This is a genomic window from Chitinophaga sp. Cy-1792 (assembly GCF_011752935.1).
Lineage (GTDB): Bacteria > Bacteroidota > Bacteroidia > Chitinophagales > Chitinophagaceae > Chitinophaga.
In genome coordinates this window covers 807,401-865,071 of record NZ_VWWO01000002.1, presented here as the reverse complement: position 1 = coordinate 865,071, position 57,671 = coordinate 807,401, and the positions used below count along the sequence as shown (strand labels likewise).

The following is a 57,671-nucleotide window of genomic DNA, read 5'->3' as shown; positions in this document are numbered from 1 at the left end:
GCATATACGAAACTGCTGCAAAGCAATAGTAGCAAAGTTGTTACTGATCTCATCTTCATGGAGCACTGTTTTAAGTTATCGTTCAAATAACCAGTCAATGTTTTTAGATTTATTTTCGCCACTCAACATCGCATCGTAGACAGGAACAGGCTGTGCGGCATCCGCGAAACCAAGCACCAGGCAAGCACCTTTGGGCAGGCGCAGCGTATGCGTTCCTGCCTGGAACAGGTAAGTATGAATATTCACGGGTGGCAGCTTATCGATGACGAGGCCATTGGTAATACGTGCCTCCGCCTGACCATAATCATCTGCGGCAGCATTGGTTTCCAGTTCCGGAGGTTTGGCAAAAGTGGTATCCGTTACAAAAGCACCGCGGGAAGTTTTGAAAAATCCTACCAGTATCTTCACAGGCGCCACACAGGAAAACTGCACGGCAGTAGCACCCTGTTGCTGTTGTTGCCAGTTAAACTGCAAGGCCAGCAAATCCGATAATTCAGGTGCCAGTTGCTTTACCAGCAAAGCAGTATCACCATACAGCATGGCGCCTGGTTTAAGTATTACCCAGCGGGTGTTGGCATTTACTTTTTGCTCCGGCAGCGGCTTCCGCGCAATAGCTTTACCACTGCTGCTTTTGAGCGAATCAATTTTATACCTGAAAGTGTTTAATTCTTTTTCGAAAACCGGCAGCATTTCCGTCCAATGTTTGAAAGTGCCGTCTACACCGCGCATCGGGATTTTCCGTTGCGCAGTTTGCATACTGTTGGCATATAAATAAGTGCCTGCGGTAAGATCTGCCAGTAATTTATAGCTGGCCACACTCTGCGCCAGATCAGGCAATGCGGCTTCCAGATCCGCGATATTACCCGTATACTTATAACGCAATAGTTGCATGGCAGCCTTTACTTTGTAACTGAAATGGTATGCTATCGCGCGGTAACATTTCATATCATTCAGGAGCCGTGCAAACTCAGCATTGTTCTTCGTAACATGTGGCGCCACGGCCTCCAGGGCTGCTACGGCTGCTTCTCCGTGTGCTACCACTTCACGGGCCACTGCCGGTGGTGTTTCACCGGTATGCGGCAGGCCTTTCATTTCTTTATCAACATAATCTATAATCATCTCCCCTTCCGGACTCTCACTATCATACAACAACGTAAACAGACCATACCGGAAAGGATTAATGAGCTGTGTCATGAGCATCCCCAGCGTAAGCGTCTGGCGGTTGCCATCGGTAATGCCGAACCGGCGCAGGAGCTTGGGCGCAATCTCTCCCGATTGATCATAAGCCTTTACTATATTGGCGCCATCTTCTGCACTACAGCCATATTGCGTTGCCAGTAGCTGATTCCAGTATACTGCTTCTTCCGCTTTTGACCGCTCATCATTCCAGGCATACCGCGCCCAGGCACGGTACCATATCCAGTCCCTTTCTATCTGGAGCAGACGCCCACCTTGTACACTATCGGCACTATAGGGCCAGTCCCAGTACGATGCCTGCGGATACAGGTGCAAACCGTTGCCCCCCATTACTTCATGCATACCGCGCACCGACTCATAAATAAATGCCGGCGATCCATACCTGAAAGGTTCCAGGTTGGCCAGTATATGCACATTCTCAATCTGTACACTACCCAGCTTACTCAGGGTTTGGTGCAGCTCCGCCCAGGAGCCGCGCGGACGTGGTGTTGTCAGCGCTTCCCCATTGAATTTGGCTTCTGTATAAAGATTTTTATATAACGGCAACGCATATTGCATTACCTCCGGTGCATTGGTATCATGTGCTCTCAGTACAATAGGTGGTTCTTCCGTTTTTCCCAGTGCGGAAAGTCCGTCTTTCACTCCAGGGATAATCGTTTTGGTAAACCATTCAATATCATCCTTACCCACACCTTCCATGGCCTCCCCCAGACAAACCATCAATCCCACATTCGGGTATTTCTCTACAAAAGCCGCTATTGACTTCCGGGTGTAATCCGCTATCAGCGGGATGATAGGCCTCTCTCTTTCCTGGGTTTTAATATGATGATGTTCCGCAAAGGGTTTCGACACAATAATGTTGTAAAACATCTGTATCACCCAAATCCCTCTTTTATCTGCTTCCTTCGTAAGGAAACTGTACATTTCTTCATTCTTCCTGAAGGTACTGTCATCTACTTCTACCGCATAGGGATAATCTTTCAGTTTCACCAGCGATGCAAACGGATGTCCGTTCCAGAGAAACAGCGCGTTCATGCGGTTGGCAGCCAGGGAATCGAGGTATTGTACCCATAGCTTTTTATCATAGAGCCAGGGAAATGTTTCAGGCGTATAGGGGTATTCGTATACTGTTCTTCCAGGGAGATAGTAAGGTTTCTGCACACCGATACAAGCGCCACGCAACACCATCTGCGGTTGATCGGTTTTTCCGATCGATAAAGGCAGATGCCCTTGCTGCGTAAGACTGTCGGCCATTTCGAGGCAGCCGTACAAGATCCCGGAATCATCCGCACCTGCAATTAACAGCAAATTATTATTGCCCGATATTACATAGCCCTCTTTTCCCGGAGCAGCAAATCTTTGTTTACTATTTTTCAACACCAGCTGTACAGCAGGTGTACTCCAATTACCTACTACAATTCTGTCTCCCTTAAAACCCTTACCGGCAATAACTACCTCGTAGCCTGCTTTTTTCAACGAAGCAGAAAGCCGCGCCATTCCCCACTGTACCCTCGGCGAAATATTTCCGGAAAGAAATTCAATGCCAATCTTCCTATCTACTAAAACAAAATGTGGCCCTTTGCTGCTTTGCCCCTTATGCTGCTTTGCGTGAAAATAATCCGCCGAAGGCGAACCCTGCGCCAGCAAGACAAACAGCAACCCAACCAACAAAAATAATCTCCTTACCATGCTAATCAATCATAAGTTATCAAAAACGCTTAACGGCACACCGGGCAGCTTACTTGCAGCGTAGGCGGCTTCCACGCAGGCCATTGTATGGATGCAGTCTTCCACCGAATTATCCGGCAGCGCAATACTGCCTTCAGCGGCCAGCATTAACTGCGCCATGCTGCCAATAAAAGCATGCGGAAACCAGCTGCCTTCTATGGCCAACGTCTTCCACTCCGTATGTCCTTCTCCGTTAGTAACGGCGTACCCGAAGCGGTCAGCTATGCCATGCGGATAATTGATCAACGCACCAAAATCGATTTTGATAGCGCCTTTATCCCCTTCCAGCTTGATATAGGAGTGCTGATGTGTATTCCCAAAATTGTGACAGTGATTGGTGATAATATTTGCCCGGACCATATCTCCATAATCCATTATAATATTACTCCTCACAGACGCCAGTTGCTGCATGGCAGGATGTTTCACCGTTTTGGCAAACATCCCCTGCGGGTTGCCCAGCAGGTTCCTGACAAGATCGATATAATGAATGCTATGGTATAGTATCTCTACTCTTTCGGCAGTAAAGAGGAAGTCCCACAAATGCCAGGGCGTATATACGTTGACGTTAATTTCCACATCATTCAGCGTACCGATATATCCACTGTAAATAATTTCTTTGGCAGCAAGGATATACGGTGCATAGCGAAGCTGAAAGTTAACAGCAGCCAGCATTTGCTTCTCCCTGACCAGCGCCAGTATTTGTGCTGCCTGCTCCAGGTTTTCGCCCATCGGCTTTTGCAGTAATACGTTGGCACCTGGCGGTAACTGTTGTAATACGGAAAGTATCGCTGATCCGGGTACGGCCACATCATACATCACACCGGCAGGCGCTGCCTGCACCATCGCTTCCAGCGAAGAAAAAACCTGTGGTATATTAAAGCTGGATGCAGTAGCAGCAGCCTTTTCGGGAGAGAGATCAAATATTCCTGCTACCACAAAGCCTGCCAGCTGATAGGCGGGCAAATGGGCACTGTTGATAATACCACCGGCACCAATAATATAGATAGGTTGCGGATGTAAGGGTAATCGCGGTTTCATAACGGGAAATACTGTAGCAACGGGCGACTAAGCGTCTACATAGTTGCCATAAGTTAACAATAAGATGGCAGCTACCAGCACACCCAGGGCCAGCCATAAGGTTCGCATGGTTTTACTGGAAACGTTTGCATACTCTTTCAAAAACAGTCCGGTGACAGCACTGAGTAATACCAGCATGATCATATGAATGGCCCAGCTGGAAAACTTGAAATGCCCCATACGTACATGTCCCAGGCCATAAAAGAAAAACTGCCCGTACCAGAGTATGCCTGTCAGTGCAGCCATGGCGTAGTTCAACGTAAGCCTGCTGTTACCTGCAACGGCATATTCATCAAATGTTTTTTCTTTTGTATGCAGATATAAACAATATACCAGCGTAGTTAAAAATGCGCCGGTATTGGAAAAAAGATAAATCACATTCCCCTGAAAACTGCCGGCGCCATGACGGGCGGCTATATCTGCTATCGGCTGTCCCTGGTCCAGCGAAAAGCCGTACAGCGCTGATAATACACCCGACAGCAAACACAATGGCAATCCTTTAGCCAGCGAAAATCCTGACGGCCCACCCGCACTAAGGTCTTTTTCCTTACTGCGTCCGGCGAGTCCGCACAAGGCAATACCTACTGCGCCCATGGCCACGCCACTCATCAGGTAAGGTGCGCCGCCGGCAGCAAATATTTCCGGCAAGGTGCCGTGTACCAGTGGCGGTAACAAAGTACCCAGTACACAGGAAATACCTACGGATATGGCATAGGTCAATGAAAAACCCACATAGCGGATGGCAATACCAAAAGCAGTACCTCCAACACCATAGGCCATCCCCAGGAGGAAAGACCGCTGCATAGCGCCGGCAGGCGCTTCCTGCAATACCTGCATCAGCTGCGGAATGGTGATCCAGGCCACCAGCACGGGCAGCAACAGCCAGCATACTGCCGCCTGCAACAGCCAGTAGGTATGCCACGACCAGCCACTGACCTTCTTCTGTGGCGTATAGCACAATGCTGCACCAGAGGCGCCCATTGCATGAAAAAATATACCATTGACAACTTCCATGGTACCGGATTAAAGGGTGGATAAATTGTAAAAACGACAAGCGTTGTCGTATAATATCTTTTCCTGGTCTGCTTCATTGCAAAGCCTTCCCAGTATATGTGTGATGGTCTGCCAGGTGCCTGCATAATCGTCTGCCAGCATAGACACCGGCCAATCTCCACCGCAAAAGCAACGCCCGGCGCCGAAATGCTCCAGTACATATGCTACGTAAGGCGAAATATGATCGGCAGTACGACCTGCAAAATTCCCGGAGGCAGTGCCCAGCCCGGATATCTTCGCATAAAAGTTAGGATGCCTTGCGGCTGCTTTCATCAAGGTTCCCCAACGGCCAAAGGTTTCACCAGTGCTGATCGGTGGCTGATTCAGATGATCGAACACCATCCGCAGGTCTGGCACCCGCTCTGCCACCTCCAGGGCTGTTTCCAGGTGCTCCGGTAATACCCCTACGAAATCATAGGGTATACCGTGTCTGGCCAGAAACTTCAAACTATTTATCACCGCAGGTTGCAGCAACCAGCGGGTATCATCTTCATCATGTACCTGGTGACGGACACCTTTAAAATAAGGTTCCTGCAGGTAGGTTGTTTCCAGCAATTCCTGTGTCTGGCGTGTATCCGTTAGCGGTAGCCATGCCACTACGCCGTTGATCCATGGCGTATTACGGGCGGTTTCCATCATCAGCTCCGTATCTTCCCGGCAGCCACTGGCCTGTACCAGCATGCCATGTGTTACGCCGGCAGCAGCTCTTGCATGCTCCAGCTCTGCTATGCACCAGGTGCGGTTCAGGATCGAGGTATCGTTTTCCAGCCAGGGATAGGCTGCCCGGCTAAGGTCCCAGATGTGCAAATGGGTGTCGACAATTTTCATAACGCTGGTTTTCTGTTGGCGTCCCGCGTGCAGGGACCCGGTTATTCCTTGAGCCCAAACATCCTGTCTATTTCCGCATTATCTTCTCCCAGTAATGGAGCTCCTTTTGCGGAAGATAATAATTTACCGTCGACTCTAATAGGACATCTTGTAGTTTTTATGGATAAACCGTTACCTGTCTGCACGGTAATCTCCATATTCAATACCCGGTAAGCCTCTTCCTGTACCAGCTGATCGTAATTCATAACCGGCGCACACCAGATATCTGCCTTTTCCAGGATAGCCAGCCAATGCTCCGTCGTATTTCCTGGCAGATGATCTGCCAATACCTGCTTGATTTCATCTCTGCGGCTAAACCATCCTGCCGGGTCTGTAAACTGTTTCAGCGGCGCACATCCCAGCAAATCTGCCAGCACCAGGATATTGCTCATCGCCAGCGCCATATAGCCGCTACTGGTTTTATAAATGCCATAAGGGGCGGCAATATAGGCGTTCCCGTTATTAACGGCACTGCGCTGTGGCAACTGCCGCCCGTCGTTATAAAAGCAGGTCAGGACTTCAAACTGAAAATCGAGTACACTCTCAAACATACTTACAGCTATCTGCGCACCAACGCCAGTGATGCTCTTTTTGAGCAGTGCTGCCAGTATTCCCTGCGTGAGATGGGTACCGGCCATAATATCTCCTACCGACACACCCATGGGCGTAGGGTTTTCCGATTGGTTGTTACTCAACCAGGTAAGCCCGGAAGCTGCCTGGAGCAGCAAATCCTGTCCAGGCAAGTCCTTCCATGGCCCCGTTTTTCCATATCCATTCAAATACGCGTATATAATTCCGGGATTGATTGCCTTCACGCTTTCATAGTCCAGCCCTATGCGCTCCATGACGCCAGGACGGAAGTTGTGCATCATCACATCTGCCTTCGCAATCAGCTGTTTGATCTTTTCAATATCTTCAGCATCTTTCAGGTCTGCCACATAACTTTTTTTATTGCGGTTAATGGCATGGAAGATGGTCGACTCCCCCGCTATTCTTACATCCGAGACATACAGCTGGCGGCAGATATCACCGGTACCAGGCTTTTCTATTTTGATGACCTGCGCACCCAGATCCGCGAGTCGCAAGGCGGCAGAAGGCCCTGATAAAAACTGACTAAAATCTATAACTAGTATATCGTCTAACAGCATTATTTCTTGTTTACTATCACTTCATTCATTTCCCTGATCAGCATTTCATTATGCTCCCCTACTTTAGGTGCGGGCTTACCGGAAACCAGCCGCTGCCCGTTAATACGAATCGGACAACGCGTGGTAATAATCTCTTTACCTGCTGCATGCAGTACCTGCTCCATTTGTAAAGCACGATAGGCATCATGGGTAGTCATTTTTTCCCAGTCCAGTACTTCCATGGCCCAGAGGCCGCGTTCCTGCAGCTTTTGCAGCCAGTGTTTTACTGTGTTTTTATGCAGATGATCAGCGAGGATGGATTTAATATTATCGCGCTGCGCGAAGGCCTGACTGGTAGTAAAGCCCTGCAATGCAGCGCACTCAACGGTTTCCGCCAGTACCGCGATGTCCATCATAGCGAGTGCAATGAAGCCATCCGCTGCTTTGTACACGCCATAAGGCGCGCCCAGTAAGGTATGCCCGCTGTTGGTCTTACTCCGCAGCGGCTGCTGCTGACTGTTATAGTAAGTGGTGAGTAGCTCAAACTGAAAGTCCAGCAAGGTTTCCATCAGACTCACTTCAATCAGTGCGCCTGTTTTCTTTTTGCTCCGGCGTATGAGCGCTGCAATGATGCCCTGCACCAGCTGTGCACCACAAAGGATGTCAGCGATGGAAATACCGAAAGGCACGGGGCCATTGGTAGCATTGCCGGTGGTAAAAGTTAATCCGGTGAGGGACTGCATCAGCAGGTCCTGTCCGGGTTTTTCCTTCCATGGCCCCTCTTTTCCGTAACCGGTAATTTCGGCATACACCAATCCGGGATTGATTTCCGAGGCCGCGTCATAATCCAGTCCTATCTTTTGCATCACACCTGGCCGAAAATTATGTATCAGCACATCCGCTTTGGCGATCAGCTGTTTTACCAGGGCGAGATCGTCAGGATTTTTCAGGTCTGCGGCAAAGCTCTCTTTATTTCTGTTGATGGTATGAAACAGCAGCGAGCTGTCATCTACCCATAAATTTTTAATGGATAATTTTCTTCCTGCCTCTCCGTGTACAGGGCGCTCTATTTTGATCACCCTGGCGCCGAGGTCCGCCAGGCGTAAGCCTGCGGAGGGCCCGGAGAGGTACTGGCTGAATTCCAGCACGGTAATTCCTTCTAATGGCAAATCCATCATACAATAGCATGCTTTTGGTGTGAGACGAGGCTGTCGCGGTAAATCCGGTTCATTTCTTCCAGTGCCTGCAACGGATTCCCATTGTGCTGCAAACAGTTTTGCAGCGGTAACCCGGCATGGTCCTGGAAATGGAGATAGCCATTATAACGTGGACGTATATATCCATTTTCCATTAACGGTAACACCTGTTTGAAATAGTCATGGGTGAGATGATTGACATCATCGTCTGTCCAGGCGGCACGGTGTCCGGGCTGGCCACCATGCTGTACATACAGGGTGCGCTGTATCTTTTCTGATGATACCCAGGCGGCAAAGTCGGCCGCCGCTTTTTTATGTTTACTGAAGGCCGACACGGCGATGCCGGTACCGCCAACGGTAGTACGAAGTGGCCTGGCATTGAAGCTAACCACGCCGGCATAGTGCAATAACCGGTCAGCAAAACCGCTGCGGGCGTAGTTGGAATAACCATATGCAAAAGGGCAATACCAGTAGTCGTTGGTACGGGTCATCAGCTCCGCCACCGCAATAGGGTTGCATTGGAACATCTTTTTATCTACCAGACTATATAACTGCTTCATGTTTTCGATGGCCCTCACGCCTGTTTCGCGGTCTATAATTTCTTCGCTGCCAGCAAACGGTGTGTTGCCATTGGCGATACAGAAAGTATAAAAGTTCATCAGCAGGTCGATGGGAATGGCCGGTACGGCTACCTTTCCTTTCACTGCCAGCAGCAGCAGGTCATTCCAGGTGGCAGGAAGCGGCTGATAGTTCTTTTCCAGCAGGTCTTTACGGTAGCTGGCTGCAGGAGTGGCCGCATCAATGGCAAGTGCCCACTGCTGTCCGTCATATTCGTAACTGGCATGAGAGGCGCCTACAGAATTTTCTGCCTGATTGGCCAGGTAGGCCGCAGGAAGATATTGATTAAGCGGGAGCACACAACGCGTGGCGGCGGCACAGCCTACCCAGGGGTGATCGATAATCAGCAGATCATAGTGATGAGTAAGTTCTTCAATGGGGGCATCGGCAAACTCCTGCAATGATCGCTTTTTCCATTGGATATCGACACCAGGGTGCAGTTCCTGATAGCGCTGCGCCGCCGCCAGCAAGGGTGTAAGGCCGCGACTATGATCCCAGGTAATACCTTTCAATATGATACGGGCCATAAACTAAATTTCATTTTTGTTTACGAGTAAAAGATGCTCACAGATCATCACCAGCTGCCGGTGCTGGTTAAATACTTCTACCAACTCTGTTACCAGCCCCATGCCGGGCTTTTTGTGGTCTTTTTTCTCTTTTATAGTAACCTCTACATGGATGGTATCTCCAATAAATACCGGTGCTAAAAACCTTAGCCGCTCATAACCATAGGTTATTGATACTTCATTTACCAACTCGGCTGTCAGGCCGATGGCCACCGTAAATATCAGCGTGCCATGAGCGATACGCTTTTTAAAAGGCTGCGTTCTGCACCATTCTTCGTCCATATGGTGCGGGAAGAAATCCCCCGACTGCCCGGCATGCAACACGATATCCGTTTCAGTAATGGTGCGGCCCTTCGTTCTTCTTTTATCGTCCCGCACAAATTCTTCATAGTACTTTTTTACAAACATGACATCCAATCGCTGATTAAAAAATGACACAAAAACCTCCTCCACTAGAAAGCTTCAAATTAGTTCAAGGGCCACTGGTGGCCAATGACAGGTTTTACTGTAATGATGGAGGATTTTACTGTGGGCATTTTTTAGTCAGCTAGATGCAGACGCCTTACCTGGTTCTGCTCACGGAGACGTTTATACGAAAAAAGGCTCCAAACCACGCGGTTTGAAGCCTTTCGAACATTCACATTAAACTATTTATCTACTGGCAATTTTATTAACTGTATTTGTCAGCACCAGCTCCTGGCGCTTCGCCAGAAATCCTTCGCCATAAACTGCCGTTATCTTATCACCCTGCTTCAGGCCTTTCAGCTGTGTCAGCGGAATGGTTGCCGTATAGTCTATACCGTTAGCCGATGTTAATGCCACCGTTGTTCTAACCACCCCATTCACCAGCAATGTAACCGGCAACGATTGCCCGGCATTCAAAGGCGCCTGCCAGGAAAGGTTTAACGCATGCTGTGCCTGCGTGAACTGCTGCGGGCGGTTATCGTACCAGTTAAGTACCGCCAGACTCACATTCCAGGCGGTATTATGGTTGATCCATCCTTCCAGGTGGCGCTCCTTTCCTTTCGGATTGAAAGGGTACATCTCCGTACCAGGGAGGCAGTTAAGCGTCCCCCTGGACAATTCGAGCCTTGCACACCAGTCTTCATGAAAGCCGGTAGGATAACCTTTGGAGATACCCTCAAAGCCTTTTTCCGGATGGTGCGTAGCATGCGCATTCAGCGGATTACGGCCATACAGGTTATCAAAATGTGCAAAGGCCAGCTGTTCCAGTCTTTCCTTTTTAGCGGCATCATGTACCACCGCCGACGCCAGCAGCGCAGCGGCAGGGAATCCTGCCACATTGCCCACTTCGTTGAACTCAGGCACTGTCCAGCTACTATCCAGGTCGTAACGCCTGAAATCCCAGGCATTATCAGATCTGCTGATCATCACATCTGCCCACTTTTCAATTTTCTGCTGTAAGCCTTTAGGGGCCTTATCTGCATATTGCAGCTGGTATGTTGCCAGCCCGGTCATCAGCACATACTCACTCATGCGCTGCCCCTTTGTGTTTAGTGGTACATCCAGCGACAACGAATCGATGATCCAGGAAGTCTGCTGATAAGCCGCCTGCATATATTTTTCTGCCTCCGGCAGATGCTCACGTTTTGCCACTTCATACATCAGCAGGTTCGGCAATACGGAAAACCCAGGCGCATGGCGGCCTTTGGAGCCTCCCACTTCTTTCTGTATATCCAGCAGTCCGATGGGCTGCCAGTTTTTACGTGCAAAAGCCAGCACCTGGTTATAATAGCTTTTAGAGAACCATTTATCCAGGTAGGGATAGGCATACAGGAAATATGCAAACTGCGCCAAGGTTTGGGGATGCAGTTGCTTCGGCAGCGGATCTCCGCTAGGGTCTTTCGTTTCCGGGTTCACCATATAATAACCAAGTCCCCAGTGCAAATCCATAATTACATCAGGCACCCTGTTACCTAACGGCTTTTCAATAGTAGTAAAATATTTTCTGGCTGCGGCCAATGCCGTTTCATCGTTAGGTGCCTTCACCAGCTTGAACTCCGGCGCCATCACCATAGCTTTCAGACTATCATAGGAAATAGTAGCAGGCATTTCCGTATATACCTTAGGGTTAGACAGGAACATCCACACCAGCGAAGGTATCTCATAGGAGTAATAGGTCCCGTCTCTCCAGGGACAGCCACCATACGCCGAATGATGCGTACCCGTAATACTGCGGGTATCATTCATAAACCATACCGACGGCTGAAACCCTTCCCGCTCCAGCAGGTACGGCGCCACACTGAAAGGATAGGATGCCCCTTCCGGCAATCCTGCTCCTGTTGCATGAATAACATAGCGGGTACGTGTATCCGTTGGCGTAAAGTCGGTAAAATCTCCCAAACCATTACTGGTATTACCTTTATATAGTGGCGTATTCTTTCCTTCTGCAGTAATATAGAAAGATAAATTTCCCTGCATGGCCGTAGGCACTGTAAAACGCTTGGGAGCGTGCAGGTTATAACCTGTCTGGTTAACGCAAACCCAGTGAGCTTCCGGCTGGAGGGTATTCGTTTGGGCTATAGCAGCACTGCCGGCGCCCAATATACCCGCAGTGCATAACAGTGCAGTGATAAAATGTTTTGACATAGTACTTTAGTTAACGTGGAAAAATTAATAACACCGGATGGCAAATAATCCCGGTGGCGTACCACCATGCGTACCACGCAGGTGTATCGTTATACTGCCCGTACACAGCGGTGTAGCCAGTTTAATACGGTGCAGCGACTGATGATTACCTTTTACTTCCAGCACCACCTTTTTGTTTTCATCACAGATCACAAACGACTCCACGCAAAAAGGCATGGCCGTCTCCGGATGATGATAAATTACATTCTCCATCGGATGATCGAAGTCGGTATCAAATACCAGCTCTATCTCCGTAATAGTCTGCTTTTTCGCCCAGGTAAGCGTAAGCTTCGGATCAGCATCCTCCTGCGAAGCCAGCCAGATATTAGGCTGTGCAACAGGACGATTGATCCCATTACGGATATTCACCGCGCCAAACAAGGCAATGCCTTCCTGCACCTTCAATGCCAGATTCTTCCCTGCCGGACGGCGTTCCGGACACCAGAACTCAAAAGCCTCCATACCGATATCTTCCGTTGGCTGCTGTGCACCATAGTTCGAAACCGCAGGATTCGTTTTATTAAACACCGTTAATATGCCGCTCACCCTTTCACCGCTGCTTTTCAGGCTTATCACAGGGTTCTTCATAAAGCAAATAAAAATGTAGTTATCTTCCGCCAATACCGCATCAAATGACAACGTCACTTCCTGCACGCCACGTGTAAGCGGCACCGTTAGTTCCTGTAACACCACATCAGGCGTATGATGCGTAGTACGGCTGGAGGTACGCAAAGACACCAGCAGCTCCGTATCTGCTATCGCTTCAGCAAACACGGTAACAGCAGGGATTTTACCCGCTTTCAGCGGCAGCATCTGCGCCATGGAAGCCTCCAGTGAAATAACATCGCCATCTGCCTTTAAATGCTTCAATATGTACTCACTGCTGGCACTGATAGTAGCGCTATGAACCAGGTCCTGTTTATCCCGGGCAAACAGCTGCGGTATATACTGCCCCGTCCGAATCAGCGCCTGTTGCAGTTCGTGTATCAGCTCATCGGATAATAACGCCTTCGGCTGTACGTCGTAGCGGGTGCAAAACACGGCTGCCATGCCTGCGGCTTGTGCAGCACAGGCACTGGTACCCATTACCCTGCTGGAACCAAAGGCCACATGGCTGGCACTGATAATACGCCCTGCCAGCAATAGATTACTGATATTATGACTATACAAACTGCGGAAAGGAATCTGGTATACACCCTTACTATGCCATTGATTGCAGGCAGGCTTCTCACTAAATACCCCATCTGCCGGATGAAGGTCTATAGACCATCCACCATAGGCTACCGCATCCTGGTGCGTGCGCTGTTCCACAATATCCTGCTGTATCAGCATATAATCGCCCTCAAAGCGCCGGCTCTCGCGCTTGCCGGGAATCTGCCCCACCCACTCCAAAGTCATGGTTTCCGCTTCCGGGAACTCCCCGGAATTCTTAATATAATTCCATATACCATACACCACTTTCCAAAGCTCCCATTTGATCGTTTCTGTATCATGCACGGTATCCAGCCTGCCTCCATATTCTATCCACCAGAACTGACACCCTTGTGCCCCGCTGGTAATACGCTTGTAACGTGGAATTTCTGTGATGTCTTTCAACGCATATGCCGGTGGCACAAATTTCACCGGCCGCCCGGTATCTTTGGTATAGAAGTAAAGTGAATGCCCGAGTAACTCACCGTATTCTTTACCAGGCGCGAATTTCTCTCCAAACTCTGCTTCACTTTCTGCGCCCATACGAAAGGCTGCCCCCGCAAGAAACCCTACCACACCATCACCGGAAGCATCACAGAATATAGGAGCTTTCAGATGGTACAAGGTGCTGTTCTGACTACAAAAAGCAGTGACGGATTCAATAGTAGCAGCATCTGATTTATTGACTTCAAATGCAGCCGTATTCAGCAACAAGGTAATATTTGGTTCATTGGTAACTTTCTCCAGCAGAATAGTATCATATATCAGCGGGTTTCCTTCCGGATTACGAAAGATATTCTCTGTCATAATTTCATCGATGACCCCGCCTTCTCTTGCCCATCGGTTATTGTTTCCCATATGTGAAGTGGCACCCAGTACCCATAAACGTACTTCACTGGAAGAGTTGCCACCCAGCACCGGCCTGTCCTGCACCAGTATCACCTTGATCCCCTCTCTGGCAGCAGTGATGGCACAGCAAACGCCGGCGAGTCCACCACCTGTTACTACCAGGTCTGCTATATATTCCCTTGTTTTTAATTCCCGGCTTTCAATGGATTGTTCTTTCAACATAAGCTTCAATTTTTATCCTGCATACTTCAGGATGATGCCACATTTTTTTCTTTTACAATGATTGTTCCCGAGGGATGATGTTCCTGTTTTAATTTAATTTTCCGCAATGCCAGCACAGGGATGAAAGCTGCCAGCAACACAACGGTTGCTATTACTGCTACCAGCACTTTCCCGGTGGCTGCCAATGCACAAAGCACAAATAGCAATAACGCTGTAAACGCCAGCGCAAAGGCGATCACACGTAACCCGAAAATATTCTGCCGTTGTATGGCAGCTACCTCTTCTTCCGATGGTAAACCCGCCTGCACTTTCTGTTGCTGGCGCAACTCCTTATAATGCAGGTAATCGCGCGATGGCCCTTTGCGTGCAGCCAGTACAAATTCGTACAGGCATAACAGAAAGAAAGGCAAACCCGCTCCCAGCAACATTTCCTGCGAGCGCGACAATTTTAAGGTGCTCACCACAGGTACTAAAAATTTAAACAGCAGGTTTACTGCCAGACAAACACCAGAAATGATATAGGCGGTGCGGCCATTCAGTTTACTGGAAAAGAGCGCCCATAAAGGCGGCAGCAAGGAAGGGCCGCCGGTGATGGCCGCTATGCTGATCACCACCTCTATCATTCCACCTACAGCAGGCACCATCAAGGCGATACCAATCATACCTATACCCAGCAGCAAACCGGATATACGCGCCACGCGGATCAGCTGCCTGTCTGACGCACCCGGATTAATAACTCCCTTGTAAATATCATTGGTGATAACGGCAGACGTTACATTCAGCGTGGTATTAGCTGTGGCAGAAGTAGAGAAATACATACCCGTCAGCATGAGGCCCATCAGGCCCGGAGGCAGTACCAGCCTGCATACCTCGAGATAGGCATTTTCTGCGTTTAGCCCTGTCAGTGAAGGATTAATACTTTTGTAAATCATCGGCGGCAACATCCATATCAATGGACTTATCAGGTATAATCCTGCAAAAAGGAGTGCTACTTTTTTGGCAGACTTTGGCGAATCCACACTGGTATAGCGTTGTACGAATGTCCAGTTACCGCCGATATAGCTGATATGGTATAACGCAAACGCCACTATGAAACCAATGGTATACTCACCGTTTACCAGCGAAAAGAAATCCTCCGGCACACGGTGTGTAAATTGCTGCCAGCCGCCGGCACTGTGCAGCGACATCGGTAACACCAGCAATACTGCGGCCGTCAGGATAACGAACTGCAGGATATCTGTTACCATTACGGCCCAGAGTCCGCCGATAGCGGTATACGCGATCATCATCAACCCTAATACGATCGTACATGGTACCAGTGGAAACCCAAGGGATACGCTTACCAGTTTAGCCACCGGGTATAACACCGCGCCTTTATTTACCAGCGATACGATCAGGAAGATGTATACGTAGAACTTTTGCACCGGTGCCCCCAGCCGCTGCCGGATGAACTCCGCCGCAGTAAGTGCGCCGGTACGTTTCCAGCGTGGCGCCAGCAGAAACGCAGTAATGATGCCTCCCAGGCACATCGTCCATTGAATGGTTACCGACACAAAGCCATACTTATAGGCAATACTTCCCCAGGCAACAAAAGTGCCCGCAGAAAAAAAGCTCATAAACAGCGAAAGGCCGCCAATAAACCAGGGCACCGCTTCCCCTCCTGCAAAAAACGATTTCATGTTACGGCCGGTACGGGCAAACAGCAAGCCTATTACCAATACAAAGGCGGAAAACACAAATATGACGGCGGTATCTATCGTGGATGTACTCATGAGCGGATTTTAATAATTTTCAGTCCATATGCCGGAATAGTTACGTTCCAGGTGTTGCCGGACAATACCTGCTTTTCCGGTTTCCCTGCTGCGTCTAACAACGTCACCTGATTGGGAGAAATGCCGCCCGCTTTTGAAGGATCAAAGCTGATTGCTGTTTGCTGTTGGTCATCATCACTATTCAGCAGCATAATATACAACGTATGCCGGTCCGTACTTCTGGCACTTAAATAATCTACCTGCGGATTTCTCACTTCCAGCATTCCATCCGGCAAATACAGGTTGGCGGCGGCTCCCAGCACCTGTCCCGGCGCAAAACCATAACTGGTATGTGGCCCTACCTTAGGAGTCACAAAACCTTTAGGAAAGCTGATCCTGTTATTGCTACGCAAACTGATTTCTGATACCAGGTAATCGGTGAGCAATCCCACCTGCCACCAGGCATGGTGCGGATAAGGCCCGGCGCCTTTATTCATGGCCATCCAGTAATAGGAGGCCACCTGCGTAGCCTGGTCTACAAAGGCATCACGTCCCAACACGGCAGCACGTGCCATATTGATGAACAGCGAATCATGCGTAAGCGCGAAAATGCGGACAAACATACCTGCATGACTTGCCAGCATAATTGGCCCGTGATTATTCGCGGAGCCCAGACTCCCACCATGCTCGAAACTTAAACCTACCTGCGATATTTCCCAATCCTGACGCGGTGTTCCATTCACTGTTTTTTGCTTCATATCCGGGATGGGATGTGTATACACCGAAGCCGTATATACTTTAGCAGCTGTAATGGCTGCATCCTGGTAACGTTTGTCTTTGGTTATATCAAAGATATCCAGCATGGCCTGCACCGTCTGCGCTGTGGCGAAATCCGCTACAAAGCGGGTATCGCCGCAAACGCCGAGGTAACTGCCTTTATCAATACCGTTTTTTATGAGCCAGTCTGCTCCTTTGCGGGCAGCCAGCAGATATTTTTCATCTTTCAAAATACGGTATGCTACCACCAGTCCATAAAATGTAGGACGTAAATCCGGTATATCCGTAAACGTTGGTGCGGTATTATCATCATAGGCTACCTCCCAATGTCCATTGGTATGCTGCCATTGCAGGAGTTTGTCGGCCCCAAGGCGTAAGCGCTGTTGCAGCTGCGCATTACCAGGTTCAAACAACAGGATATTACCGATATCAAGCATGGTATAATAGGTTAGTGCTATCGGCTCTACATAGTGTCCCCACTCTTCCGTAAAGCGCGCTCTTTTCCAGAGATAGTATTGCCCTATGGCAGCGCCCTGAAAAAATCCCGGGTCTTCCTGTTGCTGTACCAGCTTAAAGTTGAGTGCAGCGGGCAAACGATGTTTTAGCAATGTTGTATCCTGTGTAATATTAGCCAGCATCCACATAGCACCATAGTCAGAGTTTTTCATGGCATCATGTTCTGCTCCTACTACGCCACCCATATAAGCCTGCGCGCCTATTTCCAGTCCTTTGTAGCGGAAGGTATGCCACATGGAAGTGCTGTCGTCGCCAAGATAATGTAGCATGGCCATGATCCTGCTGGTAAGCGAAGTATGTGTATTCTTCAGCTTCAGGAATTCCGGAAAACGATATACATCATTGATCGCATGTTTGTATACGGTATACCAGTCTGCGGGTTGTACCGTATAGCGGAAAGAAAAAGTCCGTTGCTCACCTGTATGCATATACGAATCTTCCTGTCCCAGTACCGGATGATAGGCTACCGGTGTATACTGACCCTGTCTGTTCATCACAGAAAGGCCAAGTTTCCATTTGGCTTGGGTTATCACATCTTTTTCCCAGGGGTCGCGGGCGGTGCCGGGAGCCGGGATAACCGCCATGGTAATACCTTTGCTGCTAACGAGCGGACTTAATGTAGCCGCCGTACGCTCACGGAATACCACCGGCTTGTCGGGGATACCCTGTCCGTAAGCATAGGCCAGTACAAGGTCTGGCTGAATGGTATTACTCTGGAAATAGCCAGGCAGCATGGCAAAATCAGGCTTATTACCTGCCAGGGTAGCCAGCGTAGGTGAGGCAATGGAATAGTAGCCTGCCTGTTTAGCCGTCAGCGTTATACTAACCAGGATATCATTTTTATATTGTTTATCCAGCTGCCAGCTGGCGTTCACACTACATTCGGTATTATCTGCATTAAACGCCAGTATGCCGTTGTTTTGCTTTGCCGTGGCAGGGAAAAAATGGATTGCCTTGCCGGCGGTATTCATCGCTACCGGACTCAGGTTATTTTCCCAGTTTTTAGTGAGATAGATATAATCTTTAAGGGAGAATCCACCCGGATGTCCGTCCGCCAGATGCAGATCGGGAATGCTGTCCGGCTTTCCGGCAGAGTAGATGACGAGGTATTCTCCGGAAGGCTGTGGCAGTGATTGTCCGCTGGCCACAATACGCTGCAGCTGGTAACCCCGACTGGTTTGCTTCCACTCAAGTGTCAGCTGCTCATTTTGAAGTCGCTGCTGCGCAAACACACCCGGACAAATTAATAATGATAATAGCAACAAGCAATTTCTCATCCCTGATTTATTTTTTTATGGCGCGAGCTACAGTAGCGCCAATGTGGTTTAATCCGTTTTGGTTATAATGTATCTCATCTGTCATCCGGCCCTTTGCTTCAAACAAAGGTGCATCGCGGTATACAATGAATACATTGGGCATAGTTTCCGCAAGGTCTTCCTGTATTTTCCTTACCGTATCGAAGCCTGTTACCGGATGCCCTTTGTAGTTACCGGTTTTCACGATATAGAAAGGTAATGCATCCCCCAGTTCTTTTCTGAAACGCAGTATCAGATTGCTTAGTGCCGTTTTGTATTCAGCAGGTTGCAATCCTCCGCTGTTGATGGCATTGGCATCTCTCTCCCCCTGTAACCAGATGATACCTTTTAATACTCCCTTTGAAAGGGCAGCCGCAGCCTTTATTTTGGCTACAGCTGCTGTAAAAAGATTACCGGAAGTATCCCAGGTATCCATATCGCCTAACCGGGCCTTTTCGTGGCAGGAAGCACCTCCTCTGGCCGCCGGCACAATGATAACGGTATCGCGGGTACGCTGATGATATGCCGCGGCAAAGGCCGGCCACATACTACCGGTACCCGCCACCTGAAAATGTCCGTCATCCTCTCCCACCGGATCATGCAGCGGCTCCAGTGTATTGCTTTTCCATCTGTATTCAACAGCTACACCCGCAGCAGGATGAACAGACCTGCTGCTATCCCCTTTTCCCACTGCATTACTCTGTCCTGCGGCCAGAAAAATACTACGTTGTGCCGATGACGTTAGTGACAGGACGTTTAACAAAACCATCATACTACTTCCAATCAGGATTCTGCTGCAATAAGTTGTTGGCATTTACTTCTGATTGAGGAATCGGAAAATATTTATTTCTTTTCTGTGGTACTCTTGCCGGAAACACATCATTAACAGCTTTGGGCACTACCTGCATGTAGGTATCTGTGCGGGAAAGATCGTACCAGCGGTCTCCTTCGCCAAACAGCTCCCAGCTGCGTTCCTGTAGTACGGCAGCAATAAAAGCGTCTTTATCAAGCCCGGTTGCCAGCGGATCAAGGCCTGCACGGGTCCTGATGGCATTGATGTACGTATAGGCCTTACCGGTAGCACCATTTTGTCTGGCTTCCGCTTCTGCCGCTACCAGGTATACATCTGCCACACGCAACAGTGGAATATTGGAAGCATGCGCGTTGCCGATAGAATTCGGATCTGCATACTTTCTCATCAGTACACCTTTGGTGGTAATAGGCGTAATAGAGGCCTGCGGCACCTTTACACCCTGCTTATTCGTATAGGTGGTATCCATTAATGCACGTCGTTTATCCTTCGGGTCAAAAGACATATAAAAAGACATAAACACAAATGCAGAACCATAGGAAGAATTACCGTAGGCAGGCGCTGTACTGTTTGCAGGGCCGTAAAGGCTCATAATCTGGCTGGTACGGCCCCCCGCCACAGATTCTGATTCAAAGGCCCAGAGATTTTCCTTCCTTGCCACATCTTCCTTTGCCACATCAAAAACATCTGCGTAATTATCCATCAAACCAGTGCCGCTGCCTGCTGTAATTACCTTTTCCGCCTGCTGCAACGCCAGCTGGTAATTGGCTGCATATAATGCTGCCTTCGCATGCAGCGCCTGCACCGCCTGCTTACACGGACGACCTTTCACCAGTGTATTCGAATAATCAGGCAGGTATAATTCGGCAGAATCCAGGTCAGAGAAGATCTGCTTATATACATCCGCCTGCGGACTCTTAGGCATATAGGCGTCCGTAAGCGTCTGACTCGCCTTGGTACGAATCACCACATCACCGAAGGTTTTGGTCAGCATCCAGTGAAAGAAGGCGCGGAGAAAATAGGCTTCCCCCAGGATCTGCTGCTTGCGCGTGGTATTGGCCATCACGGTGGCAGGCACTTTTTGCAATATCCAGTTAGCGTTTTCAATACCGGAGTAACTGTTATTCCAGATATCGATCGGACATTCGTTCGTACGACTAAAACTCACTACGGCACTGTATTGCGGATCAAAGCTAAACAGCGTATAGGTATCTCGTCCCACTACAGGACGGGGATATATCTGGTCTGCACTAAAATCAGCTACCAGCAATGGTGAAGGACCTGCATACAAATCTGCAAGTTTGCTGTATACCGCTGCCAGTCCGGCTTCTGCATCCTCTGATGTCTTATAGAAATTTTCTGTATAGATAGAAGAATAAGGTGTCTCTTCCAGTTTGCTGCAGGAATAACAGGACCATGCCAGCAAACCTGCAAAACTATATTTGAGTATACTTTTCATGCTAATTAGTTTAAATAATGAAACATCAGAACCCCACCTGTAAACCCAGGAGGAACGAGCGTGCGGTAGGATATACCAGGTTATCCACCCCTATCTGCTTGTTCGAATTACCGAAGGTGTTTACTTCCGGATCAAAGCCGGTATACTTTGTAACCGTGAAGAGGTTATTGGCGCTGACATATACTCTTGCAGAAGAAATACCTTTTATCTTTGGCACCCGATAACCCAGGGTGATATTTTTACAACGCAGGAAAGAACCATCTTCCATAAAGCGGTCCGTAAGTGGTAAACGTCCGCCCTGGAAGCCGCTCACGTACTCATTGGAAGGGTTCGTCGGCGACCAGCGGTTTACCAGTGCTGCATACATATTTCTGCTACCCAACGGATTCTCGAAAGAATAGCGGGCAAGGTTATAGACTTTATTACCCTGCGTTCCGGCGAAGAAAGCGCTGAAATCAAACTGCTTATAACTCAGGTTAGTGGAGAAACCATAAATAAAATCAGGATTGGCATTTCCCACAACTTTCTGATCATCTGCACTGATAACCTTATCGCCATTCAGGTCTTTCACCTTCATTCCTCCGGTACGGCTACCAGAGCCATCCAGCACGGTTTCTCCTGTTTGATAAACACCATCAAAAACATATGTCTTAAAGAGCCCTAATGGTTGTCCGATCTGCATCACCTGGTAGTTGCTAACAGCGTATTCATTGAGTCCGCCTGCAAGACTCAGCAGTTTATTGCGGTTAAAAGAGATGTTACCGGCTACAGACCATTTCACCGCACGGTCTACCACGATGGCATCTGCCGCAATCTCGATACCTCTGTTTTCCATACTGGCGAAGTTGCCTGTCACGGTAGTATAACCAGAAGAACCCGGCAACTCTTTTACAAAAAGCAGGTCATTGGTTTTTTTCCGGTAGATATCAGCTGTAATATTCAGCCGGTCTTGCAGTAGGCCCAGATCGAAGCCAAAATCGGCCTGTACAGAGCGTTCCCACTTGAGGTCTTTATTCGCAATCCCTGTTGGACTAATACCGGTAACAGGAGCATGATCAAAATAATATTGACCATTGGCTGCCTGTAATGAAAGCGACTTATAGGCATCGATGGCGCCTGCATTGCCGGTAACGCCGTAACTGAATCGGAACTTCAGGTTGCTGATGGCTGTAATATCTTTTACAAATTGTTCTTCAGAAGCACGCCAAGCCACGGCTGCTGCGGGGAAGAAACCATATTTATTGTTTTCACCAAACTTCGTAGAACCATCAACGCGGGCAATCAGATCCAGGAGATATTTATCACGGAAGCCGTAGTTGATGCGGCCCATGTAGGAATCGAGCCTGTCTTTGGAGCGGCTGCTGGACACGGTGCGAACGGTGGCCAGTTGTACCGCCTCGTTCGCAGTGGCATCATTCGGAAATTTGCTGGCATTGATGCTGTTTGAATTGGCATTATTGGATTGCGTAGCATACACACCAGTAGCCTTTAACGAATGTTGTTTACCAAATCGTGTTTCATAGGTCAGTACGTTCTCCAGCAGCAGTACAATGTTATTACCATTGTTCTTCGCCGCAGAACCTCCACCGCCGGCCAGGTCGCCGCTATTCATAATAGAACGGGGAGAATAATAGTCATTTAATGAAGAGGAAATAATCGGGTTGAAGTTGGCGCGGTAGGTCAATCCTTTCAGCGGAGTGATTTCTGCATACAAACTTCCTATCGTGCGATTGATTTTATCTCTGTTCAGAATTTTTGATAAGCCCACCGGATTTACCACTTCCCGGTAGCGTCCGTTCATCTGGTCGCCGAAGGGCAGAATGGCACCGTTATCGTCGTAGGCTTTCAATGTAGGAGGTGCGCCCATGGCAGCTCCGATGATGCTGGCCGTAACAGCGCCTGCATCAATACTGGAAGAACCGGTAGGTATACTGTTATTGACTACATAGCTGGTAAGCACGCTGGCGCCTACTTTCACTGCATTGCTCACCCGATGGTCGAAGTTGAGGCGGAAGGAGTAGCGGGTGAAATCAGAGCTGATAACGATACCATCCTGTTTAAAGTAATTGCCGGAGAGCGCAAACTGGGTCTTCTCATTTCCTCCGCTTACTGTCACCTGGTGATTTTGCATGGGTGCATCGCGGAAGATCATGTCCTGCCAGTTGACGCCCTGTCCCAACGTTTCAGGATTAGCGTATACAGTAGTTTTATAGACTTCATTTTCCAGCGCTGCAAATTGAGATGCATTCATCATATCCATACGCCTGGTAACGCTTTGTACACCGTAATAGCCATCATAGCTCACGATGGTTTTGCCGGCCTTCCCGCGTTTGGTGGTGATGAGTACAACGCCGTTGGCGCCACGGGCACCATAGATAGCTGTAGCAGAAGCATCTTTCAGTACAGATACAGATTCAATATCGTTTGGATTGATAATAGAAAGGGAGCTGATGTCATTTACGCCCCCGGAGTTGGATAGCTGCACACCATCTACTACGTACAGTGGTTCAGAAGTACCGTTGATGGAGTTTACACCACGGATACGCATGCTGATGCTGCCACCTGGTGCTGCTGAGTTTTGTGTGATCTGCACACCGGATACACGCCCCTGGAGGCCTTGTACTACGTTGGAAATAGGTGTCTGTTTCAGGTCCGCTGTTTTCACGGAGGTGATGGCACCGGCTACAGCGGCTTTTTGCTGGGTGCCGTAACCTACCACCACTACTTCGTCCAGGTCTTTGTTGGTTGTCTGCAATACTACATCAACTACATTACGATTGTTTACAGGTATTTCCTGCGTCGTATAGCCGGTAAAGGTGAATACGAGGATGGCATTGGCATGACTGGTCGTTAGTGAATACCTGCCATCTACACCGGTTACAGCCCCTTCGGCGCCCCCTTTTACTCTGACGGTTACTCCCGGCAGCGTTTCTCCGCTTTCAGCGCCGGTTACCTTACCTTTCACCGTCAGCTGCTGGCCGAAGGCCAGCATTGGGACAAGGAGAATTGGGAACATTCCCAGTAATTGAATGAATCGTTTATTCATAACTGTGGATCTTGGTGTTTGTCGGGATAGATTGACTAACAGTGTACGCAACACTGCTTGTTTTAATGTCCTGCGATCTGTTTTTGGTTGTTGGCAGACAGGTGATGCACCAGCCGTCTGTGAACGATAAACATGGAATAAATCGATCCCAATTTTGTTAAAGAATCTGAGCGCGCAAAATATTTTGGGAAATATTTTTCATGGGAACAGTCCCATTTTTTTGGGATAGTTCCCAAATGATTATTTTTGGAATAGAAAGCCTTAAATATCCACGTATGAAATCGAAATACACGACTATTATCGACATCGCGAAGCAGTTAAACATCTCTAAATCGACCGTTTCGCGGGCACTCACAGGGCATCCCAACGTAAAGGAGCATACACGAAAAGCGGTGATGGAATTGGCGGCCACCATGGAGTACCAGCGGAATTCGCTGGCATTGGGCTTTAGCAAGCATACCACCCATACAGTAGGCATTATGGTGCCAGAGTTTATGTCTACCTACTTCCCGAGTGTAATTGTAGGTGTGCAGGATGTAATGCAGGCTGCAGGTTATAATGTGGTCATCTGCCAGCAAAATGAATCTTATGAAACAGAAGTCGATAACATGAAGTTATTACTCTCCTATCGCGTAGACGGGATTATCGTTTCCCATACCAAAGAAACCAGGAACTTCGACCATTTCACGCTGGCACAACGAAGAGGCGTGCCGCTGGTATTTTTCAACCGCGTGCCGGAAGACATGAACGTACCCAGTGTTATTGTAAATGATTATGAGGCCGCCTTCCAGGCAGTAGAGCACCTGATCGGCATTGGACGTAAACGTATTGCCCACCTGGCAGGACCCGATGCACTGGTAAACTCAAGGCTCCGCAGACAAGGCTACCTCGACGCACTCAAAAAACATGGTATCCCCTATAATCCAGACCTGGTATTATCCTATGATCTTACTATAGAAAAAGTAAAAATCTACATGAAACATTTCCTGGAGCTGGAAACGCCACCGGATGCGCTCTTTGCCATCAACGACCCTACCGCTATCGCAGCCATGGAAGTAGTGAAAGCAAAAGGACTACGCATCCCGCAGGATATTGCCATCATCGGCTTCAGCAATGATTTTTCTGCCGGCCTGGTATCACCCGGACTCACCACCGTCGCACAACCCACGGCAGAAATAGGCCGGACAGCAGCGGAAATGCTGCTGCAAGAGCTAAATGCAAAAGTGAAAAATGATTATAGTATTAAGAAAGCACCAACAACGCAACTGGCTACGAGGTTGATAATCAGGGAATCGACGGTAGCGAAGGGGAAGTAAAATAACTTATGTGCGCTGCCACAAATGAACGGCAACATTTGTAATTACCATGGTAAGTACTAATGGTACAATTAATAAGGCCAGTACTACTAATTTATTAGCTGTTGTATTCCATTCTCTTTCCTGATATTTCAAGAGAATACGCGCGGCCTGTGGCTTAAAATACAAAAAGTATAATACCGCAAGGAAGCCAAGCACAAATGGAGCGAGGCATAACTTATTTGTTTCATAATCTCTGCTAAAAGAACCAACATACCAGCCTGTGAAAAGTCTGATTAAGGCAAATCCCAATGCGATAAAAAGACCAACAGATAGTGTTACAAAAGTAGCTGGCTGAAAAACAGATTTATATCCATTCTTCTTTTCGAAGTATTTGTACAAAAACCAAAACATGAAATCAAACATATGATTCAGATAAATATTAATGCTATTTTACTAAGAGGAGCATACTCAAAATTAACGGCGCGGCATATGCACAGACGCTTACCACCGCCCAAAATTTTCTGGTATGGTCTGGAAAACTATTGAATTCAACTAATAATCTTTCTATCTTTTCTTCGCTGTAAATTCTGTTTACAAGCAATATCCAGATGGGCATAACCGGAATGACATAATAATTATTGGGTATATACCTAAAGACATCGAAACCTATCCTTTTCAGGGCTACAAACAATAAAAAAAAGAGAAAAAACTGCCCCATGGAAACAACCACCGTAGCGGCAAAACGTGGCGACCGATCACGGTATCTAGCGTAATATTTATAGGTGCTAATGAAAATCCATTTATATGACATAGGGATTAATTGATTTAATCAAATGCTCAGGTAATCAATGGCAATATTATTGGGGAATGCTTCTCACTGTATTCATCAACCCTTCCCAGAAGACACTATCTTTAATAGCGGAACTAACCATATATCGCTTTATTTCACTCACTACTTTTTCCTGATCTTCTAATTTTATTTTCAAATAGAACAAATCAGCAATAGCTTCCTTGTTCTCCGGATGTAAGGTCACATAATTACTAATTTCATCCAGTGAATGTTGATATGCAAGATCTCTTTTCTCCAAATTACCAGTCTTTTCAGCATCCATGGCTATAAAGACATCCCGGTAAATATCTTTCTGGTAAATCTTTGAAAAAGTATTGGCGTCTAAGGAGTCTACAAAGCGCAATCCACGTTCTCCTTTTTTCTGGAGGATAAAGATTCTTATTGCCATATTTCCCATACGAACTTTATACCGTGAACAGAAATGAATCTCTTCATCAATAATATGCAGGGAGGAATCTAATAGTGCACTATTCCCTGTCATATAATACTTATTAAAGAAGTCATTTGCCTTCCTGAAAGACTTTTCGCAGTCACCACCTGAATGTCCTGATGTGTGGAAACATCCGAATGATAAAACGCAAACTAAAACAGCAATAGATAATTGAATGATTGTTGGCTTATTTTGGTTCATACTTCTCCTGTATTATGCTGGCACTGAAGAAAAAGTGTCTCGTGGAACAGATTTCGTTATTCTTACTGGCTTTACCTGGCTAGTCTTTACGATAATTCCTGGTTTGCTGTGTAATTAATGGGGACTGCAGCTCAAATTCGCCAGATCATACATCCATTGATGCCTGGCGTCACCTTGAAAGTAAAAATATTTATGTGGAAATTAATATAGCCGGAAGTATTTTTTATTCAAGAAAATTTCGCGCATGATAAGTAATGGAAATCAGTGTATAACAGGCCGGTGCACTCCGTATCATCGCCAGGGATATGATGTAATACTGTCGATATAACGTTATATTTTTGCAGCATGAAAGCGACACTGTATTCCCATACCACAGCATTAGGCACCATAGCGTTGAAGAATATAGATGCATCAATGGGCGTGGTCGGCGGCATTCTCACACCTAACGGTTCCTATTTTCGCTACCAACGTATCTTTAGAGACTGCCATGGTACACATAATTTTGAAATAACAGACTTAGGCCTGAACATTCAATTAGAAAATGGTTGCTTCCTACATGCGTCCGGTGGCTATTCTATTCATGACATCCCTGAATTCCCGGATGAAATTACGGTTCATGTAGTCGGCTCCAACTACTTCAATATCTTTAGTAGCTTAACTGAAGATGTGCTTCCTTTTGTTCATTCCGTCTGGACAACAATAACAGTGGAGACTAAAATGGATTTGGAAGAAGAGCTGGAAAAAGAAATCAGGTTATTCAGAAGAAAAAAACAATTCAGTCACCACCCGTATGCAAACTATAGATTCTATGCCCTCGCACGGGATGAGCGCAACGATGATGTACTCTTTTATGCCATAGGTAAAGGGAATATTAAATTTGTTGTAATACATCTTACCTGGATAGGGCAGGCAGAAACAGACCCGACATGGCCAAGTGCAAACTGGTATTTGAATTGGGAGGAGTTTGCGGAGAGGATGGAGGAAGATGCGGAAGGGTGGGAAGAGGAGGAGGAATAAGGAAGTACCTGATACAAACTTTTATATAGGCTATTTACAAAGATGAAATCCATTGCAAATACAACGGATTTCAATATTCAAAAATTAGCTCTCAAAAGATTTTAGTTGTATTCCATCGGCGGTTTTCCATTCTATCGGGCCACTGGAAGACCTGGAAAGTGTTGCAGCTGCTGCACGCGAAGAAGAAGTAAAAATATAATCCTTTGTGAGTTTATAGAATGCTCCTTCTACAACCAATATTCCTTCACTCAGCATTTTTTGCCTTTCAAGACGAATACTCTCGCTAAGGGATTGTTGTGCTGCAATGAGAAGCAGAGAGTCTTTGTAAACAATAAAGCCTTCTGTTGAAGGGCTTCCTATGCTACTGGCACCAGCACCATTTTTACAATAGAAAAGTTGTTGTCTGGTAGTTCCCTGTTCAACTGTTTCTATTAATAATTCGAATATCTTATAACCAAGTGAAGCCGTCAGTATTCTTACATTAGACAGAAACTCCTCTAACTCCGCCTGTTCTGCTTCCGACAATTCGGGCCTGGCAGGCGTATTCTGACTGATGGCAAAACGCCCAGCTGAAACAGCTATTTCATACAACCGGCTTTCCAGGTATTTCACACTAGCTTTATTTAAATATTTATCCTTGCTAACAAAAAATACGGCTTCGTTCCAAAAATCTTTATTGACGATATGTTGCGCTAATCGCTCAGCAACAACTTCTGCTTCACCTATATAGGCAGCATCTTCATTATTACCATCTTTACCAAATAAAATATAAACACCTGGTTTTTGAAATTCAGTACGTGCGTTATAATCCCTGATTTTAATGCGGGGAACCTTTATACCAATGCCTGTCCAGTTACTAAGCTCTGCAGTGGTCAATCCATTGGTCGTTCCATCAGGTAAAAAGAGCCTTATTGTTTTTCCGAAAGTAATCATGCTACGTGGGTTTCAATCTAGTTCGTATATATAGCTAAAATATGGAAAATAGTGGAATACAACATACAAGCTAAAATCTTATCATTTTAAAGGTGATTAAAACATACCAAACATTTCGAAACCCTTAGAGGGTCCATACTTGGAATTATAAATGTGATTGTTTGTTTTTTGCTAATCCGGTTCTTACTTACACTTTTAATGATACTAAAGAGATTCTTTATTATTTTTAACAAACAAGTAGAGACGGAATAAAAAACCTTCAAAATGAAAACCATTGAAACTTACAACAGTTTTCATTTTAAAGGTTTTAAATTATTGTATTATCAGTTAATCAATAGAGCCGAGATACCTCATATTGGTGGCAGGCCAAGCTCTTTTAAAAACTGATTATGAATAGCAGTAGCTTCTGCAGCTTTCTTTTCTATTTCTATTATTTTTTCATTTACCGCTTTTATGTCAATCTTCTCTTCAGAAACAGCAGTACTTACATAACGAGAGATATTTAAATTATATCCATTTTGCTCAATTTCACTCATTGAAACCCTTCTGGCATATCTATCAACCTGTTCAGGTCTGAACTGATAGGTTTCAACTATTTGCTTGATATGGTCCTCCTCCAGCGTATTCTGTCTTTTGCCAGGTTTGTAGTGCTCACTTGCATTAATAAACAAAACGTCATCCTGCTTTTTACATTTCTTCAACACCAATATACAAACAGGAATTCCTGTCGAATAGAATAAATTGGAAGGCAAACCTATTACGGTATCGATATTATTATCTTTTAAGAGCTTAGTCCGGATTTTCTCTTCTGCGCCACCGCGGAATAACACACCATGCGGGAGAATAATAGCCATGGTTCCCTCTTTCGCTAAATAGTGAAATCCATGTAACAAGAATGCAAAATCAGCGGCCGATTTTGGAGCTAAGCCATAACTATTGAACCGGAAATCTTCTGCCAGGACATCATTAGGCTCCCATCGCAAACTAAACGGAGGATTAGCTACTATCGCATCAAACTCCATTTTTTTACTCGGATTCATTTCATTGAGCAAAGGCCAATGATTTTCTAAAGTATCACCGTGGAATATATCAAACTCAGCATCTTTCATACCGTGTAATAACATATTCATTCGGGCCAGGTTATAGGTAGTGATGTTTTTTTCCTGGCCATAAATTTTACCAACACTACCTCCATTATCTTTAATTCTCTTTCTTACATTCAGTAACAATGAACCAGACCCACATGCAAAATCCAGAATCTTATCAAACTTACCTTTTACACCAGTCTTCGGTTCCTGGCTGTCCAGGCTTACTATTCTAGACAAAATAGTCGAAAGCTGTTGTGGTGTATAGAATTCTCCGGCTTTCTGACCTGAACCCGCAGCAAACTGTCCAATCAAATATTCGTATGCATCGCCTAGAACATCCGTTTCTTTCGAAAACTTCGCAATACCTTCTGCTATTTTAGTAATAATATTACATAGCTGCTTATTACGGTCTTTAGAAGTTTTCCCAAGCTTGTCGGAGTTCAGATTAATTTCAGAAAACAACCCCTGGAAAGTACTTTCAAAAGATTCATTTTCGATGTATCTAAACCCGTTTTCCAACGTCACAAGTAAATCCTCACTTTGAATCCGGGCTAGCTCCGCAATATTACTCCATAAGTATGCCGGCTGAATGATATAATGCACTTTCCTGCGCATTTGCTTCTCAAATTCTTCTATATCCCCCTCATTTGCCTCATACCATACGCTCAGGGGAGTACGTTTATCATCATTATTCAGCTTGGGATAATCCGAACCTAGCTCCTTTTGAGCAGCAGCTTCATAATTATCAGATAGATAGCGAAGAAATATAAAGGAAAGCATATAGTCACGAAAACTATCCGCATTCATCGCTCCTCGCAGTTGATCTGCAATATCCCAAAGGGTCTTACCTAGCTGCTGTTGATCTTTCTGTGCCATTATGCCGATTAATATTTAAAATTATATTTGTTTTGAATTTTCTGGAAAATCTCTATAAATAAAGACTCATCCGCAGGAGCCATTTTGTTGGACTGTAAGCGATAAACGTTTTTGTGAGACAACGCATTAATGGTTTCGCTGACTTCTCTAACATTTTCAACTGCTATCTGCTCCAACACATAACTCAAACGGCCAACGCCAAGAAATGAAGCTATATTTTCCAAAAGCTGTCTTAACAAAACGAAATGAAAAGCAAATAACTCTGTTCTTATTGCAGTATCAAGTGTTTTTATTAGGTGAAGATGAAATAAGAACACCTCATTCTTCAAACTATTTAACTCCAGACTCCTATCTTGCAATGTTAATATAAATGGTTTGGTATCTTCCTTATAACGTCCGCTTTTCTCACCCTTTTTTAACTTGTCAAATAAAATAGAGAATAACCCTATATGATGGGTAGTAATAATTATTTTTTTATCCAAAAAATTCTTCTCGATTAAATCAAAAATAGATTCAGCAGTAAAAAAAATATTATGCTCATCCAGACTTGAAACAGGATCATCGATAAAAAAGTGTTTATCCTGGTTACTTGCCCATTCATCTACTGCAAACAAGGTTAAGAAGAAACACCAAACAAATAGTCTTTCTTCGCCTCTTGATATTTTGATCGGAATTTGATTTTCTTCATCAAGATAGAATGTAACAGACTCAATTCCTAACTCAAGGTTCTCATGAAGATTCAATCGAAACTTGTATTTTGGATTATAAATAGACAGTACTTCTTCAAGATCGTGCTTGGAAATAAATGAGTGGTATTTACTTAAGCTACTATATAAAATATTCAGACATACATTGGAATTATTATTCTCCTCGTCATTTTCCCATACAAATAAATCTTCACTAAAAGCATTGTAATACACACCAGTATGCTTGCCGTTGTTCTGACTTTTTGTAAAGTCTTTATACGCTACTGACAAACGTGTTTTTCCGGTAGCATTGAAAGCGTAAATCAGGATTAAATTCTCCTGACTCTCAAAAAGCTGCTGTGCTATTGCTAATTCATTCATTATTAATCATTCATTTTGGGAAACAAACGTTGCATGAGTGCTTTTTTGTGGAGTTGTAATTGCTCCACTTTGCCAGTTTTCGCAGCAATTAAGTCATCTAAAGATGAGAGGCATGCTGCTATTGTTTGTTGTTCTTTTAGTTTTGGAGGAAAATCAACAATAAAATCCTTGATTTGCTGGGCACTTATGTGAGGAATACCTGAACTAGTATTCACCTTATCAACATACTTCCTAAATTTATCCGACATAAAATGCTGGTAAAGATATTTCACATCTGACTTTTCATTAGCCCTAACTTTGGCGACTCTTTGTATCAAAATAGAATTTGAGTCTTCTTTTTTAATAATTGCAACATTCTTCCCAACTTTTGACCCATCCATTCCTATCACGATATCTCCTTCTGCTAGTAAATATTTCCTTATATTTTCTAAATTTCCTAAGAAAAATTTATCTATATCTTTTGAATGTCTGATAAATCCTTCAGTTATGTTAATTCCCCTCAGAATTCGTATTCCACTATTATTATCACTAAGTTCCTCACTCTTGAGAGCAATTCCGGACAGAAGATCAATATAATTTTCGATTTTACTCTGTACCCACTCCCCATCCTTCAAAAACTCCGGAAAACGATACTTCGGCACTTTCTCCCCCTCTTGCGGAAAAAGATTTTGCATCAGGCCTTTTTTATGCTCTTTGAGCAGGTCCAGCTTCTGATTTTGAGCAGCAATTATGTTATCTAAGCAAGAAAGACAGGATGCGATTTTTTGTTGTTCTTGAAGTTCTGGAAGAGGAATTGGAATTATATCTAACTGACCCCTATTTAATTTTGGTTGAGCCATTCCTGTCAGAAAATCTTCGAGACTTATTGAATTCAGATAGTTTTCAACAACCGTCTGGGTATATGGAGATTTAAACTTTAAAACATGTGCATGGTTATTTACCCAAGTCTTACCTGAAATCCCAAACGCAATTGGATAAGTTCTAGCAACTAAATTTGCTCCATCTTCCGAAATACATAATAAGTTTTCATCAAAAAGAAAATCCTTTACATAATCAATAACTCCCGATGCCCCATAATAAGGCACAGTACCTTTTATCCTTTGACCTTCGGTTACTGGTTGTCTTCGTGAATCCAAATTCTCCGCAATTTCGCCCAAAGTTCTTTCCTCCCACTCTCCATCCTTCTCAAACTCAGGAAATCTCAACTCCGGTATCAATTTTTTATCCTTATTCATAAGCTATTAATCCTGAAATTTCACGCCCTTGGGCAATCTTCTTTAATTGAGGTACTAAATCTGCCATTAATTCAAGTTCTTTAACCCTGCGTTCTCTCCAGCTTAGCTCCAATGGTGCTAATAAATCAGTTAATTGTTCTCCATCAAATATCATCCTGCTGACAATATTATCTACAAAGGATTTAAATACCTCTGTTTGCAAACCATGCTTTTCAGCAATGGATGCCAATTCTTTATTGTGTTTATCATTCTTAAATTGATCATAACCTTTGCGTAACTCATCAACGCTTTGCCCGCTGTTCCAATCCAGGCTTCTGATATACGCCGCCAGATCCTCTTCCTCATCCATCAAATTAGAATTGGATTGCAAAAGACTGATTATCTGGCCTCTGGTCATTTTTTGCTTAGCCGGTTTCTTTTGCGTACTCTCAGCAATCAGGTTCATGATATAGTCATAGTCGATCACTGCGGAGGCAAACAATACAAATTCAAAATCCAGTTGCTGTATCTCCGGTGGTGCGTTCTCCCCTTCCTTCTCCTGTATTGCCCTGTATGCTCTGGCGGTTTCCAGATAGGCACTTCTGTAGTGCTGCAATTTCTCTTCCGATAGAATATATTCTATTTCTTCCTTTTGGAATTCATCCAAATCCGTATATTGATCCAGCTGCGTTTTAAGTCGCTGTACTTCTTTGAAATTTTCCACAAAGGCTAATTTTGCGGCATCTCCCCGAAGAGAATATACCTCCGACGGCTCATTTACCAATCCATTCGCCTCCATAAAATTGCCCAGCTTCGCTACGGCCTCTTTGAATTTATCAATTACCACTGGTGCAGGATCTACCAGCCAGATCTTCCTTGCTTTGCCATTATCTTCACCGGAGAAAAGCGCAATAGCCTGATCTACCGCCACCTGCTGTGAACGAAAATCCAATATATTACCATAAGGCTTGGTATCGTTGAGTACACGATTGGTACGGGAAAACGCCTGGATCAAGCCATGGTATTTCAGGTTTTTATCCACATACAGCGTATTCAGGTATTTGGAATCAAAACCTGTGAGTAACATATCCACGACAATAGTGATGTCAATCTTGTTTTTGTGCGGATAATCCTCGTTGCTATACTTTTGATCTTTGATGCGTTTCTGTACATCCTGATAATACAAATCAAATTCGTTGATTGAATGACCAGTGCCATATTGCTTATTATAGTCAGCAATGATTTCAGTCAACGCTTTTTTCTTCTCATCCGGATTTTCGGCATTATCTAATTTCTCCTGGATCAGATCTTCCTGAAGCTGGCGGATATCAGCAGCATTCCTCTGGCTTTGAGGATCTCCATCTTTCGCTATCAGTTGAGCTGGCGGGGAAAATACACAAGCAATATTCAAAGGAATATAGTCAGGATGCTTAGCTCGTTCCCTCTTTTGTATATCTTTAAATAACTGATAATATTCTATCGCGTTATTAATTGAACTTGTTGCCAGCAAGGCATTGAATCGCCTTGAGTTGGTGGCTGCATTATGCTTTTCAATGATAGCGTCTGCCACTGCCTGCTGGGCAATTGCTTCGCCTGGTTGAGCATTTATATTGCCTTGTCCTTTATAATAATCAATATGAAAACGCAGTACATTCCTATCATCTATCGCATGCGTAATCGTATAGGCGTGCAGGCACTTTTCAAAGATATCTTTAGTCGTTTTTTTATACTTGATATCTCCTTCTCTTTCTGTCTGATTCGCATTCTCATCAAATATCGGAGTACCCGTAAAACCGAACAGCTGTGCATTGGGGAAGAACTCCTTAATTGCTTTGTGGTTATCTCCAAACTGAGAACGATGACATTCATCAAAGATGAAAACCATGCGACTTTGGCTCAATGATTCCAGCCGCTCCTTATAATTCTTTTTGTAGGTTCCATCCAGTGCCAGTGCCAGTTTCTGAATAGTGGTAACAATGACTTTATCAGCATAATCAGTAGACAGCAAGCGCCTTACCAGGGTTTCTGTATTGGTATTTTCCTCCACACTTCCTTCCTGAAATTTATTGAACTCTTCACGTGTTTGCCGGTCAAGATCTTTTCTATCTACTACAAACAAACATTTGTCAATATCCGGGTTATCTTTCAGTAAGGTAGAAGCCTTAAAAGAAGTAAGCGTTTTACCACTTCCCGTCGTATGCCAGATATAGCCATTCCCCCTGTTATCTTTGATACTATCTACAATTGCTTTAACGGCATAAATCTGATAAGGCCGCATGATCAGCAATTTCTGCTCACTTTCGACCAATACCATGTATTTGCTGATCATTTCTCCCAGCAGACACTTGGTTAGAAACTTATCTGTGAAGTCATGCAGATTATTTATCTTTTTATTTTCAATATCTGCTAATTCATAAACAGGCAAAAACTGTTCTTCTGCATTAAAAGCAAAATGCTTGTTCTGGTTATTGGCAAAATACAATGTGCGACTCACATTGCTTACCACGAACAACTGCATAAAACAAAGTAGTGAATTATTATACCCATTCCCCTGTTCACTCTTATAATCCACTATCTGCTGCATCGCCTTCCGATGAGATATATCTCCTTTCTTCAGTTCGATTTGTACAACGGGTAATCCATTGATCAGCAAAATTATATCGTAGCGCTGATGACTGTTCTCTGTATTGATACGTAACTGATTGATCACCTCAAAGTCATTTTTGCACCAATCTTTGTTGTTTACCAAAGTATAATGCAATGGCGAACCATCTTCACGCTGGAAATATTGTTTTTCACGCAATAACTTAGATGCCACAAAAACATCCGGCTGAATGATTTCATCTCTAAGCCTTAAAAATTCATTGTCTGTAAGCCGAACACGATTGAGGGCTTCGAATTTTGCCCTGAAATTCTGCTCAAGCGCTTTTCTATCGATAATATCATGTCGATGGATATATTTAAGATCCGTGAGTTGCCTGATCAGCTTATTCTCTATTTCATGTTCTGTGTTCATCTTTCTTTAATCTAAGATTTTACGGTCTGTATTGGATTCAGGAGCATTTTTAATGATTACCCATCTTATCATTTCATGCGTCACACCAATCAAACAGGATCCTCAAAAATACCAATCTTGTTCGAATTGCTATTCAATTAATACTATGTACAGCTTATCCTGTCTAATATAGTAAAAATACGCTAATTAATAGATGGATTTGCGTTGCTTGATCTTCAATGAAAAGAAACAATTTTACTGGCATGTCAAAAAAATCATACTTGCCACAGGAGAAAGAGAAGAATTAGTAAAATTGTAAGGTGGGTCTCCTAGCTTTATTATTAACATAGCTATTAAACAAAAAGGCTTCAGGACATATTTGTTCTGAAGCCTTCTTCTGTGATCCCGCTGGGACTCGAACCCAGGGCCCATACATTAAAAGTGTATTGCTCTACCAACTGAGCTACGGAATCATTCCCGTGATGGGAGCGCAAAAGTAGGAAAAATTTCATTCCTGCCAAATTTTTTGAAAAATTTTTCCAAACGGCTCCAACAATTAATTTTATCAATCTCTTTCATTACATTTATTTCTCACCTATTTTTGTGGCGCAAAAATTTACGCATGAATAATTTCTTTCAGAACAAAGTGGTGGTCATCACTGGTGGCTCTTCAGGTATTGGTAAAGCGCTGGTAGCAGAAATGCTCCATAATGGTGCCCAGGTTGCCGTGTGTGGTCGTAAACAGTCTGCGCTCGAAGCGCTGCAGAATGAACTTGGCACCAAAGATATCTTTACCTATGTCGCTGATGTGAGCATCGAGGCCGACTGCCAGGCGTTCATCGAAGCAGTAACCGCTAAGTTCGGAAAGATAGATATACTCATCAACAACGCAGGTATCTCCATGCGCGCACTCTTCCGCGACCTGGACCTCAGCGTACTCAAATCCCTGATGGATATCAATTTCTGGGGAACTGTCTATTGCACTAAATTCGCCTACCCGGCCATCCTCGCCAGCAAAGGTACCATCGTAGGGGTCTCCTCTATTGCCGGTTACCGCGGACTCCCGGCACGTACCGGTTACTCCGCCTCCAAATTTGCCATGCAGGGTTTCCTCGAAGCATTGAGAACCGAAAATCTTCGTACCGGCGTTAACGTGATGTGGGTTTGCCCTGGCTTCACCGCCTCCAATATCCGCAATACCGCCCTCAATCCACACGGACAGGCACAAAGCGAAACACCGCTCAACGAAGATAAACTCATGAGCGCCGAAGAAGTTGCCGCCAGAATAGGTAAAGCCATCGCCAAAAGAAAACGTACCCTCGTACTCACCACCCAGGGAAAACTGACCGTTCTGCTCAGCAAATTAATCCCTGGTATCCTCGACGGTATCGTATTCAACCATTTCAGGAAAGAGCCCGGCTCACCCCTCCAATAAACAATTATCTGCCTCTAGCCGTTAACGTTAGTGCGTACAAATACTTAAAATTGCGGTTAATTTAACACCGCATTATTATTTTGACTTTCTTTGCATGCAGGTTGTAAATTCAACCCTGATGGCACCTTTTTTGACAGTAGCGATCAAAAAAGTTCCATCATGCTGTCATGACAGTCAGGCGATATAACGTTTTCTGAGAAGATAGGGATTTAGATTTTAGGGCATGTCCATCATTACATTAACATCTGACATTGGTTTGCAGGATTACCTGGTAGGTGCCATCAAAGGGCAGCTCTGGCAATACTGCCCGGAATGTCATGTGACAGACATCAGCCACCATATCTCCCCTTTCAACCTCCCTCAGGCTACCTATATCTGCAAAAGCGCCTTCGCCTATTTCCCCCTGGGAACCTTCCACTTCGTGCTCATCAACCTCTTCGACCGCAGACCCGATCACGTACTCGTCGCCGAACACAACGGACAGTATATCGGTTGCGCCGATAACGGCCTCCTGACCATGATATGCGGAGGGATGCCCGAAAAGGTCATCAAAATACCACTGGCTAAAGACGAACCACGCAATACCTTCGCTATCATACAACTGCTGGCCGCCGCCGCACGCGAACTTTCCCGGGGTGCCGCCCTCGGCGAGCTGGCGCCGCTTACGCAACAGATTGTCGTAAAAAACAACCTGCAGCCACTCGTCGGCGACGACTTCATCGAAGGACAGATCATCCATATCGACAGCTTCGAAAATGTGGTCGTAAATATCACCCGCGAACAGTTCGCCGCTCAACGCAAAAACAGGAAGTTCCGCATCTTCTTCAGAAGAGATGAGGTCATCAGCCAGATCAGCGAAACTTATGCAGACGTTCCCGAAGGTACCAAACTGGCACTCTTTAATGCCGCCGGTTACCTGGAAATCGCCATCAATAAAGGAAATGCAGCAGGCCTGTTCGGCCTCCAGGGCTTCAGACGTGAACAACTCACCCAGCCCGCAGGATACCAGCAACTGTCTTACTATCAAACTGTCAGAATCATCTTTCAATGATCAACCGTCTTATAATTATGGAGTTCATGCCTGAAATGGCCAACTCCCCTAAACTACTGCTTACGTCAAAACAATACCTTACCTGCCAGCTCCCGCCATCCGAATGAGCGGCTTCACAAAAAAACAATGGATTGCCAGAGACGATCCCGAAAACTACCGGAAATCAACGCTTTCCCGCGTTAACCGGAAGACCTTCAGGACCCATATCTTCTGAAAACCAATAGCATTGCGGATTTCACCCATCATGCCGCGCTGAGGAAGTTCCGGGGTTAAAAGTCGAATTTTAATCAGAATTTAATCTTATCCATTGTGTACCAATTATTCATAAATAAAAAGATATTTACAAAAAGTTAAAACTATCCGGCAGATTAGCATATTTTGCTACTTTTTTTATTTTTGTCGGACCTTAAAACAACCTTATGAATTTTAAAAGGACCAACAACATTGTAGGCTGGATCATTTGCATCATTGCCTGCATTGTTTACATTAAGACTATGGAGGCAACCGGCAGTTTGTGGGACTGCGGCGAGTTCATTTCAAGTGCGTACAAGGTACAAATCCCCCACCCTCCCGGAGCACCGTTATTTGTGTTGCTTGGCAGACTGTTTACCATTCCGCTGAAACCTTCACAGGCAGCACTGGGTGTAAACTTCATGTCGGCCATCGCCTCCGGTTTCACGATCCTGTTCCTCTTCTGGACAATCACCTACTTCGCCCGTCGCCTGATGGTAAAAGCCGGTGAGGAAATCTCCAAAGAGAAAATGATCGCTATTATGGGCGCCGGCGCCGTTGGTGCACTCGCCTATACCTTTTCTGATTCATTCTGGTTCTCTGCTGTTGAAGGTGAGGTATATGCTATGTCTTCCTTCTTCACCGCCATCGTATTCTGGGCCATCCTCAAATGGGAACAGGAAGCAGACGAAAAATACGGCGACCGCTGGATCGTACTGATCGCTTACCTGCTCGGTCTCTCTATCGGCGTTCACCTGCTCAACCTCCTCACCATCCCGGCAATGGTAATGGTGTACTACTTCAAAAAATACAAAGCTACCGGCTGGGGAACCTTCTGGGCTTTCATGGTAGGTTGTGCCATCACCGGTATCGTTCAGAAATACCTCATCCAGGACACCGTTAAAGCTTCCGGTTACATGGACGTATTCTTCGTGAATAGCCTCCACCTCGGATTCTTCAGCGGCTTCGCCTTCTACTTCATCGCCATTACCGCCATCCTCATCATCGGCTACCGTAAACCTAAATTTGGTATCTACGCACCGCTGATCGTGATCGCGTCTATCATTATTATCCCGGCCTTCAACGACGTTTCTGCCGGTACAGTAATAGTGAAAATAATCCTGGCAGCTATCTTCCTCGCTATTCCTTACCTCCTGAAATCTTTCGGTGTAAACCTGAATACTGGAAAAGTTTACCATGCCAGCAAATTAGCTATCGCATTTATCCTCTTCATGCTCCTCGGTTACTCTACCTACGTAACCACCATGGTTCGCTCTACCGCCAACCCTGCCGTGGATATGTACAACGTAGATAACCCGATCTCACTGGTAGGTTACCTCGGTCGTGAACAGTATGGCGACTTCCCGCTGATCTATGGTCAGGTGTTTACTGCCCGCCCTACCCAATACAAAGAAGGTGGTCCCATCTATGCCCGCGGCGATAAAAATTACTTCGTCTCCGGTAAAAAAATGGATCCTGTCTATAATTCCGATGACATGATGCTCTTCCCTCGCGTATGGGACGGCTCCAATGATCAGGGCCACGCCGACTTCTATCGCGACTGGCTCGGACTCGCACAGGACGAAAAACCTTCCTTTGTCGATAACGTGAAATTCTTCCTCCAGTACCAGGTGAATTTTATGTACTTCCGCTACTTTATGTGGAACTTCGCCGGTAAACAAAACGATACCCAGGGCTACGGCAACGTACGCGATGGTAACTGGATCTCCGGTATCCCATTCCTGGATAACCTGATGTACGGCGACCAGGGCAATATGCCTGACTCTCTCCAGAATAATAAGGCACATAACCGTATGTTTATGCTGCCGTTTATTCTCGGTATCGTAGGGTTCTTCTTCCAATATAAATACCATCGTAAAGATACCCTCGTAGTTTCCCTGCTGTTCTTCTTTACAGGTCTGGCAATTGTTTTATACCTCAACCAGGCTGGTAACCAGCCGCGTGAACGTGATTACGCCTATGTAGGCTCCTTCTATGCTTTCGCAATATGGATAGGCCTCGGCGTACTCGGTATCTACAACGCCCTTCAGAAGAGAATGAAAGGTGTTTCTGCGCCTGCGCTCGCTACTGTTATCTGCCTCCTCGCAGTACCAGTGCTTATGGGCTTCCAGGAATGGGACGACCACGACCGCTCTACCAAAACCGTAGCAAGAGACGTAGCGAAAGATTACCTCGAATCCTGCGCCCCTAATGCCATCCTCTTCACCGTAGGTGACAACGATACCTACCCGCTCTGGTACGCCCAGGAAGTAGAAGGCATCCGCACAGATGTTCGCGTAATCAACCTCAGTCTCCTCGGTGTTGACTGGTACATCGATCAGCAACGTATGAAAGTTAATAACAGCGACGCAGTTCCTATGAGCTGGACGCCTGATAAATACCGCGGAGAAACCCGCAACTTCATCCGCTTCTTCGATGACGGACATATCCCGCAGAATCAATACTTCAGCCTGAAAGATATCATGGCATTTATGGCCAATGATGACAGACAGATAAATACCCAGGACGGTGGCTCTGAAAACTACCTGCCTACCCGCCTGCTGTCTATCCCGGTTAATAAAGACCAGATGCTGAAAGATGGTGTGGTAAGCGCAGCCGACAGCGCCCGCATCCTCCCGCAGGTACAATTCAAAATCAGCAAAAACTACCTGGTGAAAAATGACCTGGCAGTTTATGATATCATCGCTACCAACAACTGGAAACGTCCTATCTACTTCACCAGCCCTACTGATCTGGGTCTGAACGACTACCTCCGCCCGGATGGCCTGTCATACAGACTCGTGCCACTGGCCAAACAGCCTAGCACCGACCCTATCGGTATGGACACCAACCTGAATACACCGGTGATGTACGATAACATGATGAACAAATTCCAGTTCGGTGGTGCACAGATCCCTGGTACCTATTTCGATGAACCTAACAGGAAAATGCTGCTCTACCTGCGCCAGGCTTACTCTAAACTGGGCGTAGCCTTGTCAGAAATCGGTAAGAAAGATTCAGCGCTGAAAGCACTGAACTATATGGATAAAAACATCCTCGATGAAAACTATCCATATGCAATGACCTCTCCTGGTAATATGCATAACTACACCTCCCTGCAAACTGCCTACGCATTCTACCAGGCTGGTGATGCTAAAAAAGGTGACGAAATCGCCAACAAGATCATCAAAGACTGTAACCAACAGTTACGCTACTACCAACAGCTGCCTGATACCCGTATGACTTCAGACCTGAAGCGCGACGAACAGGCTGCTCAGCAAATGATCCAGTGGATGGAACGCATGAAGCAGGACTTCGGCCATCCTAAATCTCCGGCAGCCCTCCCAGAAGGTGCTGTGCAGGTAGATACACAGGACTCTGCCAAGAAGTAATCCTTACTATTAAGTATATAAAACGGCCCGGATGATATCATCCGGGCCGTTTTTTTATTTAGCCACCACCGCAAGTCTTCCGCATCGCGTAACTATTTTTCCTGATACGATTATTTTACTTATCCAGCTTATTAGAAATTTGCGCCATTCATTTTTTCTACAGATTTAATATTGTAAGATGCTTAGACAGATATCGATCCTTATGACGCTGCTGCTGGTACTATCGGCAGGAGTGATGGCGCAAAATAATACAGGCAGCATCAAAGGTAACGTCGTTACCAGCGACGGCCAGGCTGGCTCCTTTGCCAATATCCAGATGAAAGGCACCGGCCGTGGCACCGTGGCAGATATAAAAGGTGACTTCAACCTCAGAAGACTCGAACCAGGAAAATATATCCTCCAGGTATCTATCATGGGATATACCGCCAAAGAAGAAGAAATTGATGTAACCGCAGGAAAAACAGCTCACATAACAATAAAAATACAGATATCAGACAAACAACTCAAAGAAGTGAATGTCACCGCGGCACAGAATAAATTCGCTACAAAAGAATCTCCATACATCGCTAAACTGCCTATCTCCAATATCGAAAACCCACAGGTTTATTCTGTGGTAGGCAGCAGCCTCATCAAAGAACAACAAATTACCAATTTCGATGATATCGTGAAGAATGTACCAGGTATCAGTAAATTATGGTCCTCTACCGGCCGCCCTGGCGACGGTGCCGGCTATTACTCCCTGCGTGGCTTCTCTGTACAGCCAACCATGATCAACGGTATCCCAGGCCTCACCAATGGCGTAAATGATCCCGCATACATCGACGGACTCGAAATCATCAAAGGCCCATCCGGTACACTGTACGGCAGTAGCCTGATCTCCTTCGGCGGTTTGATCAACCTCGTTACCAAAAAGCCTTATGATAGTCTGGGTGGTGAGTTCTCCTATACTGGTGGGGGTTATGGCCTGAGTCGTATCACCGGTGATGTAAATGCACCGCTCAATCAGGACAAATCGCTCGTACTGCGCACCATCGCGGCCTATCAGACGGAAGGTACCTGGCAGGATGCCGGCTTACGCAAAAGCTTTTTCTTCGCACCAAGTATCAAATACCGTGTGAATGATAAATTGACTTTTAATGTTAATGCCGTATTCAATAACATGGAATCTACCAACGTTCCAATGATATTCCTGAACCGTGGCCGTAAGCTGGAAGCCACTACACCGGATGAGTTCAAGAAAATGGGCTTCGACTTTAACCGTTCTTTCACGGCTAACGACATCACTTATAAAACGCCTACCATCAACCTCCAGGGTGTTGCCACTTACAAGATCTCCGATAAATGGACCTCTGTAACCAGCATCGCACAAAACACCAGCAAATCTAATGGTTACTACTCCTACGTAATGTTCCTCGGTCCGCATGACGACACCCTGAGCCGCTACGTATATCACCAGAATTCTACTACGACCTCTACTGATATTCAGCAAAACTTTATGGGTGACTTCAAAATAGGTAGTCTGCGTAACAGGGTTGTAATAGGACTGGATTTCATGCAGATTCAACAAACAGATGACAACTCTCCCTATACCCTGTTCGACAGATTCAATGCCCTGCTGCCGGTAGATCCTTCCTACAGCACATTGAACAGACAGGCCGTAGATCGTAATATTGCCGAAGCCGGTAATATCTATGCTACCAAAGGCCAGAGCAACAACTATACTTATAGCGCTTACATCTCCGATGTACTCAATATCACGGACCGCTTCATCGCAATGGCGAGTCTGCGCGCTGATTACTACGACTATAAAGGATTTAAAGATTATATCTCCAAAACCCAGGACGGTGGATTTAACCAGTTTGCCTTATCTCCTAAATTCGGCCTGGTGTATGAAGTCATTAAAGATAAAATGAGCGTATTCGGTAACTATATGAATGGTTTCCAGAATGCACCTCCTCAGCCACAGCCCCCACTGCCAGAACTGAGGTCTACGTTCAAACCAATGCAGGCTAACCAATGGGAAGGCGGTGTAAAAACTAATCTCCTGAACGGTAGATTAAACCTGACAGCCAGCTACTACGACATCACAGTAAACAATATGACTATGCAGCAATCCTATACAGCACCAGATGGTACCAACTACAATTACCAAACCCAGAATGGCAAACAAAACAGCAAGGGTTTTGAGTTTGAAGGTATTGTCAATCCAATTCGTGGTCTGAATATCGTGGCAGGTTATAGTCATAATATCAGCAAAACTGTTGCTGGTGATAAAAAGAATGTGGGCTATCGTCCGGAAGGTGCCGGCCCTGCAGACCTGGCAAACCTCTGGATCAGCTATACTGCGCCTTCTGGTAAATTTCATGGCCTTGGCGCAGGCTTCGGTGGTAACTATGCCGGCGAAAACCTGATCACTAACAACGCTGTGACAGGTACCTTTACCCTGCCTTCATATACCGTTCTTGGCGCCACTGTTTTCTATGATGTGAAAAAATACAGGCTGGCAGTTAAACTGGACAACCTGACCAACAAAGAATATTTCACCGGTTGGTCTACCATTGAACAGCAGATGCCTCGCAGGTTCTCTGCCAGCGCAGCTTTCAGATTTTAATAACTATACATAGACTGCATATAAAAAGGAAGGCCCTCTACATGAGTAGAGGGCCTTCCTTTGTAAAAAACGGGCAAAAAAGGTTTATAGATTGCTCACCATGGATCTCCAGTAAGCAGCACTTTCTTTTACTTCCGGTACACTGTTCTCCCAGTGGTATTCATATTCTACAGAGAACAGGCCTTTGAATTTCTGTGCCTTCAGCTCATCCAGTACTCTAGGAATCTGAGAAACACCATTACCCCAAACAACATCATGTGCGTTAGGAGATTTTTCGTTCAGATCTTTGAAGTGAAGGCTCACCACACGACCATTCAGTTTTTTCAGACACTCTACAGGATCCAGGCCGGAACGTACCCAGTGGCCGATATCCGCGCAGGCACCCATGAGCTTACTGCGTCCTTTTATTGCAGCCAGCACGCTGTCAGGACTCCAGTAATGGCTTGGTTTTGGATGATCATGTATCGCTACTTTGATATTATATTGATCACAAAGAGAAGAAATCAGGTCCAGGTATTCTGGCTGTGGCTCCGTCGTAATGCTCTGGATACCCATTCTGTTGGCGAAATCGAACAGCATTCTCCATTCGGCTTCAGAACCAGGTACCACTACGCCAAAGGCCACCAGCACTTTGTGTTTCTTTTTAATCAGTTGTTTCAGGGCTTCCTGCTGGCCTGGCGACATATGATAGTCGAACTTGCCTTCCAGTCCGCCGCCCAGTACCTGACCTGGAAATGCTTCCACGTACTGGATGCCACAGCTGTCCATTTTGTCAAGGGCTTCCGCAAAAGTAAATCGGTTGAAGGTGTAAGCCTGCGCTCCCAGTTTCCAACCCAATGCATCTGCTCTGGCCTGCGATTTCGCACTTTGTGCAAATAATGCAGCCGCTAAGCCGCCAGCCAGCATTAATGCATTCCGTAGTTTTTTCATATAGATATTTTTTTGATAATTGAAAGTAATAGGTTTCATGATAAAATACAAATCTGTGACGATTATTAGTAGATAGATTTCCAGTTATTTTTCGTTAATTTTAGGTAGAACTAGTGCTATGAGAGGAATTACATTTTCCAGGTTTATGCCTGGTGACAATACTAAGCCACCTTTCCAGAAACTACTGGATCTCTTCACACAACTCCTTACCTATACCAGCGGCGATGTTACAGAAGCCCTTCAATGGCTAACCCAGCTGGATAATGAGTATGGCCTCACTGATGAAGAATATGGCATAGGTGATTTCCTGAAAGAACTACAGGAAAAAGGTTTTATCCGTGAAAACGAAACCACCGGAGAAATCGTTATCACCTCCAAAACAGAACAGACCATCCGCAAAAGCGCATTGGAAGAAATCTTCGGCAAACTGAAGAAATCTTCCACAGGAAACCATAATATCCGTAAATCAGGCAATGGCGACGAACTGAATGCAGAAACAAGACCCTTTCAGTTTGGCGACCCTGTAGACCACCTGGATATTACCGCCTCCATTCATAATGCGCAGGTAAACCACGGTATCGATAGCTTTAATATCGAACAGGATGACCTCGTTATCAGGGAAACAGACTTCAAAACACAAACGTCTACAGCCCTCATGATTGATATATCCCACTCCATGATTTTATATGGAGAAGATCGTATCACCCCGGCAAAGAAGGTGGCCATGGCCCTCAGTGAGCTGATTACCACCCGATACCCGAAAGATACCCTCGATATCATCGTGTTTGGTAACGATGCCTGGCAAATCGAAATTAAAGACCTGCCTTACCTGCAGGTAGGCCCGTACCATACCAATACCGTTGCCGGCCTCGAACTGGCCATGGACCTGCTGCGCCGCCGCAGGAACCCTAACAAGCAGATCTTCATGATCACCGATGGTAAGCCCACCTGCCTCAAACAAGGCAAACAATACTATAAAAACAGCTTCGGGCTCGACAGAAAAATCCTTAACAGGACCCTCAACCTCGCCGCCCAATGCAAAAAATTAAAAATTCCCATCACCACCTTCATGGTGGCCACTGATCCCTGGCTACAACAGTTCGTCCAGGAATTCACCGAAACCAATAACGGAAAAGCCTTCTTCTCCGGTACCGATAAATTAGGACAGTTCCTCTTCTACGATTTCGAAAATGGTAAAAGAAAACTATTCTGACATCTCCCGTAATCAGTAAAAAATTAGCATGGACACTAACATAAAAACACTCGGAGAACTAAAGAAAAGCGGATACAAGCCTAAGTCAGTAAAAGAAGAAATCAGACAAAACCTGATTACAAAACTGAAACAGAAAGAAGCGACCTTCCCCGGTATCATCGGCTATGAAGATACCGTGATTCCCGATACGGAAAGAGCTTTGCTGTCGCGCCACAACATCCTGTTCCTGGGCCTCCGCGGCCAGGCCAAAACCAGGATGGCACGCCAGATGGTAGACCTGCTGGATGAATACATCCCTGTGGTAGATGGCTCGGAAGTAAACGACGATCCTTTCGCACCACTCTCCCGCTTTTCCCGCGACCTCATCGCAGAAAAAGGCGATAAAACACCCATCAGATGGCTGCACCGCACCGAACGCTACGGTGAAAAACTCGCCACACCCGACGTTTCCGTGGCTGACCTTATCGGCGATATCGACCCGATTAAAGCCGCTAACCTGAAACTTAACTTCGCAGACGAACGTGTCATACATTTCGGTATCATCCCCCGCTCCAACCGCGGGATATTCGTTATCAACGAACTCCCCGATCTGCAGGCACGTATACAGGTATCCCTCTTCAATATCCTCCAGGAAGGCGACATCCAGATCCGCGGATTTAAAGTAAGGATGCCACTCGATATCCTCTTCATATTTACCGCTAACCCGGAAGACTATACGAACCGCGGCTCCATCGTTACACCGCTGAAAGACAGGATCGAAAGTCAGATCATCACCCACTACCCGAAAAATATCGAAAACTCCCTGCTCATCACCGAACAGGAAGCTGATGTACACGCAGACCAGGCGAAGAAAGTACAGATCTCCGATATGGTGAAACGCCTCATCGAGCAGGTAGCCTTCGAAGCCCGCAGCAGCGAATATGTCGATAAGAAAAGTGGCGTATCTGCCCGCCTTACCATTGCAGCGTATGAAAATGCTGTCAGTGCCGGCGAACGCAGGGCCATCATCAATAAAGAAAAAGATACACAGGTCCGTATAGGAGATTTGCAGGCCATTATTCCCGCCATCACCGGGAAAATAGAACTGGTATACGAAGGAGAACAGGAAGGCCCATTGCAGGTAGCACACAACCTCCTCGACAAATCCATCCGCTCCGTTTTCGCCAATTATTTCCCTAACCCGGAAAGCTTCAAAAAGCGTAAACAGACTTCTCCCGCTGAAAACCCTTACCGTACCGTCATCCAATGGTTCGATAAAGGCAATCAGCTACAGATACTGCAGGACCTCACAGATAAACAATACGAAACCGCTCTCAGCAAAGTAGAAGGCCTCCGTGAGCTCGTCGGCGAACGGTTCCCCCGCGCCTCCACCAAAGAAGCCATGCTGCTGATGGAGTTCGTCCTGCACGGACTCAGCGCCCACTCGCTTATCAGTAAAAAAATACTCGAAAACGAAACACGCTTCTCCGACCTCCTCGGCACCATGATGAACTTCAATCTCAACGCCGAAGAAGATATGGACTAGCGCTTCGCTTAAATATTTCGCTTCGGTCATCTCCGGAGATTTGCCCGCCTCCGGCGGGCAGAAAACACAAAAAAGAGCCAATGCCGAAGGCATTGGCTCTTTTTTGTTAGAAAAAACCGCTAAATACCTTCAGCTAGCGAAAAAAACGAAGAAAAAACAAAACAGATCTCCCAACCTACCATTCATCTTCTTTCTCCCAAAAAAAATCAAACAAAACACTATCTTATACCCGCATTATTCCACGCGCAAAACCGTTTTATTACTATGACAAATTCCCGGAGATCATTTCTCAAATCCGCCACTACACTAGTAGCCGGTGCCAGCCTCCTCCATACACTCCCATTACGTGCCATAGCTCCAAGCGATAAAATCCGCGTTGGCGCCATCGGTATCAACGGCATGGGATGGGCAGACCTCACCGCACTCCTGAAAAATCCAGAGGTAGAATGCGTTGCACTCTGCGACGTAGACAAAAACGTACTGGATAAAAGAATAGGTGAGCTGGCACAGAAAGGTATTAAGGTGAAAGGCTATTCCGACTATCGCAAGCTACTGGAAGACAAATCCATCGACGCCCTAGTGATAGGTACCCCTGACCACTGGCACTGCCTCCAGATGACAGATGCTGTATCAGCAGGTAAGGATGTTTACGTTGAAAAGCCTGCCGGCAACTCCATCATCGAATGCAATACCATGGTGGCCGCACGCGATAAATACAACCGCGTCGTGCAGGTAGGCCAATGGCAACGCAGCCAGCAACACTTTAAAGATGCACTCGACTTCGTACACTCCGGACAGCTGGGCCAGGTACGCCTTGTAAAGGCATGGGCCTATATGGGATGGATGAAATCCATACCTGTACAGCCTGACGGCACTCCACCTGCAGGCGTGGATTATAAAACCTGGCTGGGACCCGCCGCCACAAGGCCTTTCAACCCCAACAGGTTCCACTTCAATTTCAGATGGTACTGGGATTATGCCGGCGGACTCATGACCGACTGGGGCGTACACCTCCTGGACTACGCACTCATGGGCATGAAATCCGGCGCCCCTAAGTCTATCATGGCCGCAGGCGGAAAATTCGCTTACCCGGACGACGCAGCAGAAACACCGGATACCCTCACTACAGTGTATGAATTCGATAACTATAATATTCAGTGGGAACAGGCTACCGGCATCGATGGTGGCCCTTACAACCGCACACACGGCATTGCCTTCATCGGCAACAACGGTACGCTGGTAGTAGATCGTGGAGGATGGGAAGTAATCCCTGAAAAAGGTAAAATGGAAGCAGTGGCCCGCAAACCTTCGGTAGACAATGGCCTGGACCTGCATGCGAAAAACTTCATAGAGGTGATCAAGTCACGCAAAATCGATGACCTGCACTGCCCTATCGCTGCTGGTGCGCACGTAGCTACTATCGCGCAAATGGGTAACATAGCCTATCGTACAGGTAAAAAGGTTTACTGGGACGCAAACAAAAAGCAATTCACAGAAAACGATGCCAATAAATTACTGGCAGCTGCATACCACAACGGCTACAATATCCCAAAAATCGGATAAGAAGTATATAAACTAAAAAAGGCAGTAGCGTAATCTACGCTGCTGCCTTTTATTTAGCTTCAATATTTAATGACAGATATACCGCACTGCTGATCGGATTATCATAATACGCCGCAATAGGCTCAAACCCAAGCGAGGTATATAATTCAATGGCAGGCCGCATATGTGCCAGCGTATCCAGTATTATACGCTTATAACCTAATGCTTTACTTTCTTCAATTGCCTTTGCCGCCAGGGCTTTGCCTACACCATGCCCATGGAATGCATCTCTTACAAACAGGCGCTTCATCTCTGCAGTAGTATTGTCAAATTGTCTGATCGCTACACATCCCGCTACCTGACCGTCAATCTTTGCAAGGAATAATGCACCTGTAGGTGCCTCATAAGCTCCGGGAAGATGAATCATTTCTTCTTCGAACTGCTGGAAACTAAGATCTACATTTAACCAATTGGCATATTCACGAAATAAGGACCTCAGTTGATCTAAACTCGTGGTATCATCGGCGGTTACTTTAATTATCTCAATCATAACCCCTCTCTTTTTTTAATCCCGGAAATATTATCCGGGCGTACAACTTAGCATTTTTTTCTGGTTTTTCAAGCAAAAAATCAACAATTATTATAAACTTCACACCATTTTATGAAATTGCCAGATATTAACATATTTATACAATTTTACTGACGTGCATAATCACGCTTGTATTCCAACGGTGTACGCCCCGTAATTTCCTTGAACTGAGAAATAAAATGCGAAATACTGCTGTAACCACAGGCATAGGAAACCTCTGCCACATTCCCTGAATCTTCCGCCAGTAGCCTGCAGGCATGGCCTATCCTTACCTCCATCACAAAATGTATATATGTTTTCTGCGTCTTTCCCTTGAAATAACGGCAGAATGATTGCCGCGTCATATGCAGCATCCCGGCCACTTCAGCGATACTGATCTTCTCCGTAAAATTGGCAAAGGTATAATCGAACACCTGCTTCAGCCGGTCGTCCTTTTCGAATGAGGCCTGCTGCATAAACCCTGTAGACGACAGCTCTTCATAGGTGCCGGCACTCACCATCTCTTCCATCATACTCAGCAACTGTATCAGCTGCCGCCCAGGCGTTGCCGAAGCTGCCGCGATAATCTGCTGCCCGATGCGCTCCGCAAGGGCGCCATGTAAGCGCCAGCCATTGGCACACGACTGAATGAAGGTATTGACAGGCCTGGCTTCCGGCAGATCAAGAAACGCCTGCCCCGTCAGCCGGGGATGAAATTTTATGCAGATCGTTTCTCCGGCACCCTGCTTTTTCTGCTTCAGAAAAGCATCTTCATGACGCAGACAATGCGGCAGATCCGCACCAAAAACCAGCACGTCGCCGGAATGGAAAGGGCCAATGAAATCCCCTACCAGCATAGTTCCTGCACTACGATGTATCAACAGGATCTCTATCTCCGGATGATAATGCCAGTTGTTGATCATCTCCCTGCCGGTATCCCTTCTTACTATAAAAGAATGCTGAGGCGATGTAGTCATCTGCCTGAGTGCTGGTTTCATATGCTAAAGTATCAGGATGGTAATATACAGCAATTTTTAATGCTTGTGCAGGAGTATCACCATAAAGCCAGATAATAAATTTGTCACATGAAATTAATTCAATGCCTGGAACCAGGACAACTGATTTATACCGAAGCACCCATCCCGGCACTCACCGCCGGCCATACCCTGCTGCAGATCAAACGCATCGGCATCTGTGGTACTGACATCCACGCGTATGACGGCACACAGCCTTACTTCACCTACCCGCGCATATTAGGTCATGAACTGGCCGCCGAAATAGTTGAAACCACTGATCCGGAACTGCACCCCGGCAGCAAAGTGACCATCATCCCCTATTATGCCTGTGGCACCTGTATCGCCTGCCGGCAACAAAAACCGAACTGCTGTAGCAGTATACAGGTGGCCGGTGTACATATAGACGGCGGCATGAAAGAATTCATGCTGGTGCCCAATAAAGCCGTCATAGCAGGCAATGATATGACACTGGACGAACTGGCGCTCACAGAGCCGCTGGCTATCAGCGCACACGGGATCCGCCGCGCTGCTGTAAAAGCGGGTGAGCAGGTACTAATCATGGGCGCAGGCCCTATTGGCCTGGGGGCTGCTGCGTTTGCGCTACAGGCAGGTGCAACGGTGATTATGCTGGATGTGAACCAGCAACGCCTGGCTTTCTGTAAAGATTTATTTCCGGAGATTACAATTATTAATGTATTGGGAGAGGATGTTACGGGAGAGATAGCAAAGATCACCAATAACGAATATTGCAGTGTGGTCATCGATGCATCAGGCAATCAGCAGGCCATCAATAACTGCCTCCAATATCTTGCCCATGGCGGCAGAATTGTGCTGATAGGTTTACAGAAAAAAGAACTGATATACAGCCACCCTGAATTCCATAAAAGAGAAACTACGTTGATGAGCAGCAGGAATGCGACGGTAGCAGATTTTCAGTATGTGATGGATTGTATCCGCGAGCAGAAGATTTCACCGTTGAAGATGATTACACATCGTGCCACCTTTGAAGAAGCGGTAGCAGCATTCCCGCAGTGGGTACGGCCGGAAAATAACGTGATCAAGGCAATGATAACCTTATAATAAAAGTAAGCGTCTCTACTAATGTAGAGACGCTGATGCTGCTTAGATAGCAGCTATAATTTCAAGACCTTTTTTAATCAGTGCCGCCACAGCCGCACCGCCGTCTTTACTGAATTCCTGGCGGATACGGTTCGCTACAATCGCACTTACGGATAAGCACTGGTGGCCTAACACACGACCCATACCATAAATACCGGAAGTCTCCATTTCGAAGTTGGAAATACGGTGATGGTTATACGAAAACTGAGTGAGGTTATCAATCAGGTTCGGATTGCTCAGGGTGCCTCTCAGCACGCGTCCCTGTGGTGCATAGAAACCAGGACAGGTAACGGTAATACCGGAATAGAACCCATCAGTGAAGTGTTTCGCCAGCGAATCCGCAGCAGCAAAAATGGTAGGACTGGCACTACCCGGGTGCAGGGCTACCTGACCACGGAAAGCTTCTAGCAGCTGTTTTTCTTCGGTACTGTTTTCAAATAAATAATAAGGCATCAGGTTATCTAACCCCAGCCCGAAAGAAGAAACCACGAAGCTGTCTACCGGAATACCTTCCTGTAAAGCACCGGAAGTTCCCAGGCGGATAATCTGCAGGGAAGTAATGTCCTTTTTCACGAGGCGGGTGTTAAAATCAATATTCACCAGCGCATCCAGCTCGTTAAAAACGATATCTATATTATCAGTGCCGATACCTGTTGATACAACAGACAGGCGTTTATTTCCAATATAACCGGTATGGGTTACAAATTCGCGGTGCTGATATTTACCTTCAATTTTGTCAAAGTGCTGACTCACTGCACCAACTCTGTCCGGGTCGCCAACTGTAATGATAGTATGGGCGAGTTCCTCAGGTCTTACATCCAGGTGATATACGGCACCACGGCTATTAATAATCAGTTCTGATTCGGCGATACGTTTGTCCATGTTAGTATTTTTAAATTCTCAATAGCATTCAAAACCTAGTTCTGATGCCCAATATTCCTATGTTCTGAACTATTATCAAAATATTTTTTTAGATATTTTTTAAATAATATTTGGTGATTATCAGAATTTTACTACTTTTGCAATCCCAACAACGAAACACAATGCTACGAAACGGGTGAAAAATAGTAACATTGCAAATATAAGGTTTCATGGCCGAGTGGCTAGGCAGAGCTCTGCAAAAGCTCGTACAGCGGTTCGAATCCGCTTGAAACCTCGAAAAGCCAGGACATCGTCCTGGCTTTTTTCGTTATATGATTCCCATTAAGGTTTGCGCCGATTATTTACACAACGCTGCATTGCTCATTATTGCCATTCTGAGGCGTTTGTTTCCCAAATGTTTCCCATAATTCACAACGCCTCATACTCCCTTCTGCTATTCGTTTTACCATTACGCTGCGGAATGCCCATACGTTACATCTTTCCCATGTGATATAGGGCGCCACCTGCGGTGGCGCCCTATATCACCTTCCCATCGGGATGCCGAAGGCGTCCCGATGGGAAAGCCCAACAAAAAACAACAAATAGTAATCCTTTCTCCCATATCATCATCTGCCCAAAAAAAGAATATATATTTGTACCCATGAATCAGATTCATTTTTACAAATACCAGGGAACAGGAAACGACTTCGTCATCATGGACAACCGTAACGGCCAGTACGACTGGCTTACAGACGAACAGGTCCACGAACTCTGCGATCGCAGATTCGGTATCGGTGCAGACGGATTAATGCTGTTAAATAAGAGCGAAGACTATGACTTCGCCATGAAATATTATAATGCCGACGGCCGCGAAGGCACCATGTGTGGTAACGGTGGCCGCTGCCTCGTTGCCTTTGCCAATAAAATGGGCGTTGGCGATGGCAGCTTCTTCTTTATCGCAGTAGATGGTGAACACGAAGCCACCATGGACGGCGATAGCTGGGTGAATCTCAAAATGCAGGATGTAGACGATGTGGAACATGGTCCACTCTACTATTACCTCAACACCGGCTCCCCTCACTTTGTAAAACATGTAGATGATGTACAGGCTGTAGACGTTTTCAACGAAGGCCGCGCCATCCGCTACAACGAAAGGTTTGCAGCTGTTGGCACCAACGTCAACTTCGTACAGCCTTTTGAAAATGGCATCTTCGTACGCACCTACGAAAGAGGTGTGGAAGATGAAACCTACTCCTGCGGAACCGGCGTAACCGCCGCCGCACTTACTTCTGCCGGCAACGAAGAAAAAGAATACACCATTCCCGTTCAGACACTGGGCGGTCAGCTGGAAGTTCGCTTCACCAAAACCGGTGAACGTACCTTCGATAATATCTGGCTCTGTGGCCCTGCTACCCTCGTTTTCGAAGGACAGATCACACTCAGGTAATTATTCTTATCCTTCCACCCGCACTCCCTGATGATCCAGTATTTTAAAAATATTGATGGTAAAACAGTGGCTATCCAGGCTCCCGACGACGGAGCCTGGATAAACATCACACCTCCACTGAAACAAAGCGAATTCGAACTGCTGTCAGAAAACCTGGACATCCCCCTCGACTTCCTCACCGATTCCCTCGATATCGATGAACGCTCCCGCTATGAGCTCGAAGACAAGGTCAGGCTGATCGTTATTAAAACACCTACAGAAAATAATTCCTTCAATGATAGTGATGCCTACTACATCACCATCCCCATCGTGATCATTCTCACACATAACCAGATCATCACGGTAAATTCCTTCGACAACACCGCTATCAAAAAATTCCTCAACACCTTCCATAACCGCTCCTCTGAAAAGAGAAATATGATGGTGCTCAAAATATTTGAAAAAGTGGTTGTCAACTTCCTCGATCATCTCAAGGAAATCAATCAACGCAGGAATATGCTGGAACAAAAACTCTACGATTCCAACAGAAACGAAGAGCTGCTGGCCCTCATGCGTATTCAGAAAAGCCTCGTTTACTTCGTGACCGCCCTCCGTAGCAACGAACTGCTGCTCATGAAACTGGAACGCACGAATTTCCTCGGCCTCAACGAAGATGAAAAGGAATTCCTCAACGACCTGATCGTAGACACTTCCCAGGCACTGGAAATGGCAAACACATATACCAACATCCTCAGCGGTACCATGGATGCTTTCGCCAGTATCATTTCCAATAACCTCAACGTAGTGATGAAACGACTCACGTCCATCACCATCGTACTGACTTTCCCTATGCTGGTAGCCAGCATCTACGGCATGAACGTAGATATTCCCTATCAGCATACCATGCACGCTTTTTATATACCCATCATGCTCTCCATAGCAATTTCAGTGATTATCAGCTGGTATTTTATGAAGAAGAGATGGTTCTAATCCGATATACAATACTTCCATATGCAAACAGGTTTCAACGTTAGAGTATACGGCATCATGATCAATGAGAAAAAACAGGTGCTGGTAAGTGATGAATATATCCGTGGCGGTTACTATACCAAGTTCCCCGGCGGCGGACTCGAATTTGGCGAAGGCACCCTGGAGTGCATTGTACGCGAATGGCAGGAAGAACTCAGCCAGGACGTAAAAGTAGTAGAACATATCTACACCACCGACTTCTTCCAGATCTCCGCTTTTGATAATGTAACACAGATCATCTCTATATACTATCTGGTTACACCTACCTCCGCTTTTGTAGCGCCAACGATCGATAAACCATTCGATTTCGAGGTACCGGAAGGCACGGACGAAATGGAAAGAGCCAGATGGATCGACTGGGAGGATTTCTCCGAAGCATCCGTCAACCTGCCTATTGATAAGGTAGTGGCGAAGATGGTGAAAGAAAAATATTAATAAATAAAGAAGCCCTCCTTCCACTTTGCAGAAGGAGGGCTTTTCTTATATTCTTCAGATTAATCTACGTTGATAGGCGCCACCAACGGATGCTCCTGGCCCATGGCCTCCGCTTTCATACGCTCGGCAGTTTCATGGCCGAGGAACTTGTTGATCCTGTGCTCCAGTATGTAAATTAAAGGCGTTAACGCGATAGCTACGATGGCTTTGTAGGTGTAGTTAACAACACAAATGGCCAGTACCCGCTGCCAGGTCCAGCCCTGCCCTACTTTGAAAGCTATAAACAATACGATAAAGCTGTCTACCAGCTGCGACACCAGCGTACTTCCTGTTGCACGCAGCCATACATGTTTATTACCCGTACGACGCTTAATATGGTGAAATACGGTTACATCCACCAGCTGACTCACCAAAAAGGCGGTCAGACTCGCAAAGATGATCCACATACCTTGTCCGAATATCTGTACAAACGCGTTCTGCATATCTGGAACACCGTCTGTTACCTTACTGGTACGCCAGAAATCGGAGGCTGGTACCTGCATAGCCACAAAAAACATGATAAAGGCATAAGAAATCATACATACCGCGATATACGAAATCCTTTTCACCGCCTTAGGGCCATAATATTCATTAACAACGTCCGTCATGACAAATTCCAGCGGCCACAATAACACACCGGCAGTAAGTGTCAGTGATAAACCCTTCTCACCAAATACAGTAAAACTATGTACCGGCAATCCTACCATCTGCTCGAGCAGAAATAATTTTCCTCCGATACATTCTGCAATCAGGGCATTCGCAACAAAAAAACAGGCAAAAATGATGAATAGCTTTGTGGGCTTATCATTCAGAAAATGTTTGATCATTTTAGAAGGTTACTATTAGTTGAACTATTAGAATTAACAGATTAAGCAAATATACCCAAGGTGGTAATGATTGCCACGTTATTTTTCTTATCAGTAATAAAACAGCAACGATTATACTCAGTAATAAATTGACGGGCATCGCAATTCCTACTCCCAATATCAGTATATGATTTACAACGGCATCAAGGGCATGATTATAAGATATAATACGTAGTATTTCGCCGATAATAAAGCACACATTGCAGATAAACACAAATTTTAACAGAAAACGAATCCAGCCCATATTGAAATTTCGGATAAATTACAGTTATTTTTGTTTCTTTAAAACTAAATCTGAAATATCCGATGAAGCAAAACTGGCTAAAAGCCATACTTCCACATTTGGCGGCTATTGGTATCTTCCTGATCCTGGCCACTGTTTACTGCTCCCCCGTTATGGAAGGGAAAGTAGTAAACC

At 45.9% G+C, this 57,671-nt stretch carries 42 protein-coding genes and 2 tRNA genes (2 of these 44 running past the window's edge); 15 read left to right on the top strand and 29 right to left on the bottom strand.

Annotated features, from left to right (window positions below; genetic code table 11):
• The 16 genes from F3J22_RS17770 to F3J22_RS17695 all read right to left on the bottom strand — a co-directional run.
• On the bottom strand, positions 1 to 59 hold the 5' portion of the coding sequence (locus F3J22_RS17770; RefSeq protein WP_167019289.1) for a glycoside hydrolase N-terminal domain-containing protein. The gene continues 2,719 nt to the left of window position 1, outside the view; only the first 59 of its 2,778 coding nucleotides appear in the window; its start codon is at positions 57 to 59; the stop codon falls past the left edge of the window.
• Between the two features lie 16 nt (positions 60 to 75).
• Positions 76 to 2,886 carry a hypothetical protein gene (locus F3J22_RS17765; RefSeq protein ID WP_167019288.1) on the bottom strand — a complete coding sequence of 937 codons (2,811 nt, stop codon included), beginning with the start codon at positions 2,884 to 2,886 and terminating at the stop codon, positions 76 to 78.
• A 9-nt stretch (positions 2,887 to 2,895) separates the two neighbouring features.
• The gene (locus tag F3J22_RS17760; protein ID WP_167019287.1) at positions 2,896 to 3,963 is read right to left on the bottom strand and encodes a Gfo/Idh/MocA family protein; all 1,068 of its coding nucleotides are present in this window, start codon (positions 3,961 to 3,963) and stop codon (positions 2,896 to 2,898) included.
• Positions 3,964 to 3,990: 27 nt separating this feature from the next.
• The gene (locus F3J22_RS17755; protein ID WP_167019286.1) at positions 3,991 to 5,016 is read right to left on the bottom strand and encodes an L-rhamnose/proton symporter RhaT; all 1,026 of its coding nucleotides are present in this window, start codon (positions 5,014 to 5,016) and stop codon (positions 3,991 to 3,993) included.
• A gap of 9 nt (positions 5,017 to 5,025) precedes the next feature.
• Positions 5,026 to 5,883, bottom strand: coding sequence for an amidohydrolase (locus F3J22_RS17750; RefSeq protein ID WP_167019285.1), 858 nt, complete (start codon positions 5,881 to 5,883; stop codon positions 5,026 to 5,028).
• Positions 5,884 to 5,924: 41 nt separating this feature from the next.
• Complete coding sequence (locus tag F3J22_RS17745) at positions 5,925 to 7,070, bottom strand: CaiB/BaiF CoA-transferase family protein (protein ID WP_205195400.1); 1,146 nt, start codon at positions 7,068 to 7,070, stop codon at positions 5,925 to 5,927.
• Positions 7,070 to 8,224 carry a CaiB/BaiF CoA-transferase family protein gene (locus F3J22_RS17740; RefSeq protein WP_240155121.1) on the bottom strand — a complete coding sequence of 385 codons (1,155 nt, stop codon included), beginning with the start codon at positions 8,222 to 8,224 and terminating at the stop codon, positions 7,070 to 7,072. Before F3J22_RS17740 ends, F3J22_RS17745 begins: the two co-directional genes overlap by 1 nt.
• Positions 8,224 to 9,390, bottom strand: coding sequence for an ABC transporter substrate-binding protein (locus F3J22_RS17735; protein ID WP_167019283.1), 1,167 nt, complete (start codon positions 9,388 to 9,390; stop codon positions 8,224 to 8,226). The genes F3J22_RS17740 and F3J22_RS17735 overlap by 1 nt, the downstream gene beginning before the upstream one ends.
• Positions 9,391 to 9,393: 3 nt before the next feature.
• Positions 9,394 to 9,837: a MaoC/PaaZ C-terminal domain-containing protein gene (locus F3J22_RS17730; protein ID WP_167019282.1), complete on the bottom strand. Its 444-nt coding sequence runs from the start codon at positions 9,835 to 9,837 to the stop codon at positions 9,394 to 9,396.
• A gap of 243 nt (positions 9,838 to 10,080) precedes the next feature.
• Positions 10,081 to 12,039 carry a hypothetical protein gene (locus tag F3J22_RS17725; protein ID WP_167019281.1) on the bottom strand — a complete coding sequence of 653 codons (1,959 nt, stop codon included), beginning with the start codon at positions 12,037 to 12,039 and terminating at the stop codon, positions 10,081 to 10,083.
• Between the two features lie 24 nt (positions 12,040 to 12,063).
• A complete protein-coding gene (locus tag F3J22_RS17720) occupies positions 12,064 to 14,340 on the bottom strand; it encodes an FAD-dependent oxidoreductase (RefSeq protein WP_167019280.1) in 2,277 nt (758 codons plus the stop codon).
• Positions 14,341 to 14,366: 26 nt separating this feature from the next.
• On the bottom strand, positions 14,367 to 16,112 hold the full coding sequence (locus F3J22_RS17715) for a sodium:solute symporter family protein (RefSeq protein WP_167019279.1): 1,746 nt from the start codon (positions 16,110 to 16,112) through the stop codon (positions 14,367 to 14,369).
• Positions 16,109 to 18,661, bottom strand: coding sequence for a glycerophosphoryl diester phosphodiesterase (locus tag F3J22_RS17710; RefSeq protein WP_167019278.1), 2,553 nt, complete (start codon positions 18,659 to 18,661; stop codon positions 16,109 to 16,111). Before F3J22_RS17710 ends, F3J22_RS17715 begins: the two co-directional genes overlap by 4 nt.
• 7 nt (positions 18,662 to 18,668) lie before the next feature.
• The gene (locus tag F3J22_RS17705; RefSeq protein WP_167019277.1) at positions 18,669 to 19,451 is read right to left on the bottom strand and encodes a sialate O-acetylesterase; all 783 of its coding nucleotides are present in this window, start codon (positions 19,449 to 19,451) and stop codon (positions 18,669 to 18,671) included.
• 1 nt (position 19,452) lies between these two features.
• The gene (locus F3J22_RS17700; protein ID WP_167019276.1) at positions 19,453 to 20,949 is read right to left on the bottom strand and encodes a RagB/SusD family nutrient uptake outer membrane protein; all 1,497 of its coding nucleotides are present in this window, start codon (positions 20,947 to 20,949) and stop codon (positions 19,453 to 19,455) included.
• Between the two features lie 25 nt (positions 20,950 to 20,974).
• Positions 20,975 to 23,995 (bottom strand): TonB-dependent receptor, encoded by a 3,021-nt coding sequence (locus F3J22_RS17695; protein WP_167019275.1) that lies wholly within the window; start codon positions 23,993 to 23,995, stop codon positions 20,975 to 20,977.
• A gap of 275 nt (positions 23,996 to 24,270) precedes the next feature.
• On the opposite strand from F3J22_RS17695, the gene F3J22_RS17690 reads away from it, so the two are divergent.
• Positions 24,271 to 25,311 (top strand): LacI family DNA-binding transcriptional regulator, encoded by a 1,041-nt coding sequence (locus F3J22_RS17690; protein ID WP_167019274.1) that lies wholly within the window; start codon positions 24,271 to 24,273, stop codon positions 25,309 to 25,311.
• A gap of 6 nt (positions 25,312 to 25,317) precedes the next feature.
• Here the strand turns inward: F3J22_RS17690 and F3J22_RS17685 are convergent, their stop codons facing one another.
• Both F3J22_RS17685 and F3J22_RS17680 read right to left on the bottom strand, forming a co-directional pair.
• On the bottom strand, positions 25,318 to 25,716 hold the full coding sequence (locus F3J22_RS17685; RefSeq protein WP_167019273.1) for a hypothetical protein: 399 nt from the start codon (positions 25,714 to 25,716) through the stop codon (positions 25,318 to 25,320).
• A gap of 434 nt (positions 25,717 to 26,150) precedes the next feature.
• Entirely contained in the window at positions 26,151 to 26,774 is a 624-nt protein-coding gene (locus F3J22_RS17680) for a hypothetical protein (protein ID WP_167019272.1), read from the bottom strand.
• 345 nt (positions 26,775 to 27,119) lie between these two features.
• On the opposite strand from F3J22_RS17680, the gene F3J22_RS17675 reads away from it, so the two are divergent.
• On the top strand, positions 27,120 to 27,791 hold the full coding sequence (locus F3J22_RS17675; RefSeq protein WP_167019271.1) for a hypothetical protein: 672 nt from the start codon (positions 27,120 to 27,122) through the stop codon (positions 27,789 to 27,791).
• Positions 27,792 to 27,875: 84 nt separating this feature from the next.
• On the opposite strand, the gene F3J22_RS17670 is transcribed toward F3J22_RS17675, so the two are convergent.
• The 6 genes from F3J22_RS17670 to F3J22_RS17645 form a co-directional block, all read right to left on the bottom strand.
• Positions 27,876 to 28,724: a GIY-YIG nuclease family protein gene (locus F3J22_RS17670; RefSeq protein ID WP_167019270.1), complete on the bottom strand. Its 849-nt coding sequence runs from the start codon at positions 28,722 to 28,724 to the stop codon at positions 27,876 to 27,878.
• Positions 28,725 to 29,074: 350 nt separating this feature from the next.
• On the bottom strand, positions 29,075 to 30,688 hold the full coding sequence (locus F3J22_RS17665) for a type I restriction-modification system subunit M (RefSeq protein WP_167019269.1): 1,614 nt from the start codon (positions 30,686 to 30,688) through the stop codon (positions 29,075 to 29,077).
• 8 nt (positions 30,689 to 30,696) lie between these two features.
• Positions 30,697 to 31,755 (bottom strand): AAA family ATPase, encoded by a 1,059-nt coding sequence (locus tag F3J22_RS17660; protein ID WP_167019268.1) that lies wholly within the window; start codon positions 31,753 to 31,755, stop codon positions 30,697 to 30,699.
• 2 nt (positions 31,756 to 31,757) lie between these two features.
• Positions 31,758 to 32,990: a restriction endonuclease subunit S gene (locus F3J22_RS17655; protein WP_167019267.1), complete on the bottom strand. Its 1,233-nt coding sequence runs from the start codon at positions 32,988 to 32,990 to the stop codon at positions 31,758 to 31,760.
• Complete coding sequence (locus F3J22_RS17650) at positions 32,983 to 35,985, bottom strand: type I restriction endonuclease subunit R (protein ID WP_167019266.1); 3,003 nt, start codon at positions 35,983 to 35,985, stop codon at positions 32,983 to 32,985. The genes F3J22_RS17655 and F3J22_RS17650 overlap by 8 nt, the downstream gene beginning before the upstream one ends.
• A 379-nt stretch (positions 35,986 to 36,364) precedes the next feature.
• Positions 36,365 to 36,437: transfer RNA gene (locus F3J22_RS17645), tRNA-Lys, on the bottom strand.
• A gap of 149 nt (positions 36,438 to 36,586) precedes the next feature.
• On the opposite strand from F3J22_RS17645, the gene F3J22_RS17640 reads away from it, so the two are divergent.
• The 4 genes from F3J22_RS17640 to F3J22_RS17625 all read left to right on the top strand — a co-directional run bounded on the left by F3J22_RS17640 (position 36,587) and on the right by F3J22_RS17625 (position 44,684).
• A complete protein-coding gene (locus F3J22_RS17640; protein ID WP_167019265.1) occupies positions 36,587 to 37,399 on the top strand; it encodes an SDR family oxidoreductase in 813 nt (270 codons plus the stop codon).
• A 223-nt stretch (positions 37,400 to 37,622) separates the two neighbouring features.
• The gene (locus F3J22_RS17635; RefSeq protein ID WP_167019264.1) at positions 37,623 to 38,450 is read left to right on the top strand and encodes an S-adenosyl-l-methionine hydroxide adenosyltransferase family protein; all 828 of its coding nucleotides are present in this window, start codon (positions 37,623 to 37,625) and stop codon (positions 38,448 to 38,450) included.
• A 419-nt stretch (positions 38,451 to 38,869) separates the two neighbouring features.
• Positions 38,870 to 42,073, top strand: coding sequence for a DUF2723 domain-containing protein (locus tag F3J22_RS17630; protein ID WP_167019263.1), 3,204 nt, complete (start codon positions 38,870 to 38,872; stop codon positions 42,071 to 42,073).
• A gap of 178 nt (positions 42,074 to 42,251) precedes the next feature.
• The gene (locus F3J22_RS17625; protein WP_205195398.1) at positions 42,252 to 44,684 is read left to right on the top strand and encodes a TonB-dependent receptor; all 2,433 of its coding nucleotides are present in this window, start codon (positions 42,252 to 42,254) and stop codon (positions 44,682 to 44,684) included.
• Positions 44,685 to 44,768: 84 nt separating this feature from the next.
• On the opposite strand, the gene F3J22_RS17620 is transcribed toward F3J22_RS17625, so the two are convergent.
• A complete protein-coding gene (locus F3J22_RS17620; RefSeq protein WP_167019262.1) occupies positions 44,769 to 45,614 on the bottom strand; it encodes a sugar phosphate isomerase/epimerase in 846 nt (281 codons plus the stop codon).
• A gap of 118 nt (positions 45,615 to 45,732) precedes the next feature.
• Between F3J22_RS17620 and F3J22_RS17615 the strand changes: the two genes are divergently transcribed.
• From F3J22_RS17615 to F3J22_RS17605, 3 genes are all read left to right on the top strand, one after another.
• Positions 45,733 to 46,827: a VWA domain-containing protein gene (locus tag F3J22_RS17615; RefSeq protein WP_167019261.1), complete on the top strand. Its 1,095-nt coding sequence runs from the start codon at positions 45,733 to 45,735 to the stop codon at positions 46,825 to 46,827.
• Between the two features lie 28 nt (positions 46,828 to 46,855).
• Complete coding sequence (locus F3J22_RS17610; RefSeq protein WP_167019260.1) at positions 46,856 to 48,352, top strand: sigma 54-interacting transcriptional regulator; 1,497 nt, start codon at positions 46,856 to 46,858, stop codon at positions 48,350 to 48,352.
• Between the two features lie 264 nt (positions 48,353 to 48,616).
• Positions 48,617 to 49,915, top strand: a complete 1,299-nt coding sequence (locus F3J22_RS17605; protein WP_167019259.1) for a Gfo/Idh/MocA family protein — start codon at positions 48,617 to 48,619, stop codon at positions 49,913 to 49,915.
• 49 nt (positions 49,916 to 49,964) lie between these two features.
• Here the strand turns inward: F3J22_RS17605 and F3J22_RS17600 are convergent, their stop codons facing one another.
• A complete protein-coding gene (locus F3J22_RS17600; RefSeq protein ID WP_167019258.1) occupies positions 49,965 to 50,444 on the bottom strand; it encodes a GNAT family N-acetyltransferase in 480 nt (159 codons plus the stop codon).
• A 146-nt stretch (positions 50,445 to 50,590) separates the two neighbouring features.
• Positions 50,591 to 51,460 carry an AraC family transcriptional regulator gene (locus tag F3J22_RS17595; RefSeq protein ID WP_167019257.1) on the bottom strand — a complete coding sequence of 290 codons (870 nt, stop codon included), beginning with the start codon at positions 51,458 to 51,460 and terminating at the stop codon, positions 50,591 to 50,593.
• Between the two features lie 87 nt (positions 51,461 to 51,547).
• Here F3J22_RS17595 and F3J22_RS17590 point away from each other — a divergent pair, with 87 nt between their 5' ends.
• Positions 51,548 to 52,558 carry a zinc-binding alcohol dehydrogenase family protein gene (locus F3J22_RS17590; protein WP_167019256.1) on the top strand — a complete coding sequence of 337 codons (1,011 nt, stop codon included), beginning with the start codon at positions 51,548 to 51,550 and terminating at the stop codon, positions 52,556 to 52,558.
• 42 nt (positions 52,559 to 52,600) lie between these two features.
• Here F3J22_RS17590 and F3J22_RS17585 read toward each other — a convergent pair whose 3' ends face one another.
• Positions 52,601 to 53,479 carry a nucleoside phosphorylase gene (locus tag F3J22_RS17585; RefSeq protein WP_167019255.1) on the bottom strand — a complete coding sequence of 293 codons (879 nt, stop codon included), beginning with the start codon at positions 53,477 to 53,479 and terminating at the stop codon, positions 52,601 to 52,603.
• 203 nt (positions 53,480 to 53,682) lie between these two features.
• Between F3J22_RS17585 and F3J22_RS17580 the strand changes: the two genes are divergently transcribed.
• The 4 genes from F3J22_RS17580 (at position 53,683) to F3J22_RS17565 (ending at position 56,348) form a co-directional block, all read left to right on the top strand.
• Positions 53,683 to 53,753, top strand: a tRNA-Cys gene (locus F3J22_RS17580).
• A gap of 366 nt (positions 53,754 to 54,119) precedes the next feature.
• Positions 54,120 to 54,905, top strand: coding sequence for a diaminopimelate epimerase (gene dapF, locus F3J22_RS17575; RefSeq protein WP_167019254.1), 786 nt, complete (start codon positions 54,120 to 54,122; stop codon positions 54,903 to 54,905).
• A 30-nt stretch (positions 54,906 to 54,935) separates the two neighbouring features.
• Complete coding sequence (locus tag F3J22_RS17570; protein ID WP_167019253.1) at positions 54,936 to 55,874, top strand: magnesium transporter CorA family protein; 939 nt, start codon at positions 54,936 to 54,938, stop codon at positions 55,872 to 55,874.
• A gap of 21 nt (positions 55,875 to 55,895) precedes the next feature.
• Positions 55,896 to 56,348 carry an NUDIX domain-containing protein gene (locus F3J22_RS17565; protein WP_167019252.1) on the top strand — a complete coding sequence of 151 codons (453 nt, stop codon included), beginning with the start codon at positions 55,896 to 55,898 and terminating at the stop codon, positions 56,346 to 56,348.
• Positions 56,349 to 56,407: 59 nt separating this feature from the next.
• On the opposite strand, the gene F3J22_RS17560 is transcribed toward F3J22_RS17565, so the two are convergent.
• Positions 56,408 to 57,214 carry a queuosine precursor transporter gene (locus F3J22_RS17560; RefSeq protein WP_167019251.1) on the bottom strand — a complete coding sequence of 269 codons (807 nt, stop codon included), beginning with the start codon at positions 57,212 to 57,214 and terminating at the stop codon, positions 56,408 to 56,410.
• Between the two features lie 345 nt (positions 57,215 to 57,559).
• Here F3J22_RS17560 and F3J22_RS17555 point away from each other — a divergent pair, with 345 nt between their 5' ends.
• A protein-coding gene (locus F3J22_RS17555; protein WP_167019250.1) for a YfhO family protein crosses the window boundary here: on the top strand, positions 57,560 to 57,671 show its beginning. Its footprint extends 2,438 nt past the window's final position; the window shows 112 of its 2,550 coding nt (coding positions 1-112); the start codon lies at positions 57,560 to 57,562; its stop codon lies beyond the right edge, outside the window.

Coding starts and splice junctions, on each gene's coding strand:
- F3J22_RS17685 (WP_167019273.1), bottom strand. CDS start 25,716: ATGTTTGATTTCATGTTTTGGTTTTTGTACAAATACTTCGAAAAGAAG.
- F3J22_RS17680 (WP_167019272.1), bottom strand. CDS start 26,774: ATGAACCAAAATAAGCCAACAATCATTCAATTATCTATTGCTGTTTTA.
- dapF (WP_167019254.1), top strand. CDS start 54,120: ATGAATCAGATTCATTTTTACAAATACCAGGGAACAGGAAACGACTTC.
- F3J22_RS17765 (WP_167019288.1), bottom strand. CDS start 2,886: ATGGTAAGGAGATTATTTTTGTTGGTTGGGTTGCTGTTTGTCTTGCTG.
- F3J22_RS17560 (WP_167019251.1), bottom strand. CDS start 57,214: ATGATCAAACATTTTCTGAATGATAAGCCCACAAAGCTATTCATCATT.
- F3J22_RS17620 (WP_167019262.1), bottom strand. CDS start 45,614: ATGAAAAAACTACGGAATGCATTAATGCTGGCTGGCGGCTTAGCGGCT.
- F3J22_RS17595 (WP_167019257.1), bottom strand. CDS start 51,460: ATGAAACCAGCACTCAGGCAGATGACTACATCGCCTCAGCATTCTTTT.
- F3J22_RS17600 (WP_167019258.1), bottom strand. CDS start 50,444: ATGATTGAGATAATTAAAGTAACCGCCGATGATACCACGAGTTTAGAT.
- F3J22_RS17755 (WP_167019286.1), bottom strand. CDS start 5,016: ATGGAAGTTGTCAATGGTATATTTTTTCATGCAATGGGCGCCTCTGGT.
- F3J22_RS17635 (WP_167019264.1), top strand. CDS start 37,623: ATGTCCATCATTACATTAACATCTGACATTGGTTTGCAGGATTACCTG.
- F3J22_RS17670 (WP_167019270.1), bottom strand. CDS start 28,724: ATGATTACTTTCGGAAAAACAATAAGGCTCTTTTTACCTGATGGAACG.
- F3J22_RS17585 (WP_167019255.1), bottom strand. CDS start 53,479: ATGGACAAACGTATCGCCGAATCAGAACTGATTATTAATAGCCGTGGT.
- F3J22_RS17605 (WP_167019259.1), top strand. CDS start 48,617: ATGACAAATTCCCGGAGATCATTTCTCAAATCCGCCACTACACTAGTA.
- F3J22_RS17725 (WP_167019281.1), bottom strand. CDS start 12,039: ATGTCAAAACATTTTATCACTGCACTGTTATGCACTGCGGGTATATTG.
- F3J22_RS17655 (WP_167019267.1), bottom strand. CDS start 32,990: ATGAATAAGGATAAAAAATTGATACCGGAGTTGAGATTTCCTGAGTTT.
- F3J22_RS17610 (WP_167019260.1), top strand. CDS start 46,856: ATGGACACTAACATAAAAACACTCGGAGAACTAAAGAAAAGCGGATAC.
- F3J22_RS17565 (WP_167019252.1), top strand. CDS start 55,896: ATGCAAACAGGTTTCAACGTTAGAGTATACGGCATCATGATCAATGAG.
- F3J22_RS17640 (WP_167019265.1), top strand. CDS start 36,587: ATGAATAATTTCTTTCAGAACAAAGTGGTGGTCATCACTGGTGGCTCT.
- F3J22_RS17730 (WP_167019282.1), bottom strand. CDS start 9,837: ATGTTTGTAAAAAAGTACTATGAAGAATTTGTGCGGGACGATAAAAGA.
- F3J22_RS17675 (WP_167019271.1), top strand. CDS start 27,120: ATGAAAGCGACACTGTATTCCCATACCACAGCATTAGGCACCATAGCG.
- F3J22_RS17695 (WP_167019275.1), bottom strand. CDS start 23,995: ATGAATAAACGATTCATTCAATTACTGGGAATGTTCCCAATTCTCCTT.
- F3J22_RS17590 (WP_167019256.1), top strand. CDS start 51,548: ATGAAATTAATTCAATGCCTGGAACCAGGACAACTGATTTATACCGAA.
- F3J22_RS17745 (WP_205195400.1), bottom strand. CDS start 7,070: ATGCTGTTAGACGATATACTAGTTATAGATTTTAGTCAGTTTTTATCA.
- F3J22_RS17665 (WP_167019269.1), bottom strand. CDS start 30,688: ATGGCACAGAAAGATCAACAGCAGCTAGGTAAGACCCTTTGGGATATT.
- F3J22_RS17720 (WP_167019280.1), bottom strand. CDS start 14,340: ATGTTGAAAGAACAATCCATTGAAAGCCGGGAATTAAAAACAAGGGAA.
- F3J22_RS17570 (WP_167019253.1), top strand. CDS start 54,936: ATGATCCAGTATTTTAAAAATATTGATGGTAAAACAGTGGCTATCCAG.
- F3J22_RS17740 (WP_240155121.1), bottom strand. CDS start 8,224: ATGGATTTGCCATTAGAAGGAATTACCGTGCTGGAATTCAGCCAGTAC.
- F3J22_RS17690 (WP_167019274.1), top strand. CDS start 24,271: ATGAAATCGAAATACACGACTATTATCGACATCGCGAAGCAGTTAAAC.
- F3J22_RS17760 (WP_167019287.1), bottom strand. CDS start 3,963: ATGAAACCGCGATTACCCTTACATCCGCAACCTATCTATATTATTGGT.
- F3J22_RS17660 (WP_167019268.1), bottom strand. CDS start 31,755: ATGAATGAATTAGCAATAGCACAGCAGCTTTTTGAGAGTCAGGAGAAT.
- F3J22_RS17735 (WP_167019283.1), bottom strand. CDS start 9,390: ATGGCCCGTATCATATTGAAAGGTATTACCTGGGATCATAGTCGCGGC.
- F3J22_RS17710 (WP_167019278.1), bottom strand. CDS start 18,661: ATGAGAAATTGCTTGTTGCTATTATCATTATTAATTTGTCCGGGTGTG.
- F3J22_RS17650 (WP_167019266.1), bottom strand. CDS start 35,985: ATGAACACAGAACATGAAATAGAGAATAAGCTGATCAGGCAACTCACG.
- F3J22_RS17625 (WP_205195398.1), top strand. CDS start 42,252: ATGCTTAGACAGATATCGATCCTTATGACGCTGCTGCTGGTACTATCG.
- F3J22_RS17750 (WP_167019285.1), bottom strand. CDS start 5,883: ATGAAAATTGTCGACACCCATTTGCACATCTGGGACCTTAGCCGGGCA.
- F3J22_RS17615 (WP_167019261.1), top strand. CDS start 45,733: ATGAGAGGAATTACATTTTCCAGGTTTATGCCTGGTGACAATACTAAG.
- F3J22_RS17705 (WP_167019277.1), bottom strand. CDS start 19,451: ATGATGGTTTTGTTAAACGTCCTGTCACTAACGTCATCGGCACAACGT.
- F3J22_RS17630 (WP_167019263.1), top strand. CDS start 38,870: ATGAATTTTAAAAGGACCAACAACATTGTAGGCTGGATCATTTGCATC.
- F3J22_RS17715 (WP_167019279.1), bottom strand. CDS start 16,112: ATGAGTACATCCACGATAGATACCGCCGTCATATTTGTGTTTTCCGCC.
- F3J22_RS17700 (WP_167019276.1), bottom strand. CDS start 20,949: ATGAAAAGTATACTCAAATATAGTTTTGCAGGTTTGCTGGCATGGTCC.